Origin of the sequence: Nonomuraea turcica (genome assembly GCF_030718205.1) — a bacterium.
Classification (GTDB): Bacteria; Actinomycetota; Actinomycetes; order Streptosporangiales; family Streptosporangiaceae; genus Nonomuraea.
The window spans coordinates 171608-228292 of the sequence record NZ_JAUZQF010000007.1 but is presented as its reverse complement, the minus strand read 5'-3'; the positions used below and the strand labels follow the sequence as shown (position 1 = coordinate 228292).

Here is a 56685-nt window from a genome sequence, read left to right as displayed (position 1 = left end):
CGTCGCGCGGGCGGCCAGCTTGGCGACCACGTCCACGATGCGGGCGGCACGTTCCAACTCCGCGCGATGGAACACCGGGCCCTCGGCGCGGGCCACGACCACGTGCATGCCATGCGCCACCACCGGCAGCAGCATCAGCCGCAGCTCGCGGGCGGCCAGCGAGACGGCCCGCGGCGGCGGCTCCGGCAGGTCGAACTCGGCGGGAGCCGCCAGCGAGGCATGCTGTACGGCGCCGTCGGCCACCGCGAGCGACCACTCCGCCCCGCACAGCCCCGGCAGCGCGTCCACCAGCGTGGCGAAGCCCCGGCCCGGCTCGGCCACGACATGCATGAGCAGGTCGTAGTCCAACGCCGAGCCCGGCACCTCCTTGGTCGCCCAGACCCCCTCAACCCGTACGCCGGGCACGGCCGACAGCCGCTCGCGCGCCTCCGACGCGGTCACCGGACCGGGCCAGGAGACGGTGAAGTCATCCACGGCACGTCCCGCCTCGCGTTCCAGCACAGTGACCTGCAGGATGTCGGCACCGAGTGTGCCCAGCGCCTTGGCCACCTGCCCCAGCCCGCCTGGCCGATCCGGCAGCGACACCCTCAGTCGCAGCAGCATTGCCGCCCCCTTTCCAGAGGCTCTCACAGTGCCGTGGAAAGGTTTCGAGTTTGTTCCACGGATATGTCGCGCATGCTGCGGTTATATCCCAGGATGAAGGGTTAAGTCCGGATTGTCGAGAATGCTCTACCAACTGAGCGCCACGACTTTCCCCAGGTCACGGTAGGATCGCCCGGCACCGGCGGGCAACCATACCGGGGTCAGGCGAACACGTCCTGCTGATAGCGGCCGGCCGCTTCCAGGCCGGCCAGCCACGCCGCGCCGTCCTCCCCCATCCGCGCCCCGTAGATGTCCAGCAGGGCCTGCCGCACGGCGGGCGCCATGCGCAGGCCGTCGCCGCAGACGTACACGTGAGCGCCCTGCTCCAGCAGCTCCCACAGCTCATCGGCATGCGCGGCGACAGCGTCCTGGACGAACCGATACTGATGCCCAGGAACGGCCGAGAACGCGGTGTGCACCCGCACCTCGTCCCGCTCCGCCCAGGCCGAGAGCTCGTCCCCATACAGCAGGTCATGCTCGGGGTGACGGCACCCGGCGAACACCTCCGCCCGCCCGGTGGCACCCGCCAGCGCGCGTTCTTCAAGGAAGCCGCGCAGCGGCGCGAACCCCGTGCCGGGGCCGACGAGGATCACGGGCGTGGCGGGGTCGCCGGGAAGCCGGAACGGCGGGGCAGGCACGCGGACGTAGCCGTAGAAGACCTCGCCTTCCTTCAGGCCGGCGAGGTAGGCCGAGCACATGCCCTGGTACGTGCCGGCGCCGGACCAGGCGGGACCCTCGACGAGCCCGACCGTGAGCCGCACCAGCGACGGGTCGGCCAGCGGCGACGACGAAACGGAGTAGTAGCGCGGCTTGATCGGCCCGGCCATCTCCAGGAACACCGGCAGCGGCAGCTCGATCGCGGGGAAACGCTCCAGCAGCGCCAGCGGGGAGACCCGCTTGGCGAGGATCTCATCGGCGTAGGTCGCGGTCAGCTCGGCCAGCTGACCGCGCGTCCACGGGCAGGCGGTGTGCGCGGCCAGCGCCTCCAGGTCGCCCCGCGTGGCCACCTCCTGCAGCTCGGCGAACTCGGTCAGCAGCAGTCCGGCCGTCACCGGCGTGTCCACCGGCAGGTGCGTGGCTCCGGCGGCACGCAGCCGCACGACCTGCTCCCTGGGGACCCGCAGGCAACGCAGCGCCCATTCGACCAGCTCGGGGTCGTTCTTGGCGAAGACGGCCACGTGGTCGCCGGCCGCGTACGTGACACCCTCGGGCAGCCTGGCCACGAGGGAGCGCACCCCGGGCCGCGGCGCCTCGAGCGAGAAGTCCCAGAGGCCGGCCGGGTCGCCGGTCAGCTCCTCGTTCGAGACGACGGTCAGCGGGAAGGCCCGCTCGGAGACGACGGCCGGCCGGACCTCGGCCTCGGTGAGCACCTCCATCGCGTAGCGCGGCCCCGCCGACTCGGCGCCGGCGCTGTACTCCTCGGCCAGCGCCGCCCACAGCCTGGCCGTCCACGCCGACACGTCGCCGTCGAAGTCGCCGTCGGCGTCGGCCTCGCCCCGCTCGATCAGCGGCTGCGCCCCGGCGGCCGTCAGCTTCTCGTACGCGCGCCGCGGGAACGCCTGATACGTGGGCCACTGCGTGTTCCCGCAGCCCAGCATCGCGAGCCGGACGCCGGACAGGTCGGGCAGCGCGTCCAGGGCGTCGAAGCGCTGGGCGTTGTCGGGGGCCTTGCCGTTGTAGGAGGAGGCCACCACCACCAGCAGGCCCTCGTCCGGCGGGACCAGCTCGTCGAGCGTGGTCAGCGTGGTGGCGAACCCGGCCCGCCCGGCCCGCTCGGCCAGCCGCTCGGAGATGTCGGCGCTGGTGCCGAGGTTGGAGCCGTACGCGACGGTGAGCGGCACGCCGGTGACGGCGATCTCCTGCTCCTGGGCCTCCTGCGTGGCCTCCTGGACGACGGCGGCCCGCTCGTGGGCGCGGCGCTCGCGCACCCTGAGCGTGAATCCGTCCGGCTTGAGCGTGAGCGTCTGCTTGATCTTCATGCGGTAGGCGTCCGGGTCGGACAGCGCGAAGCGGCGCAGGATCATCGCCAGCGCCAGCCTGGCCTCGGTGAGCGCGAACTGGCGGCCGATGCAGGCCCGCTCGCCGTTGCCGAACGGCTTGTACGCGGCCGGGTGGTGGTGCTGCTTGTTCTCCGGCAGCCAGCGGTCGATGTCGAACTCGCCGGGCCGCTCCCACACCCTGGGGTGGCGGTGCAGCACCGGCAGCAGCACGACGACCCCCTGGTCCTTGGGGATGGGGTAGCCGCCGAGCGTGGTGTCCTCGACCGCGCTGACGTTGAACGCCGGGATCGGCGACCAGACCCGCAGCGTCTCCTCCAGGATGCGCGCGATGACGTCGAGCTTCATCACGGTCTCGTACGAAGGCGGCTCGTCGCCCGGCAGCAGCCTGTCCACCTCCTCATAGGCGCGGGCCAGCGTGTGGGGCTCGCGCAGCAGGTTGTACAGGGCGAAGGACAGCAGGCCGCTGGTGGTCTCGTGCCCGGCGATGAGGAAGGTGAGGACCTGGTTGCGGATGTTCTCGTCGGACAACCGCGCGCCGCTCTGCGGGTCGGAGGCCTCCAGCATCAGGCCCGGGAGGTCCTTGGAGCCGGTGGCGCCCTCGGCGCGCCGTTGCTTGATCACCTCGTCGACGAGCTCCTGCATGGTGGCGATGTCGCGCCGGTAGCTCTCCTCCTGCTTGCGCTTGAGCTTGGTGACGAACGGCAGCTGCTGGTTGCGCAGCATGGCCGCGGTCAGCGCACCGCCCATGGCCTGCAGGAACGGGTGCAGCTCGGGTGAGTCGAAGGAGTTGAACCGGTAGCCGAACCCGGTCAGCGAGATCGTGTCGAGCGTGAGCCTGGTCATGTCGTCGGCGACCGGCAGGTCCTCCCCCTGGCGACCTGCCCACGACGCGACAAGCTGCTCGGCGACCTCCAGGAACTGGGGATAGTACGCCTTCATCGAGCGCTGGCTGAAGGCGGGCATCAGGATGCGGTGCGCGTGCCCCCACACAGGCTCGTCATGGTCGGCCGTGAAGAGCCCGTCGCCGCCGAAGTCGCGCACGATCGACAGCGGCGGCTTGATGCGCTTGACGAACCGGCTCTCGTCGCACGCCTCCGCGACCAGGTCGGGGTCGAAGACGAGCACGATCGTGCGCCCGGCGACCTCGAGCCGGAAGATGCCCTCCTCCTGGTATCGGGAGGCCACCTGGACGAAGTGCTCGATCGGCGCGTGTGAGGGAATCTGCAGCGTGTTGCCCAGGATGGGCAGGCCCTGTGGGGCGGGGATGCGCGACATGAGTGCTCCCTTGGAGTAGCCATACACCGTATGGCTGACGCTACCATACGGTGTATGGCAGTGAGTGCGCGCAGGGGTGAGCCCCTGACGCTTCAAGAGATCAGCTCCACGGCTCTGCGTCTGATGGACGAGGGGGGCGTGGAGGGTCTGTCCATGCGCAAGCTGGCGGCGGAGCTGGACGTCAACCCGATGTCGCTCTATCACCACGTCGAGAGCAAGGAGGCGCTGCTCGGGCTGGTCTGCCAGGGGGCCGCGCAGCGCATGCACCTGCCGCCGGACGACGGCGCGTCTTGGCAGCATCAGCTCAGGGCGCTGGCCCTCGCCTATCACCGGCACGCGCTGGAGCATCCCGCCCTGTGGACCTACGTCCACAACCATCCGGAGGTCGTCTCTGACCGGCGGATCGCGCTGTGGGAGGTGCTCTACCGGATCCTGCGGCTGGCCGGGGTCCCGGAAGAGGAGCTGATCAGGACGGGGGACGTGCTGCACGCGTTCGTCTCCGGCTTCGTGATCTTCGAGACCCACGGGCACATGGCCGACGATCCCGAGGAGATCGACCGCACCTTCGACACGGCCATCAACGTGATCGTGCGCGGCCTGGCAAGACCCGATTAGTCACCCGGCCACCACACGATCCACGCGGTGCCGTCGAGCTCGTTGAAGAAGACGAACGCGCCCCAGCGGCCGCTTTCGCCCTCCGCCAGGCAGTAGTCCGTCAGCACGCGATCCACGCCCTCCTGTCGTGGCCTGTCACCAGGGCGTCGATCAGGCGGGCCCCGGATCGACACCGTCGGGGGAAGGTCCTTGCCGCCGCAGGAGGTGAACGGTGAGGAGGGTGAGGAAGATTCAGCCGATCACGATGAGGATCCGCTGGACGATGCCCGGGTTGGTGGCGTCCTGCGTCCACAGCCGGCCGTAGACGGCGAACGACACGACCACTGTCACTCCGTGACCACCGAGTAGGCCGCGACAGGCCCGTCATCGGGAACGCCGCCTCACTGATCCACACCACCAGCCGCGGCTGTCACCCCGCCGTCAATAACCTCGCGCTCCACTCCCTGCTGGCCACCTTCGCCGCCGACAAGACCATCGTCGGCGAATCCGCCACCCGCACCGCCGTCAACGAGGTCATCGCAACGGAATGAGAGATCTCAGAAGGTGTGCTAACGGGTAATGATCTGTGTTGTAAGGTCCGGACATGTCATCATCCGGCCCTGAATTCCACGCTTCAAGGCGAAGCGTCAGACTTCATCCCTTGGCTCTCTTGCTGATCGTTGTCCTGGCCGCGCTCCTCGGCGGCTACGTGGCCTACCAGCTGCCCGTGGGAAGCAAGCCCCTGACCTACTCGTACGGCACGGCCACGCTCCTAGAAGATGGAACTGGGGGCTTTCAAGCCGATGATGGAACAATGGCTCTCTTGCTTCCTCAAACCACGTGGACGCGGCAAGACGGGAAGACGATTGAAAGCCCATCACCCGACTGCCTTCAACGTGGAGGTTCCAGTGTTCGAGTTGAAGCAGGTTACCTCTGGATGAAAATGCCGAATGGAGGCTCGAAACCCGTTGTCGGCCACTTGATATGTCGGTGACAGCCTCACGAAATACGTGCGGAATGATCAGCGTCGCACCCGCCGCAACGACCGCAACCCAACCGGCGGCCAGGTGACACTCGCGGTCATCATCACACACCATCACCTCATCCTTCGCCAAGCCGCGTATCAAGCCGCCAACCCGCACACCAAGATCCCGTCAGCCTCATGCTGCCGGGAGCTTCTCAATCACTCCCTCATCCTGAATGACGCGTTCGTCCTCAACTTGAGTGTCCGCGGAGTCCGTCCAGTGATCGGTTCTGTCTCTCTTTCGGCGGACCCTGGAATCCGTGCCAGCAGACAACCCCCGTAGCAGGGACGAAACGGGGCGCGGAGGCTTCGGGCAGCGGAGTGCCCAACATGGTCGAGGGGAGACCCATCACTCCTCACCTGGCGGGGCGGGCGTCACCCGCGCAAGCGGAGAAACCGGTCGTGAGACCGCACCCCGCATCTTCGTCCTCGCCTGCGGGCACGCCGCTGGACCCGTGCCCGTCCCGCTAGGCGGGGCGTTTCGTGTCCGGACTAGGCTGAAGTACCCGTGGAGGAGGTCGGATGACCGCTTTGCCGGACAGTGGGTGGTTGGTTGCCCATCCGCCACCACGGCCTGTCAGGCATTTCGCCGTGCTGTCCGCCGATGACAAGCTCCACCGTCGATGACCGGCTCAAGCTGCCCGAGACGGGGAGCGGATGGAGTTGATCGACGGGAGTATCGTCCTGAGTCCCATGCCCGCATGCGATCACGCGCTCTGCGCTGGGCGGTTGGTGCGCATCCTGGACGCGGCACGGGTTGATTTCGAGGTGATCGAGAAAGGCAACCTCATCGTCGGAGAAGACGGGTTGTAAGCTCAACCGACACCACGATTACGTGATCAAGCCGCCCAAATACGCTGCAGCAGGCATCCCCGTCTCCTTCGACCCGGCCTGGCTCGCCCGCCCCGGCGGCGTTAGCGGCGTGGTGGGTCGATGCGGGCGCCGTCCGGCGTGAAGATCATGATGCGAGAGAGGTCGACGGCGACCTTGGAGGCGTCGCCGGCCCGCCAGACCGGCCGGTTGCCCAGGCGGACGATCAGGTCAGAGCGGCGGTGGATGCCGCTGTTCGGGTTCTGGCCCACCCGCTCCTGCTCCTGAGGCTCCTCCTTCGGAGGCGAGAACATCCGCCGCATCAGCCCCGATAGCTTGCCCGAGCCGTTCTTGACGCCGTTGACCCGCACTCTCGGATCCGGCGGCTCGGGCACCGGGACGGCGGGCATGCCGCACTCCAGATACGCCAGCCACTCGTGCCCGTGGTACTCCAGTGCCCGCACCCGCCCGAAGAACGCCGGCCCCTCGTACGTCTCCGGCACCGGCGCCAGCCCGTCGGGCCGCAGCCCCACCAGCACGTGGCCGCCCGTGTGCTGCGAGATGGCGTACGCCCGCGGATCGCTCCACGGGATCGTCAGCCGGTGTGGGCCGAAGTCGAGCAGGACGTACTGGTTCTGCGGCGTCCTGACCGCGGCCGCTAACAGGTTCAACTGCTGCGAGTTGAGGAACGCCGCCACGAATGCCGTGGCTGGATCGTTGTAAATTTGGGCCGGAGTGCCCACGTCCTGCAAGACGCCGCGATTCAAAATGGCGATCCTGTCGGCCAGCGTGAGCGCCTCCACCTGGTCGTGCGTCACGTAGATGGTGGTGACGCCGAGCGACCTGACCAGCGCGGAGATCTCCATGCGCAACTCGGTGCGCATGCCGGCGTCGAGGTTCGACAGCGGCTCGTCCATGAGGAACAGCTTGGGCTGGCGCACGATCGCCCGGCCCATCGCGACCCGCTGGCGCTGGCCGCCGGAGAGTGTGCCCGGGCGGCGGTCCAGCGTCTCGTCGATGTGCAACGCCTTCGACAGTTCCTTGACCCGCTCACGCACCATCGCCGGGTCCGACTTGGCGATCTCCAAGGGGAATGCGATGTTCCCGCGCACGGTCCGGTGCGGGTACAGGGCGCCGTTCTGGAACACCATGGCGACGTCGCGGTCGCGTGGCGCCAGGTGGTTGGCCATCTGGCCGTCCAGCCAGAGCTCGCCTTGGGTGATCTCCTCCAAGCCCGCGATCATCCTGAGCAACGTGGACTTGCCGCATCCTGAAGGGCCCAGGAGGACGAGGAACTCGCCATCCTCGGCACGCAGGCTGAGCCGGTCGACTGCGAGGTAGTCGCCCGGGTACACCTTGGTCACTTTGTCGAGAACGACCGAGCTCATGGGGCCCACACCTTGCGCACGTGTCACCTGTGACGGGGCTGATTGAAGAGGTAGTACATCGCGCCTTAACGCCGCATGTCCACCCTTGACATAAAGAATCTCCTTCTAGGGCTTATTGGACAGGGGTTTTGGCCGTCCATAGACCGAAATTTCCGTATTGGGGGTGGATGGAAGGAGTTGCGTAAAGTTGCGGAAACCGCTTTCATGGGTGAAACATTCGGGGGTGACCATGACAGCGTGGTGGCGGAACGCCGTGATCTACCAGGTCTACGTGCGTAGCTTCGCCGACGGAGACGGCGACGGCGTCGGTGACCTGATCGGCATTCGCGATCGCCTGCCGTACCTGGCCGGGCTGGGCGTGGACGCCGTCTGGCTGACGCCCTTCTACCGCTCGCCGATGGCCGACTTCGGCTACGACGTGTCCGACTACCGCGACGTCGACCCCCTGTTCGGCACCCTGGCCGACGCCAAGGCGCTCATCGACGAGGCGCACCAGCAGGGGCTGCGGGTGATCGTGGACATCGTCCCCAACCACACCTCCGCCGCGCATCCCTGGTTCCAGCAGGCGTTGCGCGGCGAGCGGCGGGATCGCTACATCTTCCGCGACCGGCCGAACGACTGGGAGTCGATCTTCGGCGGCCCGGCCTGGACCCAGGTGGAGGACGGGCAGTGGTATCTCCACCTGTTCGACCCCGCCCAGCCGGACCTCAACTGGGACGACCACGAGGTGCGCGGCGAGTTCGAGTCGATCCTGCGTTTCTGGCTCGACCTGGGCGTGGACGGCTTCCGGGTTGACGTGGCGCACGGCATGGTCAAGCCGGCCGGCCTGCCCGACATCGGCAAGGGAAACCAGGCCAGGATGGTCGGCAGGGAGCCCGTGCCGTTCTTCGATAACGACGGCGTGCACGAGATCCACCGCGCCTGGCGCCGCGTGCTCGACTCCTATCCCGGCGAGCGGATCGGCGTGGCCGAGGCGTGGGCGCCCACGCCCGAGCGGCTGGCCATGTACGTCCGCCCGGACGAGCTGCACCAGGCGTTCAACTTCCACTACCTGTTCGCGCCGTGGGACGCCGCCGAGCTGCGCGAGGTGATCGACTCCTCGCTGGCCACCGCCGCGTCCGTGGGCGCGCCGACCACCTGGGTGTTGTCCAACCACGACGTCAAGCGGCACGTCACCCGCTACGGCGGCCTGGACAGGGCCCGCGCGGCCGCGTTGCTGACCCTCGCACTGCCCGGCTCGGCCTACGTCTACCAGGGCGACGAGCTGGGCCTGCCCGAGGTGCTCGACCTGCCGCCCGAGGTGTGCCTCGACCCGCAGCGGCTGCGCGACCCCGACAGCGGCCGCGACGGCTGCCGGGTGCCGCTGCCCTGGACGCGCCGAGACCCGGAGGCCGGGTGGGCGAACCCGTGGCTGCCGATTCCGGCGGAGTGGGCCGAGCTGAGCGTGGAGGCCCAGGAGGGCGCCCCCGGCTCGACGCTCGAGCTCTATCGGGCCGCGCTGCGGCTGCGGCGTTCCTTCGACGGGGACCTGACCTGGCACGACTCTCCCGAGGGCACGCTGGTCTTCTCCCGGGGCGATCTGGTGTGCGCCGTCAACCTCACGGGGACACCCGTGGACTTCGGTCTCGACGGCGAGGTGCTGCTGGCCTCGAATGAGCCTGGAGCAGCGGATTCGGCGGTCTGGTTGAAAGTAAAGTGTGGCCTATGAATGGTCACGCTCGCCTTGCCGACATCGCTGCCCAGGCCGGGGTGAGTGAGGCCACGGTCAGCCGGGTGCTCAACGGCAAACCCGGGGTCTCCGCGGGCACCCGCCAGGCGGTGATGACCGCGCTCGACCTCATGGGCTACGAGCGCCCGCCCCGGCTGCGGCAGCGCAGCAACGGACTGGTCGGCCTGGTGACGCCCGAGCTGGACAATCCGATCTTCCCGGCGTTCGCGCAGGCCATCGAGAAGGCGCTGACCCAGCACGGCTACACGCCCGTGTTGTGCACGCAGCTGCCCGGCGGCGCGCCCGAGGACGAGTTCACCGAGCTGCTCGTGGATCGCGGGGTGAGCGGCATCGTCTTCATGTCGGGCCTGCACGCCGACACGACCGCGCGGATGGACCGCTACACCCGCCTGGTCGACCGCGGGCTGCCGATCGTGCTGGTCGACGGCTACAGCGAGCACATCGACGCGCCCTTCATCTCGCCCGACGACCGCATGGCCGTGCGGCTGTCCGTGCAGCACCTCGTCGACCTCGGTCACGAGCGCATCGGGCTGGCGCTGGGGCCGCGCAGGTTCGTGCCGGTGATCAGGAAGATCGAGGGCTTCAAGCAGGTCATGGCGCACCTGCTCGGCACGGCCGACGTGGACGACCTGATCGCGCACTCGCTGTTCTCGGTCGAGGGAGGGCAGGCGGCCGCCGCCCAGCTGCTCACCCGCGGCTGCACCGGCATCGTGTGCGCCAGCGACCTGATGGCGCTCGGCGCGATCCGGGCCTGCAGGGAGAAGGGGCTGTCGGTGCCGGGGGAGGTGTCCGTGGTCGGGTTCGACGACTCGCCGCTGATCGCGTTCACCGACCCGCCGCTGACCACCGTGCGCAAGCCGATCGGCGCCATGGCCTCGGCGGCCGTGCAGACGCTGCTCGAGGAGGTCAACGGCGCGCCCGCCAAGCACGTCGAGCTGATCTTCCAGCCGGAGCTGGTGGTCCGCGGCTCCACCGGCTCCGGTCCGCTGGTCAACCGGTGACCGGCGTATGGCGACCGAGCCCGCCTCACGGGGTGAGGCAATGAACACGGACATCCTGGTCCTCGGCGGTGCCGGGGTCGACACGACCGTCTACGTGCCCGAGCTGCCGCTGCCGTACAAGGACACCTACCAGGTGCCGCCGGTCGTCGACAGGATCGGCAACACCGGCGCCGGGGTGGCGCTCGGCTGCCACGCGCTCGGGCTGGACGTCGCGTTCGCCGACCTGATCGGCGATGACCCGCAGGGCGCGCTGATCCGCCACGCGCTGCGCGACCTCTACTGCTCCTGGGGACCGGCCGAGGCGGGCACGCGCAGGAGCGTGCTGCTCGTAGGTCCCGACGGCCGCCGCACCTCCTTCTACGACGCCAAGGTCACGCCCGGCGAGCGCCTGCCCAGGCAGCTGTACGCGGACGTCCGGGCCAGGCACGTCCACGTGTCGATCATGGACTTCTGCCGCCACGTCTACCCCGACCTGGACGGCGTGCCGATCTCCACGGACCTGCACGACTGGGACGGCGTCAACACCTACCACAAGGACTTCGCCTACCGTTCCGACCTGGTGTTCCTGTCGGCAGCCGCGCTCAAGGACCCGGCCGTCGTGATGGGCGACGTGCTCGCCCGCGGCCGCGCCCGCACGGTCGTGTGCACGCTCGGCGCGGACGGCTGCCTGGTGCTGACCCGCGAGGCCGGACTGCGGGCCTTCCCCGCCGCCCCGCTTCCCGGGCCGGTGGCCGACAGCAACGGCGCGGGCGACGCGTTCGTCTCCGGCTTCCTGTACGGCACGCTGCGCGGCAGGCCGCTGGAGGAGTGCGTCAGGCTGGGCTCGATCGCCGGGGCACACGCGTGCACGGCCGCCGGCACCCACGAGTCCCCGATCACGGAGTCCCTCCTCCTGAGCCGGTCCGCCGCCGCTTGACGCCGGCCGGCCCGTCGTGGTCCAGCTCCCGCCAGGCTCGGCCGGCGAACGGCGGGATGGACGCCAGCACGTAGACCGCGGTGAACGCGTACAGGGTGGCCGTCAGACCGGTCAGCTCCGTGAGCGAGCCCGCCAGAAGCCCGCCGAACGGCATGCCCGCGTAGGCGGCGGCCGTCATGGTGCCGAGCACCCGCGCCCGCAGGCGGGCCGGGATCCGGTCATACTGCAGCACGCCGAGAATGGGATTGATCGCGCCCGCGGCGAGGCCGGACAGCGCGGTGACGCCGAGGGCGACGGGCAGCGGGGCGCCAAGGGCCAGGATCAGCACCCGAGGCACTCCGGCGATCAGGAAGCACGCCCCGAAGGTCAGCCTCTGGGGTAATCGCTCGCCGGCGGCGCCGTACACGACGGTCCCGGCCAGCGCGCCCGCGCCGACCGCGCCCGCGAGCAGGCCGAACGCGCGGGGATCGTGGGCCACGTCCCGGGCGTACAGCGCCAGCAGGACCTGCGTCACGCCCGTGTCGAGCATGTTGACGACCACGACCATCGTGGTCGCGCTCATCTGCAGCCGGTCCCGCCACAGGAACGCCACCCCGTCGCGCAGATCGCTCAGATAGCCGCCCTGTCCCGCGCCGCCTTCCGATCGCGGGACCCCGCCGCCGATCAGAGCCGCGGACAGCAGGAACGTGACCCCGTCGACGACCAGCAACGCACTGGCCCCGAGCCAGACGATCAGCACGCCGGCGAGCGGCGCGCCCACCATCGCCGCGCCCCGGTAGACGCCGTCGTACGCCGCCACCGCCCGTTCGATGCGCACAGGCCCGAGCGCCGCCAGGTCGGGAACCATGGCCTTGCGTGCCGTCTCCCCGGGCGTGGCCAGCAGCCAGCGTACGAAGAGCAACCCCAGCAGCGCCGGATACGACAGCCCCGTCGTCCACGACAGCACCGGCATGGCCAGGACGACGAGCCCGCTCGCCAGGTCGGACGACACGCTCGCGCCGCGCAGTCCCAGCCGGTCCACCAGGGTCCCGCCGAACGCGGCCGAGATGACGATGGGGAACGTGGTCGAGAACGCCGCCAGCCCCGTGAGCGCGGCGCTCCCCGTGCTCTCCAGCACGAACCACGGCACGGCCAGCAGGGAGAGCATGGTCCCGGTGACGGAGAGTGCGTTGGCGGCCAGCAAGGTGATGAATGGACGCCTCACGCTCGATCCCCCCGGCGCCCCCCGGCCCACGGTTTCCGCTTCAGCGTTCCCCACGGGCGCCATGCGGTCAAGGGAGTCTCTCGCCGCAGGACAAACGTGATTTGATACAACTATTGGGACGCATGATCCATTGAATTTCCGAGGAGTCCGTTCGTGAGCGTTGTGGTGTGCGGTGAGGCGATGCTGCTGATGCTGGCCGAGCCGGGCATTCCGCTCGAGCGGGCCACCGCCTTCCGCCGCTCGATCGCGGGCGCCGAGTCGAACGTGGCCGCCGGCCTGGCCAGGCTGGGCCACCAGGTGCGCTGGCTCGGGCGGGTGGGCGCGGACCCGGCGGGCGCGTCGGTGCTGGCCATGCTCCGCGCCGACGGCATCGACACGCGCCACGCCGTCGTGGACCCGCACGCCCCCACCGGGCTGCTGCTGCGCGACAGCCACCCGTCCAGGGCGATCGACGTCCAGTACTACCGCGCCGGCTCGGCCGCCTCCCGGCTGGCGCCCGGCGAGCTGGCGCCCGAGATGGTGGTCGGCGCCCGGCTCGTCCACGTCACCGGCATCACGCCGATGTTGTCGGACTCGGCGCACCTCGCCACGCTCAGGCTGCTCGACCTGGCCAGGGACGCGGGCGCCACGATCTCCTTCGACCCGAACGTCCGGCTCAAGCTCGGCCCGCCCGAGCGGTGGCGGGAGCGGGTCGCGCCGCTCATGGGCCGCGCCGACGTCGTGTTCGCCGGTGAGGACGAGCTGGAGCTGCTCCAGGTAGACCCGGCGGGGCTGCCCGGGCTCGCCGTGGTCAAGCACCGCGACAAGTCGGCCGGCTGCGCCGGCCTGCGTCAGGAGGCGTTCCCGGTGCCCGTGACCGACCCCGTGGGGGCGGGGGACGCGTTCGCCGCCGGGTTCCTGTCGGGGATGCTGCGCGGAATGCCGTACGAGACCTGCCTGCGCGAGGGGGCGGCCGTGGCGGCGCTCGTGGTGCAGTGCGCCAACGACACCGACGGGCTGCCCGACCGGACGGGCCTGGACCGTGCGCTGGCCGCGTTCACCACGGCGGGAGAGACCGTGCACCGTTAGGACGCGTTCACCACGGCGGGAGAGACCGTGCACCGTTAGGACGCGTTCACCACGGCGGGAGAGACCGTGCACCGTTGGCGCGGGTTCGCCGAGGTGGGAAGAGCGCTCGCCGCCGGCGCCGGACCGTAGACCATGAGAAGGGAAATCATGTTCCGCTGGGAGATCGTCCAGGCCGTCACCGAGCAGCGGGTGTTCGGGATCGTCAGGGCCGCTGGGCCCGGGGAGGCGGTGGCCGCCGCCGAGGCCGTGCTGGACGCCGGGCTGCGGGCCGTGGAGGTGGCGCTCACCACGCCGCGCGCCCTCACCGCCGTCGCCCGGCTCACCGAGCAGCGGCCCGAGGCGCTCGTCGGCGCGGGCACCGTGCTCGACGCCGCCGCGGCCCGCGCCGCCGTGGAATCCGGCGCGCGCTTCCTGGTCTCGCCCAACCTGCATCCCGAGGTGATCCGCGCCGGCCACCGCTACGGTGTGCCGGTCTTCCCCGGCGTGGCCACCCCGACCGAGATCGTCCGTGCTCTGGAGGAAGGCGCGGACGCGGTGAAGATCTTCCCGGCGTCCGCGGTGTCACCGTCCTGGCTGCGCGACGTACGGGCCGCGCTGCCCCAGGTTCCCGCCATCCCCACGGGCGGCGTCACCCTCGACAACGCGCCGGAGTGGATCGCGGCCGGCGCCGTGGCCTGCGGCATGGGCTCCGCGCTCACCTCCGGCGGCGCCGAAGCCGCCGGCCGGCGCGTCACTGCCCTGCTGGCCAGGCTCGCCCAGGCGGGGGTCAGGAATCCAGGTTGACCCTGGCCCCCGCGCTCAGCCCGGAGTCGTGCACCTCCAGGCCCGTGGGCTGCAGGTTCTTCGGCAACTCGAACACCAGCGTGCCGGTGAACGCGCCGCCTGCCTCGATGCGGATCGGCGTGATCTCCTTGCCGCTCTTGTCGAGCAGCTTGGTGCCGCCGTGCGGCATGTCGTCCTCGTCGATCAGCTTCTGCTGGCCCGGGTAGAGCACCCTGGCCTCGTGGCCGATGTTGTTGACCTTCACCCCGATCTGGCAGGTACGCGTCGTCGCGGCCTTGGCGGGCTTGGGGCACTTCGTGCTCGTCACCGCGAACCTCAGCTTGCCATCCTCCACCGGGCCGTCCGCGCCGGCCGGAGTTTCGCGGAATAACCAGGCCAGCGCGGCTAGCAGCAGCACCAGCAGCACGGCCGCGATGACCAGGGCGGTGAGGCAGCCCGCGAACACGCCTCGCTTCGGGCGGGCGGGCCGGTAGCCGGGCAACGGCCCCTGGCCCGTCGTGGCGTGGTGGGGGAGCGGCCCTCGCCCGCCCGGCCGCGGCATGCTCCGCTCGGGATGCCGGGCCTGCCCACCCCGCCCGTGCGTCTGCGGTCCCCGCCCGGTTCCGGGGAGTGGCCCAGTGCGCTCGGCGTGTGGCGGCTGGGGTCCTACGCCCGGCACGGGCCCGGTCCGCTCGGCGTGTGGCGGTTGGGGCATTGCGCCTGGTACGGGTCCGGTGCGCTCGGCGTGCGGCGGCTGGGGCATTGCGCCCGGTACGGGTCCGGTGCGCTCGGCGTGCGGCGGCTGGGGCACTGCGCCCGGTACGGGCCCGGTCCGGTCGGCGTGCGGCGGCTGCGGTCCCCGGCCGGTGCCCGGCGTCGGCCCCGTGCGCTCGGCCGGCGACGGTTGCGGCCCGCGGGAGGTCACCGGCGTGGGACCGGTGCGCTCGGCCGGAGGCCCCTGAGGGTTGCGCGCTTCAGGATGCGGTGCGGCCTGCGGGGCGCGGCTGTCGTGATGCGGTGGCGCCTGCACGGAACGGGCGTCCGGGTGAAGCGGCGGCTGCGGACCACGACCGGCGCCGTCCGGGCGCGGGCCGGCAGAGTCCGGGTGGGGCACGCGGGCGTCCGGGTGCGGTCCGGCAGCGTCGGGGCGTGGCGCGCGGGCGTCCGGGTGCGGCGGGCGGGCGTCCGGGTGCGGCGCGAACTCCGACGGATTCCACGCGTTCGTCAGATGCTTGGTCGCGGCCAGCTGCGCCGCCGGCTCGTCGGCCGCCTCCACCAGCTCCAGCAGCAGCTGCCGCGCCGTAGGCCGGCGCGCCGGGTCGGGGTGGATGGCCGCCGCCACCAACCGGTCCAGCGGCGTGGGCAACCCCCGCAGATCGGGCGGCGCCGTACGGGCCCGGGCCGCCATCACGTAGGCGTCCCCCTCGCCGAACGGGTGCCCGCCCAGCCCCGCGTACGCGATCAGCGACCCCCACGCGAACACGTCTCCCGCCGGGCTGGTCCGCCCCTCGAAGACCTGCTCGGGAGCGATCCATCCGGGTGTGCCCATGACCATGCCGGCGTTCGTGTGCCGGGAGTCGACATGCGTCGACCGGGCCAGCCCGAAGTCGATCACCCGCGGCCCGGCCAGCGTCAGCATGACGTTGGCCGGTTTGAGATCGCGGTGCACCAGCCCCGCCGCGTGGATGGCGGTCAGCGCGGCCGCCACGCCGACGGCGGCCGCGTGCAGCACGGACGGCGACAGCGCCCCGTGCTCGATCAGGTGATCTTCCAGCGAGATGCCGTCGATGTATTCGGTGACGAGGTAGAGCACGCCCCGGTCCTCGCCGTGGTCGAGCACCCGCGCCGTGCAGAACGAGGCCACCTTGCGCGCGTTGGACACCTCTTCATGGAAACGCGCACGGTAGACCGGGTCGGCGGTGAAGTCTCTGCGGATCGCTTTGAGCGCCACCCGCGGCCCATCGGCGGACTTGGCGAGGTAGACCACCCCCATGCCGCCGGAGCCGAGACGGCTGACCAGCTCATAGGGGCCGATCGCCGGCGGGTCTTCCGGCTCCAGCGGAGTGCCTGCGGAGCGCCCCAATGTCGCCGTCCTCTCGCCGTCGTCATCGCGTCTCAACGCGAACCGTTCCTCCCCCCGGCCCCTAACCCCGAACCGTCCGCCGCCCGGCATCCCGTTTGTACCCCAGACTCTAACGGAGGACGGGCCTCTACGTCGGCCACTGGCCTTGACCAGGCACCCCTCAGGGCTGAGCGGGTCCGCGGCGGGCCGGGCGCATCCTCACCCGCAGCCGCGAGACGTTGAGCGTGTACGGGAGCGGCCGGTGCGGCGAGAGCAGCCGCCCGACCGGCTTGGGGCGGGCGGCCCGCAGCATGCCGCCCAGGAAGGCCGTGCCGACCGCGAGCGTCAGCTGCACGCCGTCGCAGCCCGGCCGGGCCCACCATTCGCCCGCCGCGGTGCCGTCGAGCCAGATCTCGGGCGCGAACGTGTTCGCGTACGGCAGGCGTGCGCTGCGCTGGTGCGCGGCGAGCGGCACCAGCACGGTGGTGCCCGCGGGCACGGTGGTGCCGCACCACTCGGTGCTCACAGTGGTGACCCGGGACAGTGCGGGGACCGGCGGCCACAGGCGCAGTGCCTCGCGCAGGCAGGCCCGCAGATGCTGGGAGTCGGCGCGGGCCGCCTTGCGATGACTCGGGTGGATGGCGAGCAACGCCAGCGTCTGCATGAGGCCGGTCGCGGCGACGCCGAGCCCCATCAGCCAGAATGCGGCCTGCATGAGCCGGCGCGACTCCGCCTCGCCGGAGGTCTCGGCGATCAGGCCGGCCACGCTGCCCGGCTCGGCTCGGCGCAGGTGGTCGAGGATCCGCGCGTCGTAGCGGCCGGAGAGGATCTCCTGGCGGCGCCCCGCCTGGTGCCTGCCCAGCCGCGCCAGCAGGGTGGTGAGTTCCTGGTCGCCGGCTGCGCCGTCGCCGTACACGCAGCGCCTGGCCACGCGCTGCCAGCGGGCGTCGAGCCGCTCGTAGCCCACCACGCCGTCGGCCAGCTCCGCGGCCTCCTCGCGGGCGATCTCGATGAACGCCGGGCGCAGGACGTCCGTCGGCAGGCTCAGCCGGCGCTCGTCACGGGCCGGCGCGTAGGCGCCCCGCTCGTCCTCCAGCACACGCAGCGCGTCGCGTCGGGACAACACCAGCAGCGCCGGGCCTCTCCGTCCGCGGACCAGCACGGGGCGGCCGCCGTACCGGGATTCGAGGTCGGCCAGCAGGGGCCTGCCGCGCAGCAGGTCGCGCCCGGCTGCCACGTGTGGCGCGCCCGGGGGCACGAGGGCGGCCGCGAGGCGCAGGCTCTCCAGCGCGGTCGCCCTGGGCAGGCCCCTAGGCACCCGCGACCCGCCGCTCGACCTGCGCCTGGGCGCCTGCGGCGGGGCGGGCCGGTGACGCCTCCTGGATGGCCGTGGCGGGAAGGACATTCATGCCCCTGATGTGATCGCTGCGGCGGGGCGCCCGCAATCACGGGTTTCGGTCACTGGAACGCTTGCGGTCGCGGAGCGATGGAGCGTTCCAGTGACCGGAACGTCTACACGCCGAGAAGCGCGGCGGAGATGGCCTGGGCGGCCCCGCGCACGGCGATGCCCAGCTTGCCCAGCGGCACCGCGTGGGCGCGCGCGGCCACCCCTAGGGACATGCAGATGCGGCCGCCAGGACCGAACACTGGGGCCGCCACGCAGACCACGCCCTCCACGAACTCTTCCTGTGCGTACGCCAGGCCGTGCCGGCGCACCTGGGCCAGCTCGCGTTCCAGCCCCGCCAGGCTGATGATCGTCCGGCGCGTCATGCGCTCGAACGAGCCGCGCGCCAGCACCTCCTCACGCAGCCTCGGGTCGAACGCGAGCAACGCCTTGCCGGTCGCCGTGCAGTGCAGCGGCGCCCGGTCCAGGCCGTCGGAGGGGGAGCAGACCCGGTTGTGGCCGTAGAGCCGTTCGACGTAACGGGCCTCCAGGCCGGAGGGCACGGCCAGGTTCACCGTCTGCCGGGTGGTCTCGTACAGGTATTGCAGGTATGGCAGCACGACCCGGCGGGTACCGGGCACCCGGGCGCGGGCGAGGCCTGCCATCGTCTCCAGCAACGCGCCGGGCAGGTAGCCGTTTCCCACGCGGGTGGCCAGCTCGCGCGAGCACAGCACGCCCAGGATCCGGTGCGCGGTCGACTTGGGCAGGCCCGTGCTGCGGCACAGCTGCGCCAGGCTGACCGGTCTCGAGGCCGCGCTCAGCGCGAGGAGGATGTCGATCCCCCTCTCGAGGCTCCCCGGCTGCGACACCGGGCGATCGTCGATGAGCTGCGGTGGTTGGCTGGCCGTTTGCGTGAGCATCAATGTCCCTTCGCTCTCCGGGAGCAGGAGGGGGTCCCCGAGGCTGTGGCTTTTACATCTCTTGCCCTACCCGGCCGCCGCGCTTCCGAATACCCCTGATCAACGCGTACTGATCAGCTCCGCATACACCGACACCGCCACCTCACCAGGCGTTCTGGCTCCTATGTCCAGACCCGCCGGAACGTGCACCCGCTCACCTCCCTCCACACCCGCCAGCACCGCCGCGCCGCGCCTGCGGCTGGCGATCAGCGCCACGTACGGCACGTCCTTGGCCAGCGCGGCACGCAGCACCGGCTCCTCGCCCACGCCGTGCGAGGCGACGAGCACGGCCGCGGTGTCGTCGGCGATCGCCGCACCCGCGTCCGCCTCCACCTGGTAGCCCATCGCCCTGCCCACGGCGGCGAAGGCCCGGGCGATGGGGCTGTCGCCGTACACGTGGACCAGGACGGGCGGGAGCACCGCCTCGAGGAAGATCTCCAGCGTGCCGCCGGACAGGCAGGGCTGGCCCACCGCCACCAGGCCCTCCTCCTCGTGCGGCTCGCCGGCTTCCGGGGTGATCCGCAGCAGCGTGGTCCGTCCCGGCGGCCGGCGGAGCTCGAGCAGCCGCAGGCCCTGCGCCCGCACCGTGTCAGCGGCGCAGACGCCGCCCACGAACCCCTCGATCGTGCCGTCGGGCAGCACCAGCGCGCAGTCGCCCGCCTTCGCGCTGGTCGGCCGCTGCGCGCGCACGACGGTGGCCAGCACGTACGGCTCCCGCCCCGACCGCAGCTCCGCCACCCTCGCCTGGACGTCCAGGGCGGCCGGCGCCCGCTTGCGAGGCGCCGGCATGCCGAGGAACTCACTCATGGGATCGCCAGGTCCGTGCGAAACGGGTCGCCGTTGATGACGCGCCACACGTTCGCCGGAGTGAGCGGCATGTCCGCGTGCCGCACCCCGTACGGCTCCAGCGCGTCCACCACGGCGTTGACCACGGCCGCGGGGGAGCCCACCGTGGCCGACTCGCCCACGCCCTTGGCCCCGATCGGGTGCGTCGGCGACGGCGTCACGGTCTCGCCCAGCTCCCACGACGGGCACTCCATCGAGGTCGGCAGCAGGTAGTCCATGAACGACGCCCCCAGGTGGTTGCCGTCCTCGTCGAACGCCATCACCTGCATGAGCGCCATCCCGACCCCGTCCGCCAGCCCCCCGTGGATCTGCCCTTCGACGATCATGGGGTTGATCCGCACCCCGCAGTCGTCCACCGCCACGAACCTGCGCACCTTCACCTGCCCCGTCCCGGGGTCGACGTCCACGACGCAGATGTACGCCCCGAACGGATACGTCAGATTCGGCGGGTTGTAGACGGTCACCGCGTCCAGATGGCCCTCCACCCCCTCGGGCAGCTCCAGGTTCGAGTGCGCGGCCAGCGCGATCTCGGCCAACGACTTGCCGGAGGCCGGGTCGCCGACGACCGACCACTTGCCGTCGGCCCACTCCAGGTCGTCCGGCGCGGCCTCCAGCATGGCCGCCGCCACGATCTTGGCCCGGTCGCGCACTTTCCTGGCCACGATCGCGGTCGCCGCGCCGGAGACCGGGGTGGAGCGGGAGCCGTACGTGCCGAGGCCGAACGGCGTCTGGTCGGTGTCGCCGTGCACGACCTCCACGTCGTCGGCCGGGATGCCCAGCTCCTGCCCGACGATCTGCGCGAACGTCGTCTCATGGCCCTGGCCCTGCGACTGGCACGACACCCGCAGCACGGCCTTGCCCGTCGGGTGCACGCGCAGCTCGGCCCCGTCGGCCATGCCGAGGCCCAGGATGTCCATGTGCTTGCGCGGGCCCGCGCCCACGGCCTCGGTGAAGAAGCTGACGCCGATGCCCATCAGCTCGCCCCGGGCCCGCTTGTCGGCCTGCTCGGCGCGGAGCTTGTCGTAACCGATCATGTCCATGGCCAGGCGCAGCGCCTTGGGGTAGTCGCCGGAGTCGTACTCCCAGCCGGTGGGGGAGTGGTACGGGAACTGCTCGGGCCTGAGCAGGTTGCGCATCCGCAGGTCGGCCGGGTCCATGCTCAGCTCGTCGGCCAGGACGTCGACCATGCGCTCGACCAGGTAGACGGCCTCGGTGACGCGGAAGGAGCAGGCGTAGGCCACGCCGCCGGGGGCCTTGTTGGTGTAGACGCCGGTGACTTCGCAGTGGGCGGCCTCGATGTCGTACGAGCCGGAGAAGACGTGGAAGAACCCGGCGGGGAACTTGGTCGGCTGCGCGGTGCCGTTGAACGCGCCATGGTCGGCCAGCACCTTCACCCGGATCGCCTGGATCCTGCCGTCGCGGGTCGCGGCGATCTCGCCGTGCATGTGGTAGTCGCGGGCGAAGGCGGTGCTCATGAGGTTCTCGGAGCGGTCCTCCATCCACTTGACCGGGCGGCCGGTGACGATGGAGCCGACGATCGCACAGACATACCCGGGATAGATCCCGACTTTTCCGCCGAAGCCGCCGCCGATGTCCGGCGAGATCACCCGGATCTTGTGTTCCGGCAGCCCGGCCACCATCGCGTACAACGTGCGGTGCGCGTGCGGCGCCTGCGTCGGGCACCAGACGGTGAGCTTGCCGGTGACCTTGTCGAAGTCGGCGACCGCGCCGCAGGTCTCCAGCGGCGCGGGGTGCACGCGCGGGTAGAGCATGTCCTGCGCGACCGTCACCTCAGCCTGCTCGAAGAGCGCGTCGGTGCGGGCCCGGTCGCCGGCCTCCCAGTCGAAGATGTGGTTGTCCGTCCGGCCCTCGAGGTCGTCCCTGATCACCGGGGCGTCCTGGTCGAGGGCCTTCCTGGCGTCGATGACCGCGTCGAGGGGGTCGTACTCGACGTCGATCAGCTCCAGCGCGTCGCGTGCCGCGTAGGCGTCCTCGGCCACCACGAACGCGACCTCCTGCCCCTGGAAGCGCACCTTGTCCGTGGCCAGCACCGCCTGCGTGTCCTGCGACAGCGTGGGCATCCAGGCCAGGCCGAGCCCGGCGAGGGTCTGGCCGGTGATGACGGCCTTGACCTTCGGGTGTGCCTCGGCGGCGCTGGTGTCGATGGAGACGATCTTCGCGTGGGCGTGCGGGCTGCGCAGCACGGCGCCGTACAACATGCCCGGCAGCCGTACGTCGTCGGTGTAGTTGCCGCGCCCCCGGATGAAGCGGGCGTCCTCTTTGCGGTGCATGGGTCCGTAGCTCACTGCTGCTTCGCCTCCGTCGCGGACTCGGCGACATTCAGAGTCGCTTCAGCCGCCCACCTGATCGAACGGACGATGTTCTCGTAGCCGGTGCACCGGCACAGCTGTCCCGAGATGGCCTCGCGGATCTGGCCCTCGTCGGGGTCGGGCACGCGGTCGAGCAGCCAGCGCGCGGTCAGCAGCATGCCCGGTGTGCAGAACCCGCACTGCAGCCCGTGGCACTCCACGAACCCCTTCTGTACCGCGTCCAGCTCGCCGTCCCGCTCCAGCCCCTCCACCGTGGTCACCTCGTGGCCGTCGGCCATGACCGCCAGCACCGTGCACGACTTGACCGGCACGCCGTCCAGCTGGACCGTGCAGACACCGCAGTTGGAGGTGTCGCAGCCCCAGTGGGTGCCGGTCAGGCTCAGCTCGTCGCGCAGGAAGTGCACGAGCAGCAGCCTCGGCTCGACCTCTCTCGTGTGCGGCTGCCCGTTCACCGTCACCGTGATCCGCATCTCAGATCCTCCTCCCTTCTGTCGCGGACCCGGCGACATTCAGATGCGCCGTGGACAGTGCCCGCTTGGTCAGCTCGGCGGCCAGGTGGCGCTTGTAGTCGGCGGGGCCGCGCTGGTCGGCGTGCGGCTCGCAGTGCTCGGCCGCGATCCTGGCCGCCTCGGCGAACGCCTCCTCGCCCGGCGCCTCGCCCTGGAGGAACGCTTCGGCCTCAGGGGCGCAGAAGTGCTCGGCGCCGACTGCGGTCAGCCCGATGCCCGCCTGCGCGATCACGCCGTCCCGCACGGTGATCACCGCCCCGGCCGCCGCCACCGGCCAGTCGCCGACGCGCCGCTCGACCTTCGCGTACGCGCTGCCGGTGCCGGGTGTGATCGGCACGCGCAGCTGGATCAGCAGCTCGCCGTCCCCGACGGCGGTCTCGTACGGGCCGCGGTGGAACGCGCGGATCGGCACCGTACGCGTGCCGCCCGGCCCCTGGATGACCGCTGACGCCCTTAAGGCCGAGAAGACGGCCGACAAATCCTCAGAAGGATCGCCCTGGCACAATGAGCCCCCTACGGTCCCCCGATTTCTTACTATCGGGTCGGCAATAACTCGCTCCGCGTCCCGAAATATCGGGAAAAGGTCGGTTGCGATAGTGCTGTCGAGCAGCTCTGCGTGCCGTACCAGTGCGCCGATGGTCAGCTCGTCGCCCTCCACGGCGATCCGCCCCAGCTCGGCCAGCCCGTTGATGTCGATCAGGGCCTCGGGCTGGGCCAGGCGGAGCTTCATCATGGGGATGAGGCTGTGCCCGCCCGCCACGACCCTGGCCTCGGGGCCGTACCGCGCCAGGAGCTCGATCGCGTGCGGCACGCTGTCGGCTCTCTCGTATTCGAACTTCGCCGGAACCTGCATGAGAGCACAGTGCTGTTACCGATTTGTCGCGACAATCCATAAATAAGGGATTCCTTAATGCGCTTCGGCCAACTATGAAGGGGGCGTGACACTTAGCCAGCTCGGCGCTTTTGTTTTCGTCGCCCGGCTGGGATCCGTCAAGGCGGCGGCCCGAGCGCTGGGCGTGAGCGAGCCGGCGGTCTCCCAGTCGCTGGCCCAGCTGCGCAAGCACCTCGGGGACCCGCTGCTGATCCGGTCAGGCGACCGGATGGTGCTGACCGAGGGCGGGCGGCGGCTGCTGGGGATCGCCGCCCAGATCGTCGCACTGGGCGCGGAGGCGGTCGCGGCGGTCCAGCCCGGCCGTCCCGCCGGGCTGCACGTGGTCATGGACGCCGGGCTGGCCGAATATGTCGCCGGTCCGCTGATCTGCCTGTTCACGCAGCGCAAGTCGGTGGACGCCTCCACCGGCGTGGCGGGCACGGCCGAAGTGCCGTTGCTGCTGTCCAGCCGCCTGGCCGACGTCGCGCTCGGCGCCCAGGTGAGCGGGGCGGGACTGGTGAGCCGGCCCGTGCTGCGCTGCCGGCTCATCGTCGTCGGCGCGCCGCGTGGGCGAAGGGACCACTGGCTCGTCGGCCCGTCGGGCGCCGACCCGGCCAGCGACACCGGCCGGCTCCTGCGGGTGCTGCGGGTGCCGGAGTCGCAGGTACGGGTCTTCGCGAACCAGACGGCGGCCTGGAAGGCGGCCGCCGAGGGCGCCGGGGTCGCGCCCGCCACCGCCCACCTGGTGTCCTCACAGGTGCGCCGGGGGGAGCTGGTCGCCATCGACACCCCGGCCACCCCGTTCGCGGCCTACTGGTACGCGACGACGCTGGAACCCGCCAACAGGTCCCTGGCGGCGGGCACGTTCCTGGACTTCCTCACGACCCCGGCGGCCACCCAGGTGATGCGCGCCCCGGAGGACGGTGTTCCCCGCAACCGCTTCCGTCCCCCGATCCACGTCTCCATCTGGAGCTGACGCCGCGGCCCGCCGGCGTTGGGGCAGCGCCGTAACAGGTGAGGTCAGCGCAGGGCGGCGGCCTCCGAGGCGAGCTTCTCCACACGCCCCCAGTCGCCCGCGGCCAGCACGTCCGCCGGGGTCAGCCAGGTTCCGCCGACGCAGCCCACGTTCGGCAGCGCCAGGTAGTCGGGCGCGGTGTTCACCCGGATGCCGCCCGTCGGGCAGAACCGCACGTCCGGCAGGGGGCCCGCCAGCGCCTTCAGATACGGCACGCCGCCCGCGGCCTCCGCGGGGAAGAACTTCAGCTCCTTGATCCCCCGCTCCACCAGCGCCATCACCTCCGACACGGTCGCGGCCCCCGGCAGGTATGCCACCCCGCTCGAGTCCATCGCCTCGACCAGCGACAGGGTCGTGCCCGGCGAGACCAGGAACCTCGCCCCCGCGGACACCGACGCCGCGATGTCGTCGTGGGTGCGGATCGTCCCCGCACCCACCATCGCCTCGGGCACCTCGTCGGCGATCCTGGCGATGGCCTCGCGCGCCACCGGCGTGCGCAACGTCACCTCGATGACCGGCAGCCCTCCGGCGACCAGCGCCCGGGCCATCGGCACGGCGGTCTCGACGTCCTCGATCACAACGACCGGGATCACGGGGGCGAGATCGAGCAAGCTCATGGGTTCTGTCTCCTCATCGGCCCTCACAGGCCGTCTAGTACCGAACACCGGCCGCGCGGGGCCGGTGTCGTTGTCAGCCCACCAGCTCCCTGCGGGCACGCTGGCTCAGCCAGGCGGCCGCGCCCGTCAGCGCCGGTTGGGACGCCACGATCAGAGCGGTCCCGATCGCCGCCAGATATGCGGCCATGTCGGGATTGGCGGCGAACCGCGTGCGGAAGCTGCTGGTGCTCACGCGTTCCACGATACGTGGCAGGACTCCGCCGCCCAGGTACACCCCACCCCGCGCGCCGAGGGTCAGTGCCACGTTGCCCGCGAAGCTGCCCAGCATCCCGCAGAACACCTCGATCGTCTCCGCGCACAGCGAGTCGTCGAGCCTGGCCACGATGTCGGAGGCGGTCAGCTCGGGCGCGCCGACACCGTTCACCTGGGCCAGCGCCCGGTGCAGCCGGACCAGGCCGGGACCGGACAACACGTGCTCGGCCACCACGTGCTGCAGGCCCTGTGCCTGCAGCACGCGGACGATCTCCAGCTCCCGCCGGTCCACCACCGGCACCGTGACGTGACCGCCCTCGCCGGGGATCGGCGTCCAGCCGTGCTCGGTCGGCACCAGCCCGCCCACGCCGAGCCCGGTGCCGGGACCCAGCACGGCCTTGACGCCGTGGCCGAGCTCGGGCCCGCCCAGGGACACCACGTCGTCGCCGTCCAGGTGCGGCAGCGAGACGGCCAGCGCCTCGAAGTCGTTGAGCAGCCGCGCATACGGCACGTCGAGATCGCGTACGGACCCCGCCCACGCGGAGTTCGTGAGCCGGTAACTGTCGCCGTCGATCGGCCCGGCCACGGCCAGGCAGGCCGCCCCCGGTCGCACCCCGCCCGCGTGTTCCGCGAGGTAGGCGGCCACGGCTTCGGGGAGCGTGGGGTAGTCGGCCCCCGCCAGGACCGCGACGTGCGAGGGCCGCGCGCCCAGCGAGGTGACCAGGCCGAACCTGGCGTTGGTCCCCCCGATGTCGGCGACGAGCCACGGAAGGTCAAAGGCACTCATCACACACCTCCGGCACTCAGGGCGGCGTCAAGATCGCTCGCCATACACCGAAGGATGCCACGGCCGCTCACCCCACCCCAGGAGGGGGTGTGAACCACGGTCACCGGGCGAGTCCGGCGGGGCTGGCGCCCACCGGGGTGCCCGTCTCCAGGTGGGAGGCGCCGGCCTCGGCCGGGAAGCCGAGCCCCGGGCCGTGGTGCGGCGACTCGGCGCCGCTCACCCCGAAGATCCCGGCCCCCTGCTCCGCGTGCCCCGCCATCCGGCGGAACGCCGCGAACAGCTCGCGTCCGGTGCCGACCCACTGCGCGTCGCTCAGCGGCCGTCCCTCGGGCGCCCGAAGGGCCAGCTCCTCGGCCGGCACCAGCAGCTCCAGCGTGCCCGCCGCCGAGTCGAGCCTGATCACGTCGCCGTCGCGGACCAGCGCGATCGGCCCGCCGTCGGCCGCCTCGGGCGACAGGTGGATGGCCGCGGGCACCTTCCCGGAAGCGCCCGACATCCGCCCGTCGGTGACGATGGCCACCCGCTGACCCCGGTCGAGCAGCACCGCCAGCGGCGGTGTGAGCTTGTGGAGCTCGGGCATGCCGTTCGCGCTCGGCCCCTGGTAGCGGATGACCGCCACGAAGTCCTGCCCGTCCAGCTCGCCCATCTCGAACGCCTTCAGCAGATCGAGCTGGTCGTCGAAGACCTTGGCCGGCGCCTCGATCACCAGGTGCTCGGGCTTGACCGCCGACACCTTGCTGACCGCGCAACCCAGGTTGCCCTCGACCATGTGGATCCCGCCGTCGGCCGAGAACGGCTCCGCCACCGGCCGCAGCACGTCCAGGTCCTTGCTGCCGCCGGTCACCGGCGCCCACACCAGCTCGCCGTCCACCAGCGACGGCGCCTCGCGGTAGCGGTCGAGGCCCGGGCCGGCCACGGTCATGACGTCGCCGTGCAGCAGCCCCTCGTCGAGCAGGTCGCCGATGAGCACCTGCATGCCGCCGGCGTCGCGGAAGTGGTTCACGTCCGCCTGGCCGTTCGGGTAGATCTTGGTCAGGGACGGCACGACCCCCGACAGGCGGGCGAAGTCATCCCAGGTCAGCACGATGCCCGCGGCCGCCGCCATGGCCACGAGGTGCAGCGTGTGGTTCGTGGAGCCGCCGGTGGCCAGCAGCGCGACGCAGGCGTTCACGATCGCCTTCTCGTCCACGAGCTCGCCGATCGGCGTGTACTCCGCCCCGTGCGCGGTGATCTCCACCGCGCGGCGACCGGCGGCCTCGGTGAGCGCGTGGCGCAGCTCGGTGTGGGGGTTGACGAACGTCGAGCCGGGCAGGTGCAGGCCCATGACCTCCATGAGCGCCTGGTTGGAGTTCGCGGTGCCGTAGAAGGTGCAGGTGCCAGGGGAGTGGTACGACTTGGCCTCGGCGTCGAGCAGCTCCTCCCGCCCGACCTTGCCCTCGGCGAACAGCTGGCGGGTGCGGGCCTTGACCTTGTTCGGCAGCCCGGAGGCCATCGGCCCGGCGGGCACGAAGATCGCGGGCAGGTGCCCGAAGTGCAGCGCCCCGATGAACAGCCCCGGCACGATCTTGTCGCACACGCCCAGCAGCAGCGACACGTCGAACATGTCGTGTGACAGCGCGATGGCGGTGGCCATGGCGATCACGTCACGGCTGTAGAGCGACAGCTCCATGCCGGCCCGCCCCTGGGTGATGCCGTCGCACATCGCCGGCACGCCGCCCGCCACCTGCGCCACGCCGCCGGCCCGGCGCACGGCGGCCTTCAGCTCCGGCGGGTACGTCTCGTACGGCGCGTGGGCGGAGAGCATGTCGTTGTAGCTCGTCACGATCGCCACGCCCGGCTTGGCCGTAGCGCGCAGAGCCGGCTTGTCCTCGGCGTTCGCCGAAGCGAAGCCGTGCGCCAGGTTCGCGCAGCCGAGGTGGGCGCGGGCCGGGCCCTTGGACTTGGCGGCCTCGCCCTCGCGCCGGATCCGCGCCAGGTAGACGGCACGGCTGGCAGCGCTTCGCTCGATGATCCGATCGGTAACGTCCTGAATGACCGTGTTCACATGTCCTCCTCGTGCCACGCGCGACCGCTGCGGCCGAGCAGATCGTGGGCTCCGGCGGGGCCGGTGGTTCCGGCCGGGTAGGGCTCAGGCAGGGCGGGGTCGGCCTTCCAGGCGTCCAGGATCGGGTCGATCCACCGCCAGGCCGCCTCCACCTCGTCGCGGCGCATGAACAACGTCGGGTTACCGGCCAGGACGTCGCTCAGCAGCCGCTCGTACGCCTCGGGCACCCGCGTCGTGAAGGTCTTGCCGAACGACAGCGACAGCGGCACCGGCTTCAGCGTCACCTCGCCCGCGCCCGGCTCCTTGGCCATGATGTGCAGCTCGATGCCCTCCTCCGGCTGTAGCCGCAGGACCAGGCGGTTCGGCGTGCCGCCGGGGAAGATGGAGTGCGGCACGTCCTTGAACTGCACCACGATCTCCGAGCGCCGGTACGGCAGGCGCTTGCCGGTCCGCAGGTAGAACGGCACCCCGGCCCATCGCCAGTTCTTGATCTCGGCCCGGATCGCGGTGAACGTCTCCACCCGCGCGGAGGCCTCGGTCGGCGGCGTCGAGCCGGGCTCGTCGAGGTAGCCCGGCATGTCGCCGGCTCCGACGTACTGGCCGCGCACGGTGAAGCGGTCCACCTCGGTGCCCGCGATCGGCCGCAGCGCCTGCAGGACCTTGACCTTCTCGTCGCGGATGGCCTCGCGGTCGTTGCGGGCCGGCGGCTCCATCGCGGTGAGCGTGAGGAGCTGCAGCAGGTGGTTCTGCACCATGTCGCGCAGCGCGCCCGCGTGGTCGTAGTAGCCGCGCCGGCCCGGCGTGCCGACGGTCTCGGCGGCGGTGATCTGGACGTGGTCGATCCAGAGCGAGTTCCAGATCGGCTCGAGGAAGGCGTTGGCGAAGCGCAGGACCAGCAGGTTCTGGACGGTCTCCTTGCCCAGGTAGTGGTCGATGCGGAAGATCTGGCGCTCCTCGAAGATCGCGCCGACCTCGTCGTTGATCGCCTGCGCGCTCGGCAGGTCGTGGCCCAGGGGCTTCTCCAGCACCACGCGCGAGCGCGGCGTCACCAGCCCGGCCTCGGCCAGCTCCCGGCAGAAGGGGCCGAACGTGCGGGGCGGGCTGGCCAGGTAGAACACCCGGTCACGCGACTCGAAACCGGCCAGCATGCCGGACAACGCGTCCCAGCCGGACGTGTCAGCCCCTCCGACGTCGACCGACACGTGGTGCAGGCGGGCCAGGAACCGCTCCCACACGGCCGGGTCGTCGACCGGGACCTGGTCGCGGCCTCGGCGACATTCAGAGTCGCCGCGTACCTCGGCGTCCACCTTGCCACGGAAGTCGGCGTCGGTCAGGCCGCCCCTGGACATCGCGATCACGCGGGTCTCCGGAGAGAGCCGTCCCTCCCTGTCGCTGTGATACAGCGCCGGGAGCAGTTTGCGCATGGACAGGTCGCCGGTCCCGCCGAAGACGACGAGGTCGGCGGTGTGGGCGGGGGTGGCTGTCGGGTGGGTGGACACGGTGTGGGGCTCCGATGATCTACCAAAGCAGGGACAGAACGGACACTAACGAGAGTTTGGGTCGTAGACAAGCGGAGTTTTGGCATTTGAGATAAAAAAGTTCTGACTTTTCATTACCTAACCCCGTGTGGTTCACTTAGCCGATGCCACGACGTACCGCCGCGACCCTCGCCACCAGCGGCGAGATGCTTCGCCTCATCCGCTCAGGCGAGGCCGTGACGCGGGCCGACCTCGGCCGGGTGACCGGCCTGTCGCGCCCCGCGGTGCAGCTGCGCGTCGGTGAGCTGCTGGAACGCGGTCTCGTCGTGGAGCGCACCGACGCCCCGTCCACGGGCGGGCGGCCGCCGGTCCGGCTGGAGTTCAACGCCGCGGGCGGCGTGGTGCTGGTGGCGGCGCTCGGCGCCAGCCGCACCCGGGTCGCGATCTGCGACCTTGCCGGGCAGGAGCTGGCCGGGCGCGAGTTCGCGATGGACGTGGAGCAGGGTCCCGACGTCGTGCTGCCGGTGCTCATGGACACCTGGGACGAGCTGCTCGGCGACCGGCCGCGCTCGATGATCAGGGGCGTCGGGATGGGCATGCCGGCCACCGTCGAGTTCGCGCAGGGCCGTACGGAGAGCGCCCGCGTGATGGCCTCCTGGACCGGCGTGGTGATCCCGCCGATCGTCGCCGAGCGTTTCCCCGTCCCCGTGCTCGTGGACAACGACGTGAACGTGCTGGCCATCGGCGAGCACCGCGGCGCCTACCCCGATCTGGACGACCTGATGTTCGTGAAGGTCTCCACCCGCATCGGCGCGGGCGTGATCGCCGGCGGCGGCATCCTGCGCGGCGCGCTGGGCGCGGCGGGCGAGATCGGCCACATCCCCGTGCTGGACGGCGGCGGCGTGTTGTGCCGCTGCGGCAACACCGACTGCGTCGACTCCGTGGCCAGCGGCACCGCCCTGCTGCGCGACCTGCGCGCGGCCGGCAAGGACGTCAAGACGATCGCGGACGTGACGGCGTTAGTGCGAGCCGGTGACGCCCAGACGATGGCCATGGTGCGCACCGCCGGGCGCAGGATCGGCGAGGTGCTGGCCGGGGCGGTCAACATCCTCAACCCGTCGGTGGTGGTGCTGGGCGGCGATGTGGCGGAGGCGTTCGGGCCGCTGGTGTCGAGCATCCGCGAGGTCGTCTACCGCCGCTCCACGGCCTTGGCCACCCGGCGGCTGCGCATCGAGCCGAGCAGGCTCGGCGCGGCGGCGGGCATCAGCGGGTGCGCGGTCATGGTGCTCGACCATGTGCTGTCGCCGGAGGCCGTCGACGAGACCATGACGGTCTCGACCCTGCGCAGGGTCTCCAGCTAGCAGCGCCTCCAGCTTGCGGCCTCGCGTTCCGCCCGGCGCGTCAGACACTGACGTGGGAGGTCATGTCGTCAGGGACCGCGGCCGTGCTATCGCATCGGTACGCTATCGCATCGGGTCTATCTTGGGCGGATGCCCGATCTCCAGATCAGTCAGCCGGACGGTGACGCCGCATACCGCGACTGGCAGCACGTCCACAACGTCATCATCCCCACGCACGTCCTGTCACTGGACGAGGTGAGGGAGCGCGCCCGGCGCCACCACCTGGAGGTCGCTTATCTCGGCGAGGTTCTCGTCGGCTGCAGCACCGTGCGCCCGCCGGTGGATGGCACGGCGGGCACGGTCATCGTCCGTGTGCTGCCCGCCTGCCGCCGGCAGGGGCTCGGCGAGAAACTCTACGCGCGCGGGCTCGAACGAGCACGCGAGCTCGGTGCCGAGGTAATCGAGACCGTCGTCCTGTCCAGCAACGAGGACGGCCTGCGGTTCGCCCAGAAGCACGGGTTCGTCGAGACCGAGCGCTACCTGCTGCCAGGAGACACCATTCCCTGGATCGACATGCGCCTTGCCTGAGGTTGTTCTTGAGCCAGAATCCTGGATGTATCGATCGTGCGGTGTGTGGCGCGGGCCCGGTGCCGCCGAACCGGCTCAAACTGCGGCGTCCCCATGAGATCCGGACGCGAAAGCAAGGATGTGCGGGACCGCCTCACGCAGGCTGAGGAAGTGGCGGTGTACCCCCTCCACCGCAGCAGCGGCGTTCACCCCCCACACGGTCATCCCGGCACGCAGCCCAGACTGCACTCCGGACGGGGCGTCCTCGATGACCAGGCAGTCTCCCGGCTTGGCACCCAGCAGGGCGGCGGCCCGCAGGTACGGGACGGGAGAGGGCTTGCCTTCCCCGACAGTGGCCGCGTCCACGATCAGACCCGGCCTAGGCAAGCCGGTGCGCTGGAAACGCCCGCGCACTCGGTGCTCGTAGTTCGAGGTCACCAGCGCCCAAGTCCCCGAGGGCAGGCCATGAAGCAGCTCCGACGCGCCGTCGAAAGGCGCATAGACGCCGCACCGGACGTCCTCGTCCTCCAACTCGTGCAGCGTGGCCAGACACTCTTGCGGATCGCGGTCCGCGGCAACCTGCTCGAACGTCTCAATCGGCCGCGTCCGCAGGGCCACGCGGTAGACGTCGTCCGGGTCCAGCGCGTACCGCTCCGCCCACGCTCGCCAGACCTCGCGCTGGTTACTCACCGCGTCGATCAACGTGCCATCCACGTCGAACAGCACGTACTTCATGCGGCTGCCCCGACGGATTCTCTGGTCACGCGGCGAGGGCGGCGGGCATCCAGTTGCGGGACAGCTCTCAGCGGGCGCATCATCCTCCGCCTGCGGATCTGCCCACGCTCCGGCATCGGTGTATCGCGCATACGCTCTCCGTCACCGAAGAGGTCGCGGCGGGTCAGGAGATCCTCCAGCACGAAAGAGATCATTGAGCCTCACAACCGCAGCTGCGCCTGATGATCAAAGGGGCACGTGCGACAAGCGCCCGGGAAATGTCGCCGAACAGCAGCTCGACGGCCTGCTCCGCCATGGCCTGCAGCGGCTGTTGGGTAACCGTCAGCGCCGGAGCGGTGTGGGCGCTCTCTGGCGTTCCGTCGAGGCTGATCAGCGCCAGCCGATCGGGAACGGGAAGCCCGGAGGCCCACGCCCCGGACAGGACCCCGATGGCGTGCTCGTCCGTGGAGGCGATCAAGGCCGGTGGCATGGCCCCTTCAGCGACGAGGTGGCGAGTCAAGGCGTCCGCCGCGCCGCGTGAGTAGTCGCAGCGCAGGAGTACGGCGTCGGGATCGCCCGTCACAGCCGCAGCCCATGCCTTGCGCCGCAGTCCCACGGGCCCTTGGTCGGAGGGGCCGGTCAGGAAGGCGATGCGCCGGTGCCCGTGCCGACGCAGGTGCGCGACCGCCTCGTGCACGGCGGCCTGGTTGTCGGCCGCCACCACCCGTGCCTGCCCGCTGATGTGGCCGTGATGGACGTACACGGCCGGCACGCCTGCCGCTTCAGCCTGGGCCGCCACATCGCCACCCCCGTCCGCAGAGACGATCATCAGCCCGTCGACTTGGGCGGCCAGGAAGCGCTCGGTGAGATGCCGCTGGCGGTCCGGGGAGTATCCGGCGTTGCCGACCAGCGTGAGCCGGTCGCGCTTCTCGAGCGCTTGCTCGATGTGTCTGGCCAAGGCGCCGAAGTAGGGATTGGACGCGTCGGCCAGCACCAGGCCGACCACGCCCGTGGTGCGCGAGCGCAGTGCCCGCGCGATGCGGTTGGGCCGGTAGTGCAGCTCGGCCGCGGCCGCCAGGACGCGTTCCCGCGTCGCGGCGGCGACGGGACGAGGACCGTTGTTGATCACATAGCTGACCACCGCGGTCGAGGTCCCTGCTCGGCGGGCCACATCAGCCAGCGTGATCGGCTTGTCTGCGCGTTTCGTCATAACAGTTTACATCTTGCCATCTAATCGATTAGATAGCGGTTGCTCTAAACGATTAGACAGAAAGGTGAGCCGTGCCGGCTCTTCCCTTGATCATCGATACCGACACCGGGTCCGACGACGCGGTGGCGTTGCTGCTGGCCGCCGCCAGCGGTTTGGGAGACGTCCGCGTCGTGACCACGGTGGCGGGCAACGTGCCCCTGTCGGCGGGGACCCGCAACGCGCTCGTTTCCCTGCAAGTGGCCGGGCGCGTCGACGTCCCCGTCCACCCGGGATGCGAACGCCCGATGACACGTACGCTGTCCACCGCCCAGCACGTGCACGGCCAGGACGGGATGGGAGACACCGGCTTACTGCCCGACCCGATGCGGTCCGCAGAGCCGCAGCACGCCGTCGAGGTCTTGCTGTCGTACCCGCGCAGGCACCCCGGTGAGCTGACGCTGGTCACGCTCGGCCCGCTCACCAACATCGCGGCCGCGCTGGTCCGCGACCGCGATCTACTCACCCGGTATCGGCATGTGTATTGCATGGCCGGCGCCGCCGACCTGAGCGGCAACATCACGGCCACCGCCGAGTTCAACGCCTGGGCCGACCCCGAGGCGGCCCGGGTGGTGCTGCAGGCCGCCAGGCCCGACAAGGTGACCTGGATCGGCTGGGACGTCTCCCGCCGGGACGCCGTCATGACGGCTGAGGACCAGTCCCGGCTGGAGCGGCTCGGCACCCCGATGGCCGCCTTCGCCCATCGCGTGAACCGTACTGTCGCCGACTGGGCTCGCGACGTCACCGGCCTGGCCGGCTATGACCTCCCGGACCCCGTCGCCATGGCGGTGGCGCTGCGGCCAAAACTGATCATCGAGCGGGAGGAGGCTCATGTGGACATCGCCCTCGGCGACGAGACCCGCGGCCAGCTGATCATCGACCGTCGCCGCTCTGCCCCTCCGCCCAATCTGACGCTGGTCCGCCGGGTCAGCGAAGCCGGCTTCAAGGATCTGTTGTTCACCACGTGTGCCGGAATCGGCCAGAGCGGACGTGATCTGAAAGACATCCCAGGAGTTTGAATGTCAAGCCGTAGCACTCTGGACGTGATGCGACCAAGCGGTCACTTCGTCGTAGAGCGTGCCGGTTTTGAGGCAGCCGTGCAGGATGCCGACGAGCCGGTTGGCGAGTTGGCGCAGCGCGGTGTTGTAGCCGGCTCCGCGGGCGCGTTGCTTGTCGTAGTAGGCGCGGGCACCGGGCGAGACTCGCAGCGCCACCGAGGCCTGGGTCATCAGAGCGTCGATGAGCCGGTCGTTGTGCACGTACCGGGCCAGGACGCTCTTCTTCTTGCCCGAGGCGCGGGTGATGGGGCTGGTCCCGGCGTAGTTCTTGCGGGCCTTGGCGCTGGCGTAGCGGCGGCGGTCGTCGCCGAACTCTGCGAGCACCCGGGCGCCGAGGATCGCTCCCAGTCCGGGCTGGGAGACGATGATCTCAGCGGCCGGGTGCTGGCCAAAACACTCCTCCACCTGCCCCTGCAGGGTCTTGATCTGCTCGCCGAGCACGGCCAGGATCGCGACCATTGCCTGGACCGACATCGCGTAGGCCGTGGTGACCACCTCGGGCTGACCCAGGTGCTCGGTGCGCAGCGCCGTCTGGATGTCGGTGGCGCGGGCGGCCAGGTCGCCACGGCGGCGGGCGCGTTTGAGCGCTGCGCTGATCTGGCTGACGCTCAGCCTCGCGGCCTGCTCCGGAGTGGGGGCCTTGGCCAGCAGGTCCAAGGCTTCGGCGGCGTCCAGATCCTCGAACGCGGTCAGGGCGGCGGGGAAGTACTCCCGCAGCGCGTGCCGCAGCCGCTGCCCGGCCCGGGTCCGTTCCCAGATCAGGGTCTTGTGGGTGCGGGCGACGACCTTGATCGCCTCGGCCTGCGGACTGTCGCCGGCGATCGGCCGCAACTGGTGAGAGTCGGTACGGACCATGTCGGCCAGCATGTGCGCGTCGGCCGCGTCGCTCTTGGCGCCCGACGTTCCCAGCCGCTCGCGGTAGCGGGCGGCCTGCAACGGGTTGACCGCGAACACCGTGTATCCGGCCGCGACCAGCGCCAGCACCCACGGACCCCGGTCGGTCTCGATCCCGACCAGCACCTCCACGTCCTCATCGGGGATGTCGCCGGTCTGCTCGGCGATCATCGCGTGCAGCCGGGCCATCCCCGCCACGCCCTCGGGCAGCCGGGCCTTGGCCAACCGGCGGCCGGAGCCGTCCATCACCTCCACATCGTGATGCGCCTCGGCCCAGTCATCACCAACAAACAGTCGCACCAGCTCTCCCTACGCAGGAAACGATCACCAGCAGCAGCCGGCGGGAGGACCATCAGCGACCTAATCAAGCAGTGCTCACACCGACACCGTCAGTGGGCAACGACATCCCAGAAGCGATCAACTCTCCCGGCCAACCGGCAGGGGCACTGTCTTTCAGCAGGACTCGAAGTCCAGGACGCACAAGTGCTCACCTGTCGGGCGGCTACCAACCACCGAGTCTGCCGCAAGGCGACTCGCTAACACTGATTAGGACGCCGATGAGCTTGGACACCGCCACCGACACCGCTTCCGTGCCGCGTCACGAGCTGCACTGCCATCTCGACGGATCGGTACGCCCCGGCACGGTCGCCGACCTGGCACGCCGCCAGGGCATTGTCTTGAACGCCCCCGTCGAGCGACTGGTCACGGCGCCCGCCTCCTGTGGCAGCCTGACCCGGTTCCTCACCTACATCGACGTGCCGCTGCGGGTGCTGCAGACCGCTGGCGCTCTCCGCAGGGCCGCCCGCGAGCTGGTCGAAGACTGGAGCGCCGACGGCGTGGTCTACGGCGAGGTGCGCTTCGCCCCGCAGTTGCACGGCCGTCGCGGCATGACTCAGGACGAGGCGGTCCAGGCCGTGTCCGAGGGTCTGGCGGCAGGACGGCAGGCCACCGGCGTACGCACTGGGCTGCTGCTGTGCTGCCTGCGGCACCAGACACCCGAGGAGAGTCTCGCCGTCGCCGAAACGGCGCTGCGGCACCGCGACAAGGTGGCCGGACTTGATCTCGCGGGCGACGAGCGGCTCCACACCGCCACCCCGCACCGGGCCGCCTTCGACCTCGCCCACGGGGCGGGACTCCCGTGTACGGTTCACGCCGGCGAGGCGGCAGGCGCCGACAGCATGTGGGAGGCGATCGATGTGCTCGGCGCGCGCCGGATCGGCCACGGCATCAGGTGCGTCGGCGAGCACGCGCTCCTCGAACGGCTGCGACGCGACGGTATCACCCTGGAGATGTGCCCGACGAGCAATGTGCAAACCGGCGCAGTCTCCGGCCTCCGGGCACATCCCGCGGCCCGGCTCCTGTCCGAAGGGCTTGCTGTCACCATCAACACGGACACGCGCACCACCTCGGCGACCACCCTGTGCCAGGAGTTCGACAGCCTGCGTGCGGCGACCGGGTGGACGGCCGAGCAGGACAGACTTGCGCAGGATCACGCGGCCGGCGCGGCCTTCGCCACCACCCGCCCCGAACCTGACGGTGCGCACCATGAATGACACGCCGATTCTCGGAAGCGATCGTTTCTCCTTGCCGGAGCGAGCTTGGCGGGGGCGGTCTTGAACAGGAATTCCAGGCGAAATAGGACTCGCTCGTCTAGAGGCCCCACCGGGGCTCGTCGCTCTCCCGGACGAGACCGTCCGCGCCGAAGATCAGATACCGGTCCATGTCGGCCGCGAACCACCGGTCGTGGGTCACCGCCAGCACTGTCCCCTCGAATCCCTCGAGCCCGCGCTGCAACGCCTCGGCACTGGCCAGGTCCAGGTTGTCCGTCGGCTCGTCGAGCAGCAGCAACGTGGCCCCCGACAGCTCCAGGAGCAGGATCTGCAGCCGGGCCTGCTGCCCGCCCGACAACGTCTCGAACGGCTGCCCGCCGGCCGGCGCCAGCTCGTAGCGGGCCAGCGCGGCCATGGCCTCGTTGCGGGTCATGGCGTGCTCGGCCATCACGACATCGGCGGCCGCCCGGCCCTTGAGGTCGGGCCGCAGGTGGATCTGCGCGAAGTGGCCGGGCGAGACCCTGGCGCCCAGGCGGGCGGAGCCGGTGTGCGCGATCGGCTCGCCTGCCAGCAGTCGCAGGAAGTGCGATTTGCCGGTGCCGTTCAGGCCGAGCACGCCGACCCGCTCGCCGTACCAGATCTCGGTGGAGAACGGCCGCAGCAGCCACGTCAGCTCCAGCTCCTCGCAGAGCACCGCCCGCTTGCCGGTGCGCCCGCCACGCAGCCGCATGCGGACGTTCTGCTCCTTCGGCGCCCGCTGCGGCCGCCCCTCCCGCTCGAACCGCTCCAGCCGCGTCACCGCCGACTGGTAGGCCCCCGCCAGCGCGTCGTTGTTGGCCGAACGCTGCCGCAGGAGGTGCACCAGCCGGCGCAACCTGGCCCGCTCGTCCTCCCAGCGCTGCCGCAGTTCTTCCAGCCGCTCCCTGCGCCGCCTGCGCGCCTCGGCGTAGCTCGCGAACCCGCCGCCGTGCACCCACACTGTGCGGCCCTCCACGGTGACGATCCGGTCAGCCGCCTCGGCCAGCAGCTGCCGGTCGTGCGAGACGAGCAGCACGGTCTTGGCCGAGCCCCTGATCGCCCGCTCCAGCCACTGCTTGGCCCGCACGTCCAGGTAGTTGTCCGGCTCGTCGAGCAGCAGCACCTCGTCGGGGCCGCGCAGCAGCGCCTCCAGCATGAGCCGCTTCTGCTCGCCGCCCGACAGCGTGGCCAGACTCCTGTCCTTGATCGCCTCATACGGCAGGCCGAGCGCCTCGGTCGCGCACACGTCCCACACGACCTCCAGCTCGTAGCCGCCCACGTCGGCGTAGTCGGCGATGGCCTGGGCATAGGCCAGCTGGGCGGGTTCATCGTCGTGCGCAGCGAGCGCCGCCTCGGCCGCCGCGAGCGTTGCCGTGGCGTCCCGGACCCGCTGGGGGGCCACGTTCAGCAGCAGGTCGTGCACGGTGCCCTCGCCGAGGAACTGCCGCATCACGCCGATGCCCCCACTGCTCGCGATCCGGCCGTCGGCGGGTGGCACCTCGCCCGCGATCAGCCGCAGCAGCGTGGTCTTGCCCGCGCCGTTCGGCCCGACGAGCGCGGCCTTGGCCCCGTCGCCCACCTTGAACGACGCCTCCAGCAGCAGTGGCCGCCCGTCAGGCAGCAGGTAGGTCAGCCCGCTCACCTCGATGTGCCCCACGGCGGTCCCTCCCCTCGATCCCCGTTCTACAACTAGACCATCGATCCGGTCACTCGTCCAACGTATTATCGGGCCCGTGGAGAACGTGTGGTCGCGCCCCCGAAAGGCGCCGAGGCAGACGCTGACGCTGGAGCGGATCGTGGCGGAGGCGGTCGCGTTGCTCGATGAGGAGGGCGCGGACCGGCTCACCATGCGCCGCCTGGCCGAGCGGCTGGACACCGGCTCGACCACCCTCTACTGGCACGTCAAGACCAAGGACGACGTCCTGGACCTAGCCCTGGACGCCGTCTTCGGCGAGGTGCGGCTGCCGGGCCCGGCCGGCGGCTGGCAGGCGGCCGTGCGCGAGCTGATCGGCGGCTGGCGCGCCGCCCTGCTGCGCCACCCATGGTCGGCCACCATCCTCGACCGCCCGCTCATGGGCCCGAACGCGCTGGAACGCACCGATTTTCTCTACCGGACCCTGATCGGCGCGGGCTTCGGCGCGCCCACGGCCGCCGCCTACAGTTTGTCCAACTACGTCATGGGCTCGGTCGTCATGCAGGTCACCTGGCAGGACCGCGACGCCGAGGACACCGGCGCGTTCCTGCGCGAACGCGCAGACCGCTACCCGGCGCTCGCCGAGCATGGGCTCGACCTCGACTGGGACGCCACGTTCGACGAGGGCCTGGGTTACCTGCTTGCCGGCATGGAACAGGCGGGAAAAAGGGACACCGGCCGGCTCGAGTGAGCCGACCGGTGTCCAGGTGTCGCGGTGCTCAGTGCGCGAAGTCCGCGCCCTCCCTGGCCTGCTTGGGCAGCAGCAGCCCGACCGCGAAGGTGGCGGCGATCATCGCGGCCGCGACGCCCAGCGTGGCCTGCACACTGCCCGTGCCGAAGTACACCGTCCCCAGCAGCGCCAGCCCCAGCGCCCCGCCGACCTGCTGCAGCGCGGTCAGGGTGCCGGACGCCGAGCCGGTCTCGCCGGGCTCGACCGCGGCCATGACGATGCCGAAGTACGGCGTCATGATGAGCCCGCTGCCCAGGCCGGTCACCGCGAGCATGGGCGCCAGCTGCCACGGGGAGACGCCGGGCGCGGCGACGGCGATCAGGCCGGCCACACCGAGCGCCATGACCACCGCGCCGCCCAGCAGGACCCGGCGCCCGTGCCGCTGGAGGGCCTGCGCTACACCCATGCCCGCGATCATGCCGAGCGAGGAGGGAACGCCGGTCAGCGCCGCCTTGAGCGGGGAGTATCCCAGGCCGAGCTGCGTGTAGAGCCCGATCACCAGGAAGACCCCGGCGAATGCGGCGAAGTAGATGGTCCCGGTCGCCATGCCGGATACGAACGCACGCTTGCGGAACAGGCTCGGCGCCACCAGCGGGTCACCGCCGCGCGCGGCCCTGCGCCGCTCGTACCAGGCGAAGATCCCGAACACCGCGCCTGAGACCGCAATCATGGCGAACGACCACGCCGGCCACCCCTGCTCGCCACCCTGCACCAGCGGAAACACGATCAGCACAGTCCCCGCCGAGGCCAGCAGCGCCCCCGGAAGGTCCAGCCGGACACCCCCGGCGGGCCGCGAGCCGGGCAGGAAACGCAGGGCGGCCAGCGCGGTCACCGCGCCGATCGGCAGGTTGATCACGAAGATGAGCCGCCAGTCGACGCTGGTGAGCGCGCCCGCCAGGATCGGCCCGCCCACCGCGGACAGTCCCATGACCGGCCCGAACAGCCCCATCGCCGCCGCCAGTTCCTTGGGCGGGAACATCTCCTTCATCAGCCCCATGCCCTGCGGGATCATGGCCGCCCCGAACAGTCCTTGCACGATCCTGGCCGCGATGATGGTCTCGGGCGAGAAGGCGAGCGCGCACATCAGCGACCCGGCCGTGAATCCGGCGACCCCGATGAGGAACATCCGCTTGCGGCCGACGATGTCGCCCAGCCGTCCGCCGGTCAGCAGCCCCGCGGTCATGGCCAGCGTGTACGCCGCCCCGAGCCACTGGATGAGCGAGGCCCCGCCGCCGAGCTCGGCGCGCATCGTGGGGCCCGCGATGTTGGTGACGGTGGCGTCGAGCAGCTCCATGACCGAGCCGGCGAGGACCACCGCGAGCGCGGGCCAGCGCCACCTGTAGGGCGTCGGCTCGACGGGCGCCTGCACTGGCCGGATGTCGAGGGCGGTCATCTCTGCCTCCTGTGTCGGAACGGCTTGTTCTGTTCCAATACTAGCAGAACGGAATGCTTCATTCCATAGCTGGGAGCCGAGAAATCAGACCATGCGGGTGTCCGGAAGGGTTACTTCTTGCCGCCGGGCGTCCTGTCCGGGTCCCGCCCCGGAGGCTGCCGCGTCTTGCCGGGTGGGGTCGGCTCGGCCTCGGTCGGCGTCGGTGCCGTGGCGGACTGCGTCGGTGCGGTGGCGGATCGCGACGGCGTCGCCGCCTGGGAGGTCGTCGGCGCGGCGGACCGGCTCGGGCTCTGCCGCACGCCCGCGGTCCGGGACCGCGTGGGTGCCGGGGTCGCCGTGCGCCGGGGAGCCGGTGAAGCCGAGACCGTGGGCGCGATCGACCTGGCACGCTCCAACGTCGCCTCCGGCGTCGGGCTCGACCCGGTCGCGGCCGGCCCGGACTTCTCGGGCGCGCTGTTCCCGGGCTCCGGCCACTCGACCGCGTCCAGCCTGGTCGTGCTGAACGCGCCGCCGATCAGAATCGCGGCCGCGGCCAGCATCAGCGTGCCGAGCAGCACCGCCGCGATCACGAATGCCCGCCTGCGCCGGCCGTTCTGGTCGGCGAACCCGGCCGTGCTCGATGTCGCATGCCTTCCACTCACGCAGCAAATGCTAGAGACGTGGGGACACTCCCGTGACCTATGTAGAGGTATGTCCGCTTAATGCACATCGAACCGTGATCAACAGCTGCAAAGGAGGCCGCGCAGGGCCGTTTCCAGGCAGAGGCCGGTGTTCGCCGGGCTCGGCCACTGGAAGCGCACCAGCGCCTCGTCCACCCGTACCGTCGCGCCGAACCGGTCCAGCTCCCACAGCCACACCTCGCCGGGCTGCTCCCCGAGTTGCCGCGAGACGCCCGCGGCCAGCTGGGGTCGGTGCGCGGAGTTGACGTGGGCGAGCACCCGCTCGGCCGTCTCGGCCAGCGGGTCGGGCGCGGCGCCCAGGTAGTCATCGGCGTCCAGCGGCCCCGATTCCTGCCCGGTCAGGTAGACCACCTGGCCCACGTCCACCCGCAGCAGCCGGGGCGCGTCCGGCTCACCGAACCGCTCCAGCGCCTCGAACAGGCTCACATCCGCGCTGTGTGCGGCCACCGCCACGGCCGCGGCCCGCGCCTCACGCTCCGGCACCGCCTCCGCCCAGCCCTGCACCTCGATCAGCCCGCGCGGGTGGGTGACCTCGCCCAATTGCCGCATCGCCGTGAGGTTCACCGCCGCCACGGCGTCCTCGCGCACGCCGTGCAGCGCCTCGCCGGCCAGCACCAGCAGGATGGGGCGGCCGCGCTCATCCACGCCGCCGCGAGCGGGGGAGGGGGCGCCGTCGACGGAGAGCTTCGCGACGCTCGCGGTCGCGGCGAGGGTGCGGACCCGCTCGGGGATGGGCAGCATGACGACTCCAACATTCTGGTAGGTTAGCCTTACCTAAGTAAGGACTACCTAATCACATTGAGGTGAACGTGCGCTACACCGGTCCCAAGGTGCGACTGTCGCGTCGCGCGGGCGTCCCGCTGACCAGGAAAGCCGTCCGCTACTTCGAGCAGCGCCCCTACCCGCCGGGCGAGCACGGCCGCAAGACCAACCGCCGCAGCACCGGCGACTACGGGCTGCGGCTGATGGAGAAGCAGAAGCTGCGCTGGTACTACGACGTGTCGGAGCGGCAGCTGCGCCGTTACTGGGACCTCGCGGTGCGCAAGTCGGGCGCGTCGGGTGCCGAGCTGGTGACCATCCTGGAGAGCCGCCTGGCCTCGCTCGTGCTGCGCGCCGGACTGGCGCCATCGATCTACGCCGCCAGGCAGTACATCAATCACGGGCACATCGCCGTGGACGGCCGCAAGGTGGACATCCCCAGCTACCTGGTCAAGCCCGGCCAGGTCGTCACGGTCAGAGCGCGCTCCCGCGCGATGCAGCCGTTCGTGGCCGCCGCCGAGGGTGTCTACGCCGACGACCGCATCGCGGCGTACCTCTCCGTCGACCACGCCGACCTGCGTTTCACCTTGACGCACCGGCCCGAGCGTGAGCAGATCGTGGTCCCCGTCGACGAGCAGCTCGTGGTGGAGTTCTACTCTCGTTAGCCGTGGCTTCGCCGCCTCCACCGTGCTCGGCGCCGAGCACGGTGTGCGCGGCTCAGCCCAGAGACCCCTGCCGGCGCAGCTCGGCGACCTCCTTGCGCAGCTCGGCCAGCTCCTCCAGGATCCGCTCGGTGTGCGCCGTGGTGTCCTCGATCGCGGCCAGCTCCTCGGTGTTCTCCTCGTCCATGGCGTTGACCACGACCGCCATGAACAGGTTCAGCACCACGAACGTGCAGACCAGGATGAAGACGGTGAAGAAGATCCACGCCGATGGGTGCTGGACCATCACGTCCCTGGCGATGTTGCCCCAGTCGTCGCCCGTCATCGTCTGGAAGAGCGTGAACAGCGACGTCGGCAGGCTGCCGAAACGCTCGGGATCGGTCTGCCCGTAGAGCTTGGTGGCCATGACCGCGGCCACGTACAGCACCAAAGCAAGCAGCACGACGATCGAGCTCATTCCCGGCATGGCCCGCAGCAGCGCCGACACTACCCGCCGCAGGCTCGGCACCACCGACAGCAGTCGCAGCGCGCGCAGGATGCGCAGGGCCCGCAGCACCGACAGGCCGCCCGACGAGGGCGCGAAGGCGATGGCCACGATCGCGAAGTCGAAGATGTTCCACGGGTCGCGGACGAACCTCAGACGCTCGACGTAGATCTTGGCCAGCAGCTCGGCGGCGAAGATGTAAAGCGCGACGTGGTCGATCACGGTGAGCAGGGCGCCGTGGCGCTCCACCACGGCCGGGAAGGTCTCCAGGCCCAGCGTGGCCGCGTTGATCAGGATGACACTGACGATGAACCGCTGGAAACTCTGGTGGGCGAGGATGGCTTGGGTGCGTTCACGCACGGGGGAAGGCTCCTAGAGGGATCGGTCAGGTGCCGTTCCATGATGACGCAAGATGATCAAGGCGGTGTCTGTGGTATAAAACCCACCTGACTGCCGCAAACAAGGGGGCACCGAGCGATCATGTCGTATCCGAACTATGGGCCCTCCTACTACGGCCCGCAGCCGCACACGCATCCCAACGGCACCACCATCCTGGTGCTCGGCATTCTGAGCCTGGTGGTGTGCAGCTTCCTCGGGCCGTTCGCGTGGTCGATGGGCACCAAGGCGCTGCGCGAGATCGACCAGAGTGGCTATCCCTACGAAAACCGCGGCCACATCCAGGCGGGGCGCATCTGCGGCATCATCAGCAGCGTCCTAATGATCATCACGTTCGCGTTTCTGATCTTCGCTTTCGGCATCGCGCTGATCAGCGGCGGCTTCTCCACCAGCAGCAGCTACTAGCCGGTCTCGTCCGTAGTCGCCGAGTCCTGACTCCAGCAGGTCGAAGGCCTTCTCCGCCTGCGCCCTGAGATCGGGCTCGATGCTCTCCCATTCCTCGCCGGCGCGCATCCTGTCGACCGCGGACCCGCTCAGGATCCGCGTCGTGTTGAGCAGGTGCGCCGCCACCAGCCGCGGCGTGAGGTCGTCCGGCGCGGCGTCGACCTGGTCGGCCAGCAGCCGTGCCAGGCCCTCCTCACGCTCCTCGTGGATCTGGCGCATCCGGGCGATGAGGGCCGGGCTGGCGCCCACGATCCTGGCGAACACGTCGCCGCCCAGGTTGAGCCCGTGGCGCCAGTGGCGGGTGTCGATCGCGTCGAGATAGTCGCGCCGGAACGCCCGCACCACACTTTCCCCCGGCTCGCGCTCCCGCAGCACCTGCTGCGGCAGGTCGACGGCGATCCGCTGCCGGTCGGCGAACAGGTCTTCCTTGGTGCTGAAGTAGTTGAAGACCGTGTTGACCGACACGTCGGCGGCCCGCGCCACCTCGGCCACGGTCACGCTGTCGAACCCCCGCGCCATGAACAGCCCCATCGCGATGTCCGCGATGCGCTCCCTGGTTTCGCGCTTCTTCCGCTCCCGCAGCCCCTCTTGCATGCCTCCATGCTATCAAATTTGCAGTGACCCCAAAATTATGCTTACCTAAATTTTGGAGGCGATGAAATGATTGTGACTTCAGGTCTGACGAAGACCTTCGATGGCGGCGTGGAGGCCGTCAAAGGCGTGGACATCACGGTGAAACCCGGCGAGATCGTCGGCTTCCTCGGCCCCAACGGCGCGGGCAAGACCACGACCATGCGCATGCTGACCACCCTGCTCAAGCCCACGTCCGGCAGCGCCACGGTGGCCGGCCACGACCTGCTCGCCGACGCTCGCGAGGTGCGCAAGCGCATCGGGTACGTCGCCCAGGGCAGCGGGTTCCTGCCCATGACGCCGCTGAAGGGCGAGCTCGAACTCCAGGGCATGCTCTACGGCCTGAGCCGGGAGGAGGCCACCGCCAGGTCGCGGGAGGTCCTGGCCCGGCTGGAGCTCACCGGCCTGGAGTCCAGGCCCGCCGCCACGTTGTCGGGCGGCCAGCGGCGTCGCTTCGACATCGCGTTCGCGCTGCTGCACGACCCCGTCCTGCTCTTCCTGGACGAGCCGACGACCGGGCTCGACCCGCAGAGCCGGGCCAACCTGTGGGACCACATCCGCTCGCTGCGGGCGGAGAAGGGCATGACGGTCTTCCTCACCACCCACTACCTCGACGAGGCCGACGCCCTCTGCGACCGGCTGCTGATCATCGACCACGGCCGCATCGTGGCCGAGGGCACCCCGGCCGAGCTGAAGGCCGGTGGGCGCACGCTCGACGACGTGTTCCTCGACATCACCGGCCGGTCGCTGCGCGAGGAGGTGGGCGCCTGATGCTGCGCGACACCTGGGTGTTGTTCCGCCACGGCGTGCGGGTCACGCTCCAGCAGCGGGTCGGCATCGTCTTCGGACTGATCCAGCCACTGCTGTTCCTGGTGCTGTTCGGGCCGATCTTCACCACCTTCGGCACGTGGGAGACGCTGGTGCCCGGCCTCATGATCCAGCTGGGGCTGATGAGCATGGCTTTGGCCGGCATCGGCGTGGTCTTCGAGAAGCGCTCCGGCGTCCTGGAACGCATGCGCGTCACCCCCGCCAGCCGCCTGGCGCTGCTGCTGGGGCGGGTGCTCAACAACGCGGTCACGCTGATCATCCAGACACTGCTGCTCCTGGCCGTGGCCTTCGCGTTGGGCCTGCGCGCTCCGGCGATGGGGCTGCTGGCGGGCTTCGTACTGGTGGTCGTGCTCGGTGTCAGCCTGGCGGCGCTGTCGTACGCCATCGCGCTGACCATGAACGAGCAGCTCTTCGCGCCGGTGATGTCCACGGCGGTGATCCCGCTGATCCTGCTGTCCGGCTCGTTCCTGCCGATGTCGATGGCGCCGGGCTGGCTCGACGCCATCTCCCACATCAGCCCGTTCCGGTACGTGCTCGAGGCGGTGCGCGAGCTGTTCCAGGGGCGCTACCTGACCGGCACCGTGGGCGCCGGCGTGGCGGTGACCGCGGTCTTCGCCGTGCTCAGCCTCACGATCGGGACCCGGGTGTTCAATCGGGAGAACGCCTAGCCCGATCATCCGCCCCGGCTCCCGATGAGGAACCAGCCGAAGGACGGCCGGGGCGCTTTGGGGCTCAGGCCGCGTTCTTGGCCCGTCGCTGGAGCGCGGCCATGATCCCGCCCGGATCCACGATCCCGTACCCGTAGTCGTAGTCGAACCCGACCTCGCTCCGGTCCTCCGCGCTGCGCCGGAGCAGCGCCCGCAGCTGCGCCGGCGACAACTTGGCCGCCGGCCACCGGGTACGCACCGCCGCCACGAGCCCCGCGACCACCGGCGTCGCCGCGGACGTCCCGGAGTCCGGCTCGCCCTTCCCGAACGCCGCCGACCCGAGGAAGTGCGTGTAACCGCACACGTCGGGCTTACGGGCGGTCAGCCGCCCCGGCCCCTGGGAGGAGTAACCCACCCGGTCGCCGTTGACGTCGATGCCGCCGATCGACAGGGCCTTCGGGTGGGAGTTGGCGCCCACGATGGGCCGGTTGGGGTAGGCGCACCGGCCGTCCGGGCACTCCTGCCCGCAGTTGCCCGCCGCGAACAGCACGTCGGCCCCCGCCCGGTCCAGGGCGGCCACCATGAGGTTGAACGGATGGGCGGCGCTGTCGGAGTAGTTGCCCGGATGCCCGACGGGGAAGTCCCACTCGGGCGAGAACGACCCCCACGAGTTGCTCACGACCAGCGCCCGCGTCGCGGCCGGCTGGGCGTCGAGCACGGTACGCAGATGCGCGAACGCCGACACCGCGTCCGACAGCAGCCCATCGAGCGCCGATCCGCCCGGCCGGGTGGACAGCAGCAACGGGATGTCGATGAGCGAGGCCTGCGGGGCGGCGATGAGCGCGTCGAACGCGCACATCGTCCCGTGATCCACCTCGAACTCGCCCGGTTTGCCCGTCACCCCGGAGGGGCTCCAGCACCGGGGCGCGTCGAGCGTGACGGCCCTGCCGAGCTGTCTGGCCGTGTGGGCGGCGTTGACGCCGGTGTCGAGCACGGCCAGCGCCACCCCCGAGCCGTCGAGCCCTTCGGCCTGCAGCCCCGCCACGTTGAGCAGCCGCTCGACGTCGTGCCAGTCACCGTTCGGCGAGTCGCCGCCGCAGGTGGGAGAGGACTCGATCACCGGGTCGGAGAAGATCCCCACCACGTCGGGTCTGAGCGTGGGCAGCAGCGTGACCCTGGAGGCCAGCTCGTCGTCCGAGATCGTGCCGCGTACGAGCACGGACGCGTCCTCGGCGGCCAGCGAGAAGTCGAGCGGCTGGTTGAGCGAGAGGGGATCGCCGCCCGCCGCGGGAACCGGCCGCGGCACGGCCACCGGGACGAAGGCCGTGTCGAGCTCGACCCCGGGCAGGCCGTCGGCCACGTCGGCCGTCGTGGCCGTCTGGCCGGGATCGGCCACGGCCGCGACCAGATCGGGGGAGGGGCGGAGCTGGATCAGGACACGCATGTGTCACCACCGAAGATCTTCTGGAGGGAAGGAACCTCCCAACATTCCTTCATCCGGGGGTGCGCGTCCAGCGGGTTTCAGGGATGTGACCTGCGAGAACACCCCCAAACGGCGCGAAGTGGACGACATTTTTCACACCAGCGCACGTTTGCGGGGCAGCAGGGCCAGCGCGCCGATGTAGAGAAGGGCGGCGACGATGAGCAGGCCTTTGTAGCCGATCACCAGCGCCGCGTACTCCAGGCAGCCGCCCACCATCGCCCCCAGCAGGTTCGCCCCGAAGGAGGTGGTCGCGTCGGCCGTGTCGGCGAAGCGTTTGGCGAAGACGACGTTCGCGGCGAAGATCGGCAGGAACGCCACCGTCACGGCGGCCACCGCGCGCAGGGGCAGCGGCAGGGACAGCAGCCACGCGTTCGGGACCAGCCAGGCCAGCAGGAGGCCCGCGAGCAGGATCCCGTACATGACCGGCAGCGGTGGAGTGCGGAAGCGACGGGTCACCTCGACGGCGGCGAGCACGGCGACCAGCACGCCGGCGAAGACGATGGCGTTGACCACCCACGTGGTGCCGAACAGCAGCGCGAACCCGGTCACGCTCTTGGTCTCCAGCAGCATGAACGCCACGCCCAGCAGGAACAGGTCGGCGTAGGGCCGCATCCGCTGGTACGGACCCGCGACGACGCGGACGGCCAGCAGGCTGACGATGAGGATCAGGGTGAGCGTGATGATGTAGATCGGCGGGATCGTGGCGTCGTGGAGGTAGAGGAAGGGCCGGTCGTCGTCGGCGGGCTGCGGGGTGCCCGGCGCGGCGCCGGGCCACGCGGCGGCGCAGCGCTGATCGGCCGCGGTCAGGCCCGCGGTGATCACGGCCTGCTGGCCCGCGGTGCTCACGACGTCGACGCAGGGCTTGTGCCCGAAGGCCTGCTGCATGGTCAAGGCCAGGCGGTCGACGAGCCAGCTCTCGCGGTAGTAGTTGTACATCGAGAACGTGCCGCCCGGACTGAGGTGCTCGCGGGCGGCCCGCATGGCCTCCTCGGTGAACAGATAGCTCTCCAGCCGCAGCGAGCTGGCCCCGGAGACGAGGGTGAGCGAGTCGGGCAGGGCGAACAGGATCAGGTCGTACGTGGCGTCGGTGCGCTCCAGGAAGGCGCGTCCGTCGGTGACGTGGGTGGTGACGCGGGGGTCGTCGTAGGGGCGGTCGGGATGGACCGAGCCGCCCAGCTCGCGCAGCTTCGGGTCGATCTCCACGGCGTCGACGTGGCTCGCGCCCTTGGACAGGGCGATCGCCACGTCGGTGCCGCTGCCCGCGCCGACGATGAGCACGTTCTTCGGGGGTTTGGCGGTGCGCTCGTACGGCAATCCGTACTGGCGCTCCCACTGCAGGCGGGCGGCGGCGGGCACGGCCTGCTGGTGCGGGATGCCGTTGACGGCGATGTCGGTGACGCCGACGCCGAGCTGCTCGAACTGCCGGGACGTGACCTTGTAGTAGGGCGACCAGATCGCCCCTGCCGTGAGCGTCTCGGCAAGCAGCAGGCCCACCACGACCAGCGAGGGCACGGTCACCAGCCCCACATAGAGCGCGCGCGGTTTCGGGACCAGCAGCACGCCGTAGCAGATGGCGGCGATCAGCCCCCAGAACACCGGCGGCGCGCTCAGGAACGACAGCGCCGTGAACGCCGCGATGCCGGTCAGGCTGCCGATCAGGTCGTAGCGGTAGGCCTCCAGCCGCGGCAGCTCAGGAAAGCACCGGCCGACGAGCTCGGCCGGCCCCATGAGGATCAGCGCGGCGGCGCAGAAGATGACCGGCAGGATCAGCCACGCGGGCGGGCCGCTGGTGGACAGGCTCGTCCAGTAAAGGACGCCCTCGGTGTTGCGATCCACGGTCACCGGGAAGGTCAGCACCACGACGGCCAGGATCGCGAGCACGATCGGCGAATAGTACGGCTGCCGCCGCGAACGCCCCACGCGCAGGAACCCGAGCCCGATGCCGAGGAACGAGCCGAGCAGCACGAAGTTGGTGAAGTAGCTCAGGTGGACGATGTTGGACCCGGTCCACCGGATCAGCGCCAGCTCGAGGAAGAGCATGAAGGCGCTGGCGAGGATCAGCCTCGGCCGGACGGCCAGCCAGTGAGCCTTCTCTTCGCCATTGACCGGCCTCTGCGCCTGGAGTGTCATCGGACCTTCTCCGTGGATACTCCGGCCGTCAGGCCGGGGAGGAAACGGACTCCCGCGTAGCGGGGCAGGGAAAGGCGGTTCGCCGTCAGGGTGCGCACCGGTGTACTTCCTTCGCGATCGTATACGTGTAGCCGTCGGCTCGCTGGAGCAGCCGCAGATGCTTGCTTGCCTTTGGGCACGATCGCGCGGACGTCTCGACCATGTTGGGCACTCCGCTCGTCGCCAGTCCTGGTGTCTGGAATCGTCCCACGGCGGTGGGCCGGACGGGGTCAGGGGCACACAACGGCTTCCAGCGACCGTGTGACGGTCAGAGGCCGCAGAGCTCGTCGAGGGACTTGGCGCCGCTCTTCTGGCTGTTGCGGGTCGGGGTCTGCGTGGGCGCGGCCGCGCTGGTCTTCGTCGGCGTGGCCCCCGTGACGCTGGGCGAGGCGCTGACGCCGGCCGTCTGAGCCTGCTTGCGCGGCCGCATGGAGTCGTTGATCGCCTTCTTCGCAGCCTGGCGGATCTTCACCCAGTCCGCGCTGCCCGGCCAGAAGTCCGGCGGCACGAACTGCAGGCTGGTGATCTTGGCGTCCTTGACCTTGACGGCCACCTCCACCAGCGGCTGCACGAGCGGCCGCGGGATGTTCGTGGACGCCATGCGCTTCGCCGCGCCAGCGATCTTGTTGAAGTTCGTCAGGATGACGGTCGGCGTGGCCTGCTGGGCGAAGGCGCCGATGACGCAGCGCTGGCGGCCCATGCGGGAGAAGTCGTCGCTGTTCACGCGGGAGCGGCCGTACCAGAGGGCCTGCTCGCCGGACAGCTTCCGGGTACCCGCCTTGATCGTGCCCGCCGTGCCGTACAGCCCGCCCCACTTGACGTCCTGCTCGACGCGGATCTTCAGGCCGCCGATGGCGTCGACCAGCGCCGCGAAGCCGTACATGTTGATCAGGGCGTAGTAGTCGATCTTCAGGCCCAGCGTGTGGCCGATGGCGTCCATCAGCGCCCGCGAGCCCTTGTTCTTGCCGCCCATGATCTCCGGGTGGTCGTTGGCGTACTGCCAGACCTCGTTGAGCAGGCCGCCGTTCGGCAGTTCGGCCATGAAGCCGTTGGGGAACTGCTTGTGCAGCGGCGAGGACGGCGGGAAGCGCACGTGCTGGAGGTTGCGCGGCAGGCTGAACAGAACCGTGTTGCCGGTCTTGATGTCCACGCTGGCGACGTTCATGCTGTCGGTCCGCACGCCGGTGCGGTTGCCCGCCGCGTCGCCGCCGACGAGCAGGAAGTTCACCCGGGTCCGGCCGCCCCACGGGTCCTCGGGGTTCTGGGCGACCGGCGGCGTGTCGGAGTCGGGCGAGGAGGGGAAGATGTCGTTGATCGCGCTCTGGGCGGTCTGCACATAGCTGGCCGCCAGCGCGAACGGCGACATGACGGCCACGCACAGCACGCCCACCACGATGCCGGTCACCATCTGGCCCTGCTGGTTGAGCCGGTTCGGGCCGAGCACCACGTACGAGACGACCATGAGCGCGAACCAGGCGAGCGCGAGCACCGAGGCGACGACGATCACCGTGACCATCATGCCGTCGTCGGTGAAGGTGGTGAGGCTCGCCAGGAGGTCCTTCCGGGTCAGGGCGAAGCCCAGCACCCCGAGCAGCACCAGCGCATACAGGCTGACGAGAACCAGCCCGGTACGACGATGCCCGGTGCGCAGATGTGCGGCACCGGGCACGAGGGCGGACAGAGCGGTCCAGCCGACCACGGAGGCGGTCGTCAGCGGTTTGGCGAAGCGCGGGGCGCGGGAGCCGGGTGCAGGACGCGGACGGCGCGGGGGGCGCTCTTTCCTGCCTCCTGGCACGGCGTCGACCCCATCGCGCTTCCTCACACCGGCTCCTTCACACGCCTACCAGGCAAAACTGTTCGCTTGCCCCCCGTTGAGCACAAGATTGCCAGGATTCTAGTCCCCATATCTGGACATCAGAGACATGTGCCCAACCTGAGATGAACACCACGTTGCCGTCAGGAGGTCGTTGAGGAGGGCGCCAGCCACGTATTGCACTGGTATGCCTTGCTCTTCTCCCATCCCTGCCGGAACCAGCGGTTGTTGTTCACCGGCGAGCCGTGGTCGCGCGGATAACCCGGATAGTCGCCCACCTGGCCGTAGAACCAGAACAGCTGCCTGCGGTCGGCCATGCTCACCGGGTACGACGCCGCCACCGACCGCATCCACATGCCGCCGAAGCAGGTGGCCTGCAGCTCCAGCCGCCGGCTCAGCGCCAGCTTGCCGCTCTGGCTGGAGGAGTCCAGCGTGCTGTCCCACCACGAGTTCAGCAGGCCCGTGATGTTCTGGACGTGGTGGCCGTACTCGTGGGCCATCATGCTGACGATCCCGCCATGCCAGGAGATGATCTCGCCGTAGCCGCGGGAGTTGCCGTTGCCCCTGGCCATGGCCGAGGTGGAGGCGTAGATCGTGCTGTTGCGCGGGCAGTAGTACGGCACGATGTTGCCCGTGTGCGGATAGTCGCCGCACGCGCCCCTGCCGCGCCTGGAGGCGATGGCGTAGCCCGGCGGGCGGAACGCGATGCCCTGCTTCTGCAGGATCGGTCCCCACGCCCGGTCCATGCACTTGCCGGTCTTGAGAATCAGCGCTTTGAGCTGGCTGTGGTTGAAGATGCTGGCGTTGCCGGCCGGGCAGTTGAGCCGGGGCAGCGCGCCCGCCCGGTAGACGGTGTTGTTCTTCAGACTCGTGTTGAGCGTGACCTTGGGCGGCGGGGTGGCCTGCGTGTCGGGGTCCTCGCTCTCGCGGGTGCGCGTGGGGAAGGGCTCGGAGTCGTCTGTATCGCGCGAGGGCGGCTCATAGGACGGGATCGCGATGGGATTTGTCGTCTCCGACCGCGACGAGGTCTTGAGCATAGCCGCCCCGATGACGATCAGCACGAACAACGCCGCCATCGACCCGAACACGATGCCGAGCACCCCGACGACGCCCATGCCGGACTTCCTGCGCGGCGGCTGATGCCACTGCCGCGGCGGCATCGGCGGCGGCGGAGGCGGCGGTGGCGGGGGAGGAAAGGGCTGCCGGTACTGCGGCCCGTACGACGGCGGTGGCGGCGGCACCTGCTGCGTGTACGGGCGCGTCAGCCCATCGTGCTGAGGAGCGCCCTGCGGGGGGTAGGACGGCCCCTGCGGCGGTCCCTGGGGCGGTCCGTACGGAGTGCCGCCCTGAGGTTGCGGCTGACGGTGACCCGGCGGCGGCCATGGTAACGAGGGTGGCCGTTGTGGCTGGCCTGGCCCTTGTGGTGGAGGTGGATATTGCCCGTTCCCTGTCACCGTGTCTCCCCGTTCACCCGGTTGTCGGTAATGCCTGCTCTGCGCCGCGACTTGACGGACCCTTGGCAAATTTGGGGCAAAAGCATACTGACGTATCACCCGTCACGGATGTAGCAGTGCTCGGTTACAGTCCGAAATCATTCGAGGTGATCTCGGTTATCTCCCCATCCGCGGAGCGGGCGGTGTCCTAGCTTCTTTGGCATGAATCTCCAGCAGCTCCGCTATGTGGTCGCGACTGCGGAGCACCGCACCATGACCGACGCGGCCAGGTCGCTCTACATCGCGCAGCCTGCGCTGTCCCGCGCGATCCGCGATCTCGAACGCGAGCTCGGCATGACGCTCTTCGCTCGCTCCGGCCGTGGCGTGGTCGTCACCGCACAGGGCCGCCGGGTGGTCAAGCTGGCAAGGGAGGCACTCGACGCCGTTCACGAGATCGAGGGCCTGGCCAACCACGGCAGCGTCGCCGAGGCCGAGCTCCGCATCGCCTCGACACCCAGCCTCGAGCCCGGCCTCGCAGGGCGGCTGTTGCCTGCCTACACGGCCGAGCATCCGGGCGTCCGCATTCAGATCGTGCGGTGCGACGGCAGAGAGGGCGTCGTCACCGCGATCCGGGATCAACGAGCCGATCTCGGGCTCACCGATCTCCCCGTGCCCGCCGACCTCGTCACGCATCCACTCGAACGCCAGGAGATCGTGCTGATCTCCCCGCCAGGGCTCGAACTGCCCAATCCGGTGCCGATGGGCAAACTGCACGGTATGCGCCTGGCGCTACCGGCCCGCGGCAGCACCCGGCGCAGGGAACTCGACGCGATGTTCGGCAAGTACGCGGTCACCCCGGTGGTCGTGCTCGAAACCGACGAGCGCAACGGCTGGCTCAACGCGGTCCGCGCCGGCCAGGCGTCCCTGCTGTGGTATCGCGGCATGGCCGAGCAGGCCGGTCGCGCAGGTCTCGTGGTGCGCTCGCTCGAACCCGCCGTGCGTCGCGTCATCGCCGTGGTGCACGCCCGTCGCCGCCTGCCGCTCATCGCCCAGGACTTCCTGGCCACCGCCGAAAAGGGGACAGCCGCCTGACCACTTTTCGGAACGCTCCATGATCCCCCTACGATCCCCCATCCGACCCCCCGAACCGCACTGACGCGCTGGGTCAGCGGGACACGGGAAGCCGCACCACGGCGCGAAGCCCAGGCGCGGCGTCCTCCAGGGCCACCGTGCCGCCGTGGGCCCGCACGGTCTCGCGTACGATCGCCAGTCCCAGCCCGGCGCCGCCCTCGTCCCTGCTGCGCCCGGTGTCGAGCCTGGTGAAGCGGTTGAATACCCGCTCGCGATCCTGCTCGGGAATGCCGGGACCGTCGTCGGTCACGGTCAGCACGCCGTCGGCGGTCAGCGCCACCTCCACCTTGGAGGCGGTGTGGCGTACGGCGTTGTCCATGAGGTTCGTCAGCACGCGGCTCAGGTCGAGCGCGTCGCCGCGCACCACGACCGGGTCGCAGACGGTCAGCCGGGCCTCGGCGTACCTGTCGACGGTCTGGCGCACCACCTCGTCGAGGTCGACCGGCTCGCGCCTGGCCGGCACGCCACCGCGCTCGTCCAGCCTGGCCAGCGCCAGCAGGTCCTCGGCCAGCCTGGACAGCCGCATCGCGTCCTCGAGCACGCCCTCGGCGGTCTCCTGCCAGTCCTGGCCGTCCGGGTGGCCGAGGGCCACCTCCAGCTGCAGCCGGATGCTGGCGAGGGGGCTGCGCAGCTCGTGCGCGGCGTCGGAGACCAGCGCCCGCTGGCGCTGCTCGGCCTCCTCCAGGCGGGCCAGCATGCCGTTGAGCGTGGTGGCCAGCGAGTGCACCTCGTCGCGCGACTGCGGCACCGGCAGCCGGCGCGACCTGGCGGTGTGCGTGATGTCGGCCGCGCCCCGGCGCAGCGCGGCGATCGGGCGCAGGGTCCGGCCGATCATCAGCCAGCTGGCCACGGCCAGGAGCACGATCAGCCCGGGCGTGCCGACCAGCAGGACCCGTCCGGCGGTTCTGAGGCTGGTCTGGATCTCGGTGATGGGCCGGGCCGCCACCACCGTCTGCCCTCGGTCCGCGCTGAGCACGATCACCCGCAGGAACCCCGGGATCGCGTACGGCCGCCCGTCCAGCAGCTTCGCCTGCCCATCGCGCAGCGCCCGCGCCCTGGCCGGGGCGTCCAGCAGCGGCACGAGCCTGTCGGTGCCGTACGTGACGTGCGTGATCCGGCCCTGGGCGTCGATGACCTGCACGAGCGTGCCGTCGTGGGTGGTGATCGGGCTGGTCAGCGTGCCGGCGTCGGCCGCCACGCGCACCGCGTCCGCCTGCCGCCTGGTGCTCTCGTCCACGGTGTCCATCAGGGCCCGGTCCAGCACGGTGAGCAGCACCGAGGCCGACAGCGCGAGCGCCAGCGCGAGCACCGCGGAGGCCGCCACGGTCAGCCTGAACCGCAGGCCCTGGCGCCGCCACCACCCCAGCGGGGAGGACGAAGGGAGCGAAGCTCCCGAGCTCATGAGATCAGCCACCGTCGCCCGCCAGGCGGTAACCGGCGCCGCGCACGGTCTGCAGCGCGTTTCTGCCGAACGGGGCGTCGATCTTGCGGCGCAGGTAGCCGACGTAGACCTCGACCACGTTCGGGTCGGTGTCGAAGGTGTCCCACACGTGCTCCAGGATCTCCGACTTCGACACCACCTCGTCGCGCCTGCGCATCAGGAATTCCAGCAGCGCGAACTCCCGCGGCGTCAGCTCGACCGAGGTCCCGCCGCGCTCGACCCTGCGCCGTGCCGGGTCCAGGGTCAGGTCGCCGGCCATGAGCACCGCCGGCCGCCGTCCCGAGTCGCGCCGCAGCAGCGCCCGCAGCCTGGCCACCAGCACCACGTACGAGAACGGCTTGGTCAGGTAGTCGTCGGCCCCCAGGTCGAGCCCGTCGGCCATGTCGTACTCGCCGTCCTTGGCGGACAACATGAGGATCGGCACCCAGTTCTCCTCGGCGCGCAGCCGCTTGCACACGTTGTAGCCCGACAGCCGGGGCAGCATGATGTCGAGCACCACGACGTCGTAGTCGCCCTGCCTGGCCGCGTGCAGCCCCTCCTCGCCGTCGTGGGCGAGGTCCACCGCGAACCCCTCAGCTTGGAGCCCCCGCTGCAGCGCGGCGGCCATGCGCCGCTCGTCCTCGACGACAAGTACTCTCATATGGCGATTCTCCTGTTCCTGCGCTGAGACGACGCTGAGAAGACTGAGAGCCGTCTCAGACAGTCTCAGGTCTGCCACAGGATGCATCACGCAGGCTCTGAGCATCGACATACCGTTAAGGAGTGAGATGCGCAGAGGCACGTTCGTGAGGTGGGGAGTCCCGATCGCGGCTGCGGCCGTGATCGGAGCCGCGATCGGCGCCGGCCCCGTCATCGCCGCGGTGAGCGGCGATCCAGTGCTGCCCGAGAGGTCGGCCGAGCAACTGCTCGCCGACG

General features: G+C 70.6%; 49 protein-coding genes (2 of these 49 only partly in view). 19 read left to right on the top strand and 30 right to left on the bottom strand.

Features of this window, described 5'->3' with window-relative positions; genetic code table 11:
• Both Q9G87_RS20110 and Q9G87_RS20105 read right to left on the bottom strand, forming a co-directional pair.
• On the bottom strand, positions 1–603 hold the 5' portion of the coding sequence (locus Q9G87_RS20110; protein ID WP_305917933.1) for an ACT domain-containing protein. 6 nt of this gene lie to the left of the window's left edge; only the first 603 of its 609 coding nucleotides appear in the window; its start codon is at positions 601–603; the stop codon falls past the left edge of the window.
• A 200-nt stretch (positions 604–803) separates the two neighbouring features.
• Positions 804–3917 carry a bifunctional cytochrome P450/NADPH--P450 reductase gene (locus tag Q9G87_RS20105; RefSeq protein ID WP_305917932.1) on the bottom strand — a complete coding sequence of 1038 codons (3114 nt, stop codon included), beginning with the start codon at positions 3915–3917 and terminating at the stop codon, positions 804–806.
• A 54-nt stretch (positions 3918–3971) separates the two neighbouring features.
• On the opposite strand from Q9G87_RS20105, the gene Q9G87_RS20100 reads away from it, so the two are divergent.
• Positions 3972–4532 carry a TetR/AcrR family transcriptional regulator gene (locus Q9G87_RS20100; RefSeq protein ID WP_305917931.1) on the top strand — a complete coding sequence of 187 codons (561 nt, stop codon included), beginning with the start codon at positions 3972–3974 and terminating at the stop codon, positions 4530–4532.
• 1660 nt (positions 4533–6192) lie between these two features.
• The gene (locus tag Q9G87_RS20095) at positions 6193–6348 is read left to right on the top strand and encodes a hypothetical protein (protein WP_305917930.1); all 156 of its coding nucleotides are present in this window, start codon (positions 6193–6195) and stop codon (positions 6346–6348) included.
• 101 nt (positions 6349–6449) lie between these two features.
• Here the strand turns inward: Q9G87_RS20095 and Q9G87_RS20090 are convergent, their stop codons facing one another.
• Positions 6450–7733 carry an ABC transporter ATP-binding protein gene (locus Q9G87_RS20090; protein WP_305917929.1) on the bottom strand — a complete coding sequence of 428 codons (1284 nt, stop codon included), beginning with the start codon at positions 7731–7733 and terminating at the stop codon, positions 6450–6452.
• 229 nt (positions 7734–7962) lie between these two features.
• On the opposite strand from Q9G87_RS20090, the gene Q9G87_RS20085 reads away from it, so the two are divergent.
• The 3 genes from Q9G87_RS20085 to Q9G87_RS20075 are packed head-to-tail and all read left to right on the top strand — an operon-like array spanning position 7963 to position 11379.
• Complete coding sequence (locus Q9G87_RS20085; protein WP_305918145.1) at positions 7963–9441, top strand: glycoside hydrolase family 13 protein; 1479 nt, start codon at positions 7963–7965, stop codon at positions 9439–9441.
• Complete coding sequence (locus Q9G87_RS20080) at positions 9438–10463, top strand: LacI family DNA-binding transcriptional regulator (protein ID WP_305917928.1); 1026 nt, start codon at positions 9438–9440, stop codon at positions 10461–10463. The genes Q9G87_RS20085 and Q9G87_RS20080 overlap by 4 nt, the downstream gene beginning before the upstream one ends.
• Before the next feature lie 40 nt (positions 10464–10503).
• On the top strand, positions 10504–11379 hold the full coding sequence (locus Q9G87_RS20075; RefSeq protein WP_305917927.1) for a PfkB family carbohydrate kinase: 876 nt from the start codon (positions 10504–10506) through the stop codon (positions 11377–11379).
• Here Q9G87_RS20075 and Q9G87_RS20070 read toward each other — a convergent pair.
• Complete coding sequence (locus Q9G87_RS20070) at positions 11339–12583, bottom strand: MFS transporter (protein ID WP_305917926.1); 1245 nt, start codon at positions 12581–12583, stop codon at positions 11339–11341. The genes Q9G87_RS20075 and Q9G87_RS20070 overlap by 41 nt on opposite strands.
• A gap of 153 nt (positions 12584–12736) precedes the next feature.
• On the opposite strand from Q9G87_RS20070, the gene Q9G87_RS20065 reads away from it, so the two are divergent.
• Complete coding sequence (locus Q9G87_RS20065; protein ID WP_305917925.1) at positions 12737–13651, top strand: sugar kinase; 915 nt, start codon at positions 12737–12739, stop codon at positions 13649–13651.
• Positions 13652–13798: 147 nt separating this feature from the next.
• On the top strand, positions 13799–14434 hold the full coding sequence (locus tag Q9G87_RS20060; protein ID WP_305917924.1) for a bifunctional 4-hydroxy-2-oxoglutarate aldolase/2-dehydro-3-deoxy-phosphogluconate aldolase: 636 nt from the start codon (positions 13799–13801) through the stop codon (positions 14432–14434).
• Here the strand turns inward: Q9G87_RS20060 and Q9G87_RS20055 are convergent.
• The 7 genes from Q9G87_RS20055 to Q9G87_RS20025 form a co-directional block, all read right to left on the bottom strand.
• Positions 14418–16532, bottom strand: coding sequence for a protein kinase domain-containing protein (locus tag Q9G87_RS20055; RefSeq protein ID WP_305917923.1), 2115 nt, complete (start codon positions 16530–16532; stop codon positions 14418–14420). The two genes, Q9G87_RS20060 and Q9G87_RS20055, sit on opposite strands and share 17 nt — an antisense overlap.
• A 124-nt stretch (positions 16533–16656) precedes the next feature.
• Positions 16657–17793 carry a cytochrome P450 gene (locus Q9G87_RS20050; RefSeq protein WP_305917922.1) on the bottom strand — a complete coding sequence of 379 codons (1137 nt, stop codon included), beginning with the start codon at positions 17791–17793 and terminating at the stop codon, positions 16657–16659.
• Between the two features lie 194 nt (positions 17794–17987).
• The gene (locus Q9G87_RS20045; RefSeq protein WP_305917921.1) at positions 17988–18779 is read right to left on the bottom strand and encodes an IclR family transcriptional regulator; all 792 of its coding nucleotides are present in this window, start codon (positions 18777–18779) and stop codon (positions 17988–17990) included.
• Between the two features lie 99 nt (positions 18780–18878).
• On the bottom strand, positions 18879–19625 hold the full coding sequence (locus Q9G87_RS20040; RefSeq protein ID WP_305917920.1) for an XdhC family protein: 747 nt from the start codon (positions 19623–19625) through the stop codon (positions 18879–18881).
• Complete coding sequence (locus Q9G87_RS20035) at positions 19622–21970, bottom strand: aerobic carbon-monoxide dehydrogenase large subunit (protein ID WP_305917919.1); 2349 nt, start codon at positions 21968–21970, stop codon at positions 19622–19624. The genes Q9G87_RS20040 and Q9G87_RS20035 overlap by 4 nt, the downstream gene beginning before the upstream one ends.
• Positions 21967–22464, bottom strand: a complete 498-nt coding sequence (locus tag Q9G87_RS20030) for a (2Fe-2S)-binding protein (RefSeq protein WP_305917918.1) — start codon at positions 22462–22464, stop codon at positions 21967–21969. Before Q9G87_RS20030 ends, Q9G87_RS20035 begins: the two co-directional genes overlap by 4 nt.
• A 1-nt stretch (position 22465) precedes the next feature.
• Positions 22466–23356 carry an FAD binding domain-containing protein gene (locus tag Q9G87_RS20025; RefSeq protein WP_305917917.1) on the bottom strand — a complete coding sequence of 297 codons (891 nt, stop codon included), beginning with the start codon at positions 23354–23356 and terminating at the stop codon, positions 22466–22468.
• An 85-nt stretch (positions 23357–23441) separates the two neighbouring features.
• Between Q9G87_RS20025 and Q9G87_RS20020 the strand changes: the two genes are divergently transcribed.
• On the top strand, positions 23442–24350 hold the full coding sequence (locus tag Q9G87_RS20020; protein WP_305917916.1) for a LysR family transcriptional regulator: 909 nt from the start codon (positions 23442–23444) through the stop codon (positions 24348–24350).
• A gap of 44 nt (positions 24351–24394) precedes the next feature.
• Here Q9G87_RS20020 and eda read toward each other — a convergent pair whose 3' ends face one another.
• The 4 genes from eda to zwf form a co-directional block, all read right to left on the bottom strand.
• On the bottom strand, positions 24395–25006 hold the full coding sequence (eda, locus tag Q9G87_RS20015; protein ID WP_305917915.1) for a bifunctional 4-hydroxy-2-oxoglutarate aldolase/2-dehydro-3-deoxy-phosphogluconate aldolase: 612 nt from the start codon (positions 25004–25006) through the stop codon (positions 24395–24397).
• Between the two features lie 73 nt (positions 25007–25079).
• On the bottom strand, positions 25080–26045 hold the full coding sequence (gene glk, locus Q9G87_RS20010) for a glucokinase (RefSeq protein WP_305917914.1): 966 nt from the start codon (positions 26043–26045) through the stop codon (positions 25080–25082).
• A 100-nt stretch (positions 26046–26145) separates the two neighbouring features.
• Positions 26146–28089, bottom strand: coding sequence for a phosphogluconate dehydratase (edd, locus tag Q9G87_RS20005; protein WP_305917913.1), 1944 nt, complete (start codon positions 28087–28089; stop codon positions 26146–26148).
• On the bottom strand, positions 28086–29513 hold the full coding sequence (zwf, locus tag Q9G87_RS20000) for a glucose-6-phosphate dehydrogenase (RefSeq protein WP_371825801.1): 1428 nt from the start codon (positions 29511–29513) through the stop codon (positions 28086–28088). The genes edd and zwf overlap by 4 nt, the downstream gene beginning before the upstream one ends.
• A 218-nt stretch (positions 29514–29731) precedes the next feature.
• Here zwf and Q9G87_RS19995 point away from each other — a divergent pair, with 218 nt between their 5' ends.
• Together Q9G87_RS19995 and Q9G87_RS19990 are read left to right on the top strand one after the other, a co-directional pair.
• Positions 29732–30928: an ROK family transcriptional regulator gene (locus tag Q9G87_RS19995; RefSeq protein ID WP_305917911.1), complete on the top strand. Its 1197-nt coding sequence runs from the start codon at positions 29732–29734 to the stop codon at positions 30926–30928.
• Between the two features lie 129 nt (positions 30929–31057).
• Positions 31058–31495, top strand: coding sequence for a GNAT family N-acetyltransferase (locus Q9G87_RS19990; RefSeq protein WP_305917910.1), 438 nt, complete (start codon positions 31058–31060; stop codon positions 31493–31495).
• A gap of 75 nt (positions 31496–31570) precedes the next feature.
• Here the strand turns inward: Q9G87_RS19990 and Q9G87_RS19985 are convergent, their stop codons facing one another.
• Positions 31571–32209, bottom strand: coding sequence for an HAD family hydrolase (locus Q9G87_RS19985; RefSeq protein WP_305917909.1), 639 nt, complete (start codon positions 32207–32209; stop codon positions 31571–31573).
• A gap of 190 nt (positions 32210–32399) precedes the next feature.
• On the bottom strand, positions 32400–33398 hold the full coding sequence (locus tag Q9G87_RS19980) for a LacI family DNA-binding transcriptional regulator (protein ID WP_305917908.1): 999 nt from the start codon (positions 33396–33398) through the stop codon (positions 32400–32402).
• A 71-nt stretch (positions 33399–33469) separates the two neighbouring features.
• On the opposite strand from Q9G87_RS19980, the gene Q9G87_RS19975 reads away from it, so the two are divergent.
• Positions 33470–34453 (top strand): nucleoside hydrolase, encoded by a 984-nt coding sequence (locus Q9G87_RS19975; protein WP_305917907.1) that lies wholly within the window; start codon positions 33470–33472, stop codon positions 34451–34453.
• Between the two features lie 3 nt (positions 34454–34456).
• On the opposite strand, the gene Q9G87_RS19970 is transcribed toward Q9G87_RS19975, so the two are convergent.
• Positions 34457–35686 (bottom strand): IS110 family transposase, encoded by a 1230-nt coding sequence (locus Q9G87_RS19970; RefSeq protein ID WP_452449486.1) that lies wholly within the window; start codon positions 35684–35686, stop codon positions 34457–34459.
• Between the two features lie 257 nt (positions 35687–35943).
• Between Q9G87_RS19970 and add the strand changes: the two genes are divergently transcribed.
• Entirely contained in the window at positions 35944–36939 is a 996-nt protein-coding gene (gene add, locus Q9G87_RS19965) for an adenosine deaminase (protein ID WP_305917906.1), read from the top strand.
• Between the two features lie 97 nt (positions 36940–37036).
• On the opposite strand, the gene Q9G87_RS19960 is transcribed toward add, so the two are convergent.
• Complete coding sequence (locus tag Q9G87_RS19960) at positions 37037–38611, bottom strand: ATP-binding cassette domain-containing protein (RefSeq protein ID WP_305917905.1); 1575 nt, start codon at positions 38609–38611, stop codon at positions 37037–37039.
• Positions 38612–38687: 76 nt separating this feature from the next.
• Here Q9G87_RS19960 and Q9G87_RS19955 point away from each other — a divergent pair, with 76 nt between their 5' ends.
• Positions 38688–39338, top strand: coding sequence for a TetR/AcrR family transcriptional regulator (locus Q9G87_RS19955; RefSeq protein ID WP_305917904.1), 651 nt, complete (start codon positions 38688–38690; stop codon positions 39336–39338).
• 28 nt (positions 39339–39366) lie between these two features.
• Here Q9G87_RS19955 and Q9G87_RS19950 read toward each other — a convergent pair whose 3' ends face one another.
• The 3 genes from Q9G87_RS19950 to Q9G87_RS19940 form a co-directional block, all read right to left on the bottom strand.
• Positions 39367–40770: an MFS transporter gene (locus Q9G87_RS19950; protein ID WP_305917903.1), complete on the bottom strand. Its 1404-nt coding sequence runs from the start codon at positions 40768–40770 to the stop codon at positions 39367–39369.
• A gap of 110 nt (positions 40771–40880) precedes the next feature.
• On the bottom strand, positions 40881–41411 hold the full coding sequence (locus tag Q9G87_RS19945; protein ID WP_305917902.1) for a hypothetical protein: 531 nt from the start codon (positions 41409–41411) through the stop codon (positions 40881–40883).
• Between the two features lie 78 nt (positions 41412–41489).
• Entirely contained in the window at positions 41490–42191 is a 702-nt protein-coding gene (locus Q9G87_RS19940) for a DUF2470 domain-containing protein (RefSeq protein WP_305917901.1), read from the bottom strand.
• 68 nt (positions 42192–42259) lie between these two features.
• On the opposite strand from Q9G87_RS19940, the gene rpsD reads away from it, so the two are divergent.
• On the top strand, positions 42260–42874 hold the full coding sequence (gene rpsD, locus Q9G87_RS19935; protein WP_305918143.1) for a 30S ribosomal protein S4: 615 nt from the start codon (positions 42260–42262) through the stop codon (positions 42872–42874).
• 52 nt (positions 42875–42926) lie between these two features.
• Here rpsD and Q9G87_RS19930 read toward each other — a convergent pair whose 3' ends face one another.
• A complete protein-coding gene (locus Q9G87_RS19930; RefSeq protein ID WP_305917900.1) occupies positions 42927–43715 on the bottom strand; it encodes an ion transporter in 789 nt (262 codons plus the stop codon).
• A 120-nt stretch (positions 43716–43835) separates the two neighbouring features.
• Between Q9G87_RS19930 and Q9G87_RS19925 the strand changes: the two genes are divergently transcribed.
• The gene (locus Q9G87_RS19925; protein ID WP_305917899.1) at positions 43836–44156 is read left to right on the top strand and encodes a DUF4190 domain-containing protein; all 321 of its coding nucleotides are present in this window, start codon (positions 43836–43838) and stop codon (positions 44154–44156) included.
• Here the strand turns inward: Q9G87_RS19925 and Q9G87_RS19920 are convergent.
• On the bottom strand, positions 44070–44789 hold the full coding sequence (locus tag Q9G87_RS19920) for a TetR/AcrR family transcriptional regulator (protein WP_305917898.1): 720 nt from the start codon (positions 44787–44789) through the stop codon (positions 44070–44072). The two genes, Q9G87_RS19925 and Q9G87_RS19920, sit on opposite strands and share 87 nt — an antisense overlap.
• A gap of 66 nt (positions 44790–44855) precedes the next feature.
• Here Q9G87_RS19920 and Q9G87_RS19915 point away from each other — a divergent pair, with 66 nt between their 5' ends.
• On the top strand, positions 44856–45596 hold the full coding sequence (locus tag Q9G87_RS19915; RefSeq protein WP_305917897.1) for an ABC transporter ATP-binding protein: 741 nt from the start codon (positions 44856–44858) through the stop codon (positions 45594–45596).
• On the top strand, positions 45596–46321 hold the full coding sequence (locus Q9G87_RS19910) for an ABC transporter permease (RefSeq protein ID WP_305917896.1): 726 nt from the start codon (positions 45596–45598) through the stop codon (positions 46319–46321). Before Q9G87_RS19915 ends, Q9G87_RS19910 begins: the two co-directional genes overlap by 1 nt.
• A gap of 64 nt (positions 46322–46385) precedes the next feature.
• Here Q9G87_RS19910 and Q9G87_RS19905 read toward each other — a convergent pair whose 3' ends face one another.
• The 4 genes from Q9G87_RS19905 to Q9G87_RS19890 form a co-directional block, all read right to left on the bottom strand.
• Positions 46386–47744, bottom strand: a complete 1359-nt coding sequence (locus Q9G87_RS19905; protein ID WP_305917895.1) for a S8 family peptidase — start codon at positions 47742–47744, stop codon at positions 46386–46388.
• A 132-nt stretch (positions 47745–47876) separates the two neighbouring features.
• Positions 47877–49913, bottom strand: coding sequence for a spermine/spermidine synthase domain-containing protein (locus tag Q9G87_RS19900; protein WP_305917894.1), 2037 nt, complete (start codon positions 49911–49913; stop codon positions 47877–47879).
• A gap of 307 nt (positions 49914–50220) precedes the next feature.
• Entirely contained in the window at positions 50221–51774 is a 1554-nt protein-coding gene (locus Q9G87_RS19895) for an LCP family protein (RefSeq protein WP_305917893.1), read from the bottom strand.
• Between the two features lie 134 nt (positions 51775–51908).
• Entirely contained in the window at positions 51909–52880 is a 972-nt protein-coding gene (locus tag Q9G87_RS19890; protein ID WP_305917892.1) for a neutral zinc metallopeptidase, read from the bottom strand.
• Between the two features lie 540 nt (positions 52881–53420).
• Between Q9G87_RS19890 and Q9G87_RS19885 the strand changes: the two genes are divergently transcribed.
• Entirely contained in the window at positions 53421–54290 is an 870-nt protein-coding gene (locus tag Q9G87_RS19885) for a LysR family transcriptional regulator (RefSeq protein ID WP_305917891.1), read from the top strand.
• A 73-nt stretch (positions 54291–54363) separates the two neighbouring features.
• Here the strand turns inward: Q9G87_RS19885 and Q9G87_RS19880 are convergent, their stop codons facing one another.
• Both Q9G87_RS19880 and Q9G87_RS19875 read right to left on the bottom strand, forming a co-directional pair.
• Positions 54364–55731, bottom strand: coding sequence for a sensor histidine kinase (locus Q9G87_RS19880; RefSeq protein WP_305917890.1), 1368 nt, complete (start codon positions 55729–55731; stop codon positions 54364–54366).
• Between the two features lie 4 nt (positions 55732–55735).
• Entirely contained in the window at positions 55736–56410 is a 675-nt protein-coding gene (locus Q9G87_RS19875) for a response regulator transcription factor (protein WP_305917889.1), read from the bottom strand.
• A gap of 127 nt (positions 56411–56537) precedes the next feature.
• Between Q9G87_RS19875 and Q9G87_RS19870 the strand changes: the two genes are divergently transcribed.
• Positions 56538–56685, top strand: the 5' end (the start) of a protein-coding gene (locus Q9G87_RS19870) for a LolA family protein (protein WP_305917888.1). The gene runs 992 nt beyond the window's last position; 148 of the gene's 1140 nt are visible here — the first part of the coding sequence; its start codon is at positions 56538–56540; its stop codon lies off the right edge, out of view.

Bases quoted from the DNA above. Each gene is read 5' to 3' on its own strand.
- Q9G87_RS20040 (WP_305917920.1), bottom strand. From the start codon at position 19,625: ATGAGTGAGTTCCTCGGCATGCCGGCGCCTCGCAAGCGGGCGCCGGCC.
- zwf (WP_371825801.1), bottom strand. From the start codon at position 29,513: ATGCGCAAACTGCTCCCGGCGCTGTATCACAGCGACAGGGAGGGACGG.
- add (WP_305917906.1), top strand. From the start codon at position 35,944: ATGAGCTTGGACACCGCCACCGACACCGCTTCCGTGCCGCGTCACGAG.
- Q9G87_RS20025 (WP_305917917.1), bottom strand. From the start codon at position 23,356: ATGCAGGTTCCGGCGAAGTTCGAATACGAGAGAGCCGACAGCGTGCCG.
- Q9G87_RS19950 (WP_305917903.1), bottom strand. From the start codon at position 40,770: ATGACCGCCCTCGACATCCGGCCAGTGCAGGCGCCCGTCGAGCCGACG.
- Q9G87_RS20030 (WP_305917918.1), bottom strand. From the start codon at position 22,464: ATGCGGATCACGGTGACGGTGAACGGGCAGCCGCACACGAGAGAGGTC.
- Q9G87_RS19940 (WP_305917901.1), bottom strand. From the start codon at position 42,191: ATGCTGCCCATCCCCGAGCGGGTCCGCACCCTCGCCGCGACCGCGAGC.
- Q9G87_RS19885 (WP_305917891.1), top strand. From the start codon at position 53,421: ATGAATCTCCAGCAGCTCCGCTATGTGGTCGCGACTGCGGAGCACCGC.
- Q9G87_RS20105 (WP_305917932.1), bottom strand. From the start codon at position 3,917: ATGTCGCGCATCCCCGCCCCACAGGGCCTGCCCATCCTGGGCAACACG.
- Q9G87_RS19900 (WP_305917894.1), bottom strand. From the start codon at position 49,913: ATGACACTCCAGGCGCAGAGGCCGGTCAATGGCGAAGAGAAGGCTCAC.
- Q9G87_RS19880 (WP_305917890.1), bottom strand. From the start codon at position 55,731: ATGAGCTCGGGAGCTTCGCTCCCTTCGTCCTCCCCGCTGGGGTGGTGG.
- Q9G87_RS20090 (WP_305917929.1), bottom strand. From the start codon at position 7,733: ATGAGCTCGGTCGTTCTCGACAAAGTGACCAAGGTGTACCCGGGCGAC.
- Q9G87_RS20045 (WP_305917921.1), bottom strand. From the start codon at position 18,779: ATGCTCACGCAAACGGCCAGCCAACCACCGCAGCTCATCGACGATCGC.
- Q9G87_RS19875 (WP_305917889.1), bottom strand. From the start codon at position 56,410: ATGAGAGTACTTGTCGTCGAGGACGAGCGGCGCATGGCCGCCGCGCTG.
- Q9G87_RS20100 (WP_305917931.1), top strand. From the start codon at position 3,972: ATGGCAGTGAGTGCGCGCAGGGGTGAGCCCCTGACGCTTCAAGAGATC.
- glk (WP_305917914.1), bottom strand. From the start codon at position 26,045: ATGAGTGCCTTTGACCTTCCGTGGCTCGTCGCCGACATCGGGGGGACC.
- Q9G87_RS19915 (WP_305917897.1), top strand. From the start codon at position 44,856: ATGATTGTGACTTCAGGTCTGACGAAGACCTTCGATGGCGGCGTGGAG.
- eda (WP_305917915.1), bottom strand. From the start codon at position 25,006: ATGAGCTTGCTCGATCTCGCCCCCGTGATCCCGGTCGTTGTGATCGAG.
- Q9G87_RS19925 (WP_305917899.1), top strand. From the start codon at position 43,836: ATGTCGTATCCGAACTATGGGCCCTCCTACTACGGCCCGCAGCCGCAC.
- Q9G87_RS19985 (WP_305917909.1), bottom strand. From the start codon at position 32,209: ATGAAGTACGTGCTGTTCGACGTGGATGGCACGTTGATCGACGCGGTG.
- Q9G87_RS20080 (WP_305917928.1), top strand. From the start codon at position 9,438: ATGAATGGTCACGCTCGCCTTGCCGACATCGCTGCCCAGGCCGGGGTG.
- Q9G87_RS19910 (WP_305917896.1), top strand. From the start codon at position 45,596: ATGCTGCGCGACACCTGGGTGTTGTTCCGCCACGGCGTGCGGGTCACG.
- Q9G87_RS19920 (WP_305917898.1), bottom strand. From the start codon at position 44,789: ATGCAAGAGGGGCTGCGGGAGCGGAAGAAGCGCGAAACCAGGGAGCGC.
- Q9G87_RS20085 (WP_305918145.1), top strand. From the start codon at position 7,963: ATGACAGCGTGGTGGCGGAACGCCGTGATCTACCAGGTCTACGTGCGT.
- Q9G87_RS19905 (WP_305917895.1), bottom strand. From the start codon at position 47,744: ATGCGTGTCCTGATCCAGCTCCGCCCCTCCCCCGATCTGGTCGCGGCC.
- Q9G87_RS20075 (WP_305917927.1), top strand. From the start codon at position 10,504: ATGAACACGGACATCCTGGTCCTCGGCGGTGCCGGGGTCGACACGACC.
- Q9G87_RS19995 (WP_305917911.1), top strand. From the start codon at position 29,732: ATGCCACGACGTACCGCCGCGACCCTCGCCACCAGCGGCGAGATGCTT.
- Q9G87_RS19990 (WP_305917910.1), top strand. From the start codon at position 31,058: ATGCCCGATCTCCAGATCAGTCAGCCGGACGGTGACGCCGCATACCGC.
- Q9G87_RS19890 (WP_305917892.1), bottom strand. From the start codon at position 52,880: ATGGGCGTCGTCGGGGTGCTCGGCATCGTGTTCGGGTCGATGGCGGCG.
- Q9G87_RS19980 (WP_305917908.1), bottom strand. From the start codon at position 33,398: ATGACGAAACGCGCAGACAAGCCGATCACGCTGGCTGATGTGGCCCGC.
- Q9G87_RS20060 (WP_305917924.1), top strand. From the start codon at position 13,799: ATGTTCCGCTGGGAGATCGTCCAGGCCGTCACCGAGCAGCGGGTGTTC.
- Q9G87_RS20095 (WP_305917930.1), top strand. From the start codon at position 6,193: ATGGAGTTGATCGACGGGAGTATCGTCCTGAGTCCCATGCCCGCATGC.